We start from the raw sequence: 54,880 nt of genomic DNA on the forward strand, positions 1-54,880 counted from the left end.
CGCGCCTGCACCTGTGGCGGCGCTGGCACACCCTGCCCCGCCTGCAAGACTGCTGGCGAAGGTGAAGTGCCGCGGATACCGGAAGGCTTTCGGGTCGAGGTCGACAAGAACGGATGGCGGCACTGACGTCGTTTCGGAACGTTAACTCCGCCAGATCCCTCGGTTGAGCCATTTCCAAAACAACTTACCTGCCACAAAGAGCAGCAGCAGCCCGATGACCGTATAAGCGATCCAGTCCATCCGGCGCCTCCCGGCGAACAGCACGCTGCGCGAGTATTTTTACACCTGACGCTACCAGTCAAGCCGAAATCGATTTAGGGCGGTTCCGGATTCGCAATCTAGGAAGCCGCGCCTATCTGTCGCCTATGTCGAAAGAGTTCGAATTCTGCCTGCCGACCGCCGCTAAGGTGGTGCCGGCCGGGCCCGACTGGATCCACGAAATCAAATACGACGGCTAACGCCTGCGCGTAGAACGGCGAGGCCGCGACGTTCGGCTGCTCACCAAGAATGGTCACAACTGGACCGACCGCTTCCCTTGGATCCTCCAGGCAGCGTTGAAGAACCGCGAGGAGCAATTTGTCGTCGACGGTGAAGCCGTAGTGCTCGGCGTCGACGGCGTCTCAGACTTCAACGCCCTGCACTCGCGCCGAGGTGCAGCTCTATGCGTTCGACATTCTGGCGCTCGGCGGCGAAGACTTACGTCAGCTGCCGTTGACGATGCGCAAGACCAACCTGGCGCGCCTGCTACGCGGCCGCCCCGATGGCATCTTCGTCGCACCGTTTGAGGGCGGAGAAATTGGGCCGGACCTCTTCAAAGCAGCCTGCGGCATGGGCCTTGAGGGATTAGTCTCGAAACGGCGGAATCGCCGCTACGTCGCCGGCCGCACAAAGGAATGGATCAAAATGAAGAACCGAACACACCCCGCTATGTCCAGAGAGTTTTGACACGAATACGGGATTAGGGCGTGCACTCATATTGCCGCTTCTCGAGATAAAGCGGACCTATGCAAAGAAGTCCGGCAATTTCGCCTTTTGACCCAACTCGGACATTTGCGCGAGACGGGTGGCCGCTAACAAATGCGACGCATGCACGTTCGAGTAACCCACCTCAGCGCACGGTCGGAGCATGCTCCCGCTCGGCTAACGCCGAGGGCGCGGCGCACTAAGACTGGTGCGGTGCCAGCGTAGGGCGACAACGGAATTATTATTAAATGTCGGCCCCTTTGTTGGGGTCACCACGCTCTTCTGCGCCCTGTAATTCCCTCTGCGCTTGGTCCCAGAACTCGTCTTCGCGTCCTTCCGGTTTGCCCGCCTGCTCCCACAGCTCGAACGCGCGCTTCCGTATCTGCTCCTCGGTTGGGTGGGCCATCATGAAATCTCCCAGAGCGCAGGTCCTGCCTTGGGCAGGAGGCACAAAGGGCAGGACCGCCGGGCCAATTTATCTCAAAGAGCCAATTCGGGCTTCGGAGAGTCGTTCCTTCGCCACGCGCCTTCTCGGCCGCATCATCCGCCAAGGCCCATAGCAGCCGTATCCCGGCCGTTGGCCCGAAGTCGGCTTCTGACCACACCGGACATCGACGACCAAAGTCGGCAACCGGCACACCTGCGGGTCTCCGGAACCTTGGGGTGATTCCGGGAGTTTATGAATTAGGCGGTATCGCGATTTCGCTTTCGGCTCAACACACACTCAACACACATATGCCGTCTGTCGTCGCAAACCGCGGCATCGCAGGAGGCTCTTCATGAGTATCAAGCGAATCTTGGTTCCACTTCCCGGCTCAGCCGGTCTCACCGGTCAAATTGAAACGGCCCTGTCTGCCGCCAAGGCGCTGGTGGCTCACGTCCAGGCACTGTTCATCAGTGAGCCGCCGCCAGTCACGCGCGACCTAATGGCCACCGACCTAATGGCCACCGAAATGGGACGACGAACGGCGACCGTCCCGGTAAATTGGCACGCCGAGGAACGGGAGCGAACTGCGCGGGATGCGCGTGAGGTTTTCGCGCGGGCCTGCGCGGTAGTCGGCATCCCGATGCTATCGGCGAGCGACGAGCCAGGCCGCCCGCTCGCAGCATCCTGGCGCGAAGCCGAGGGATCGTATGTGGAAATCGCGGTGCAACGGGCCGCTGCCTTCGACCTAATGGTCGCCGCAAGCGCCAGCGTGATGGAATCGCTCATGGCCATTGCCGAGCAATCGCTGCTGCGGACCCGTCGCCCCGTGCTGTTGGCGCCGGCTCGCCCGCAGAGTGATCTGACCGACAGCGTGATGATCGCCTGGGACGAGAGCCCGGAATGCTGGCACGCGGTCTCGGCTGCCATACCGTTCATGCAACTTGCCAAATCAGTGCGGGTCATAAGCGTTGACCGGGACGGCAGCAATCGTCAAGCCTCGCAGGCGGAGGTGCTTGCCTATTTGCGCTGTCATGGCATCGATGCGACCGCGCAGGTGGTTGCACCGGAATTGCGCTCGGTGGGTGATACGCTGCTCGCGGTGGGGGCAGAGCATGAAGCCGGCCTGCTGATCATGGGCGCCTATTCCCATAGCCGCCTACGCGAGATGTTTCTGGGCGGGGCCACGCGCCATATCCTTAAGAACGCTTCGGTACGCCCCGTTCTCTTAGCGCATTAGCCCTCGTCAGAGCGCAATCCCAGCTCAGGTTGCCGCCAACGCCAACGCTATGGCGGGCTTGCTCGCTCGCCGAAGGCGGGTTGGGGGGACCGTGCGATTAAGCACCGACGCTGCCAAACGCACCACCCTCCTCCCCGCAATTGGGTCTCCCGAATTCGGCACTTATGGCAGATCGTGCTCGGGTCGATTTGATTGGATGTCGGTTTGTGGGCCCTTAACGGACCTCGTGCAATGTCCTCTTCTCCGCCGCGGTTGGGAAATAAGCGGGCATCGCGGATTTATGAGTGCACGCCCTAAAGCGGCCCCAAGCGCCGGGCTGGGAGGAGCTGAGACACCGGGACCGCCACGCCCCACCGGCTCAAGCCTTGCGCCGGTGGATATTCTCCGCCCGGGATTGATCGCAGTAGCGCCGAACGGTCGCTGGCGACTTCATTGGCGGGTCCACACGATGATGATCCCGATAGGGGCGAGCCGCCTCGGCGCTCACCCGCCCGATACGCACAGCGACCAGTCGTCTGGCCCAGCGCGAACCAGCGACTTGGACGTAAACCGATTGCTCCGTAATCATAGGGGAACGATGCTCTTCACTGCGGCGCGAACCCCGCTGTAAACTGATGCCGGATTGTGAAATCGATTCGCAGGAAGATGGCTAAATCCTCGAAACTTGTCGCCGCGAAGAATGGGCGAGTACTTCTGGTCCGACGACGGCGCGATAAGCGCTGGGCGTTCCCGGGCGGCCGTAAGCGTGCGGGTGAAAGTGAGAGGAAGTGTCTTCGCCGCGAGATCAACGAGGAACTGCCGCGGCTAAAACTTGGGCCAGTGAAGCTCTGGAAAGAGGTAAAGGGAAAAAACCGTCAATCCGGACGACAGATGAGCGACGCGATCTTTGTGGCCAAGAAGGCGTCCGGTCCCCTGAGGATTGGCGATAAGAACGAGATCGACAAAGCGGCTTGGCGCAAGCCGCGCGGCATCAGACTCACGCCCACGTCGCGCTACATCCGGGACAAGTTGTTTCCGAAGTAGATCACGCGCTCGCAACTGCGGCCTCGAACCCAGCGGTCAACCGCGCAACCGTTTAGCGCGGGTCCAGACCTTCTTCAGATATCGTTTTCGGGCTCCCGGTGCACCAACCTTCCCGCCCCAAATGCGAATGAGTTGCCGTGATCGACCGGAAAGCTCGGCGACTTCCTTATAGCTCGCAAGACCATTCTTGAGCATGTAGAGCGCGGCGGCCTTGGTGACATCCTTGTTGCGCATTTTCAGTGCGATCCCGATTGTCGTTTCGGGCCAGATGCTGATGCGTCAATGACTGTAATGCCCCTAGGGGGAGGCTCAGAATGCGAAGCACAACTGGCCACCCACCTTGCATCTTCTCAAAGCTAGTGGTCTGGCTTTTCGCGCACGATCACGCCGGTCTTAGGGTCGGCATGAAATTCCATCTTCTGTCCGTTCTTGATGCCTTCGCCCTCCCATTGGCCGTCGTCGGCTTCAAGCTTAGTGACCTGCGAATAGCCCGACTCCATGACCTTGGCCTTCACTTGCTCCATCGGCATCCAGTCAGGTCCGGGTTGGTCTGCTCTCGCTGCTGAGCCAATGGCGAGGGAACCGAGAACCAGAATTGTGGCAAGCTTCATTTTGGCCTCCTCTCGATGAAAGGCTTCAACGGGCGCGCTGAATTGATGTTCCTCTGTCGCGCCCGCGGACTTGGTGTCAGATCGACGCAAACGAATGGACGTTCCGTTTTGGGCCCCTGGGGACAAGATGGTCGGCTTCGGGTCAAAACCGGCAACGCGGCCCCTTCTTATGGCGCTTGGCGGCGAGGATCTGCGCCAGCTGCCGTTGACTATGCGCAAGACCAACCTAGCGCGCCTGTTACGCGTCCGGCCGGACGGCATCTTTGTTGCACCGTTTGCGGGCGGAGAGGTCGGGCCGGACCTCTTTAAGGCTGCCTGTGCAATGGGCCTTGAAGGATTGGTTTCGAAACGCCGCGATCGCCGCTACATCGCCGGCCGCACAAAAGAATGGATCAAGGTGAAGAACCGAACACATGCGGCGATGTCCAGGCAGTTTTAGAAATATGTCACTGAAGGTCGTCCTCTTCCTTGACGAGAGTTAACAACCGGAGCGTCAGGAAGGTGAACAGCGCGATCGTCACCGCGACATCGTAGCTGCCGAGCCAGACCGAGACTCCGATCGCGCCGGTTGCCCACAGGCTCGCGGCGGTCGCGGTACCCTGTACCATATTGCCCTGCTTAAGGATCGCGCCGCCGCCGATGCCGATGAAGCCAATGCCGGTGATTAGGCCTTCGATGACCTTTGCCATCCCGTCGGGCGAGGACGCCAAGAGATGTTCGCTGGCCTGGATGAAGCCGCAACTGGCCAGCGCGACCAGCGGAAAAGTACGGAGCCCCGCACTGCGCGCCCGCTTTTCGCGGTCCCACCCAATCGGCACGGCGAGCGCGAACGCCGCCGCCAGCGTCACGAAATGAACGCCTATCTGGAAACTGTTCAAGGCAAGTCCCTAAATGAAAGTCAGGAGCCATTGGACCAAGGAAATGGGCACCTCGGCAATGAGGCGTAAGGTTTCATCGCAAGCATCCGGTAGCTTCGGCCAGATGTGCATTGCGGAATCTGTGCCGCTGTTGGCGAATAGGCGGACATCGCGGATTTATGAGAACACGCCCTAAAAGAGGCGGCCGACTGAGGCGGTCCTGCTTCATGGGCCCGCAACGGAGGACGGCGATGCGCCCGCGGTCATCAAATTCAAGGGTTGCGCTGACGATGCCATCGCGAGCCACATAGAAGATCGTCGCGCCGTCTTCGCTAGGTTGTAGATCATCAAGCCCCGACGCTGGGTATTCCTTCAAGCGGCGCTTCCAGTAGGAGCGTAAGCTCTCGCGGCCTACGATGGTCACGCCGTCGCAAGCGCATTCGGTCACAGCGCCATCGGCGTACATCTGCACGATCGCTTCGACATCGCCAGCTCGGTAAGCGTCGAGCCAATCAACTGCTGCCGCCATTGGATCAAATGCCATCCGCGGCCGCGCTCCCGCCAGCATGACGACACCGTCGCCGGTCGCGCTGTAGCCGGCCATTGGTTCATTAGGAAGGAGGTGCAGGCGGCGCTAACTTCAACGTCGCCATTCACCTCGGGAGTCCACATCGCGCGCCACGACACCGCTAATGCAGCCGGTCACACATGCGCCGAACTTCAACCACCATGACCAGTTCTGCGAAGGCACATTCATCATGATTGGTTGGAAGGACTCCACCCAATAGTTCGCGGAACAGCAATTCCGGGCAATTACCGTCAACGGCGCTGACAAATGGGAGACGCGGCACACGGTCGGAAATCCCTGCGTTGGTCACAGTGTAATTCGGCCTTGGCCCTTAGCTATCATCTGTCTCAATCGCCGTATTGTCGGCTTTGGTCTGACACCAGCTGGACAGCCGCTTGTGACCCAAAGCCGACGTAGGTCAGGAACGCGCTGAAGTCGACTTCTGACCCGAGCGCTCGTCACCCTTCCGGCACGCCAGCGAGGCGCCAGCCTTCACACAAGCGCTGCAGCCCGGCAAGGTAAATTGGATTGTCGCTTTGTTGAGCTGCGAGCAAGCGACGAATGGTGAAACCTGAGTTGAGCGCAAGTCCCGTTCTCGCAGCAGTTCGCGCCTCATCGAGCGCGCCGGTCAAGGCCAAGGCAGCGGCGAGCGATATATGAGCGAGATGAAAGTTACGGTTCGCCTCGGTGCTTCGTCGCAGCCAACTGACGCCTTCGACGTCTGAACCAAGCAGCAGCTTGGCCACGCCCGCAAAACACGCCCACTGGTAGGCGAAAACGTCGCGAGGAGAGAGCCGTAAAGCTTCGAGTATATGGCCTTCGGTCTCGGCAGCGCGACCTATGTAGGATTTTGCGAAACCAAGGGCAGCATGAGCGTGGACCAAATTCGGAGCCAGCGCCAACGCAAGTTCGAACTCACGGATGCCTTGGGCGGCCCGGTTCGTAAAGGTCTGGACCCACCCCCGAGCCATGTGGGCTGAGGCACTGTTCGGCCTAATCGACAATACCTTGTTCACCATCGCCTCGGCCGCCGCAAGCCGCGCGGGCCCATCATCCGTCGTAAAGCTACCTCCAACTACCGTATCAACATTTGCCAGACCAATCATTGCTTCGACGTTGCCGGGATCGAACTCCAGCGAGCGCTCGAAGAAGCCCCGCGCTTGCGTCACGCATTCAAGGCTAATCCCCTTCATCAACCAGGCCCGGCCCTGGAAGCACAAGTCCATCGCATCGGGATGCAGCGTACGCTCGGCTCGTCGCGCCTCAGCCTCGATGAGCTGGGCACCTAATGTACCGGCGAGCCTCGACACGATTTCGTCCTGCATATCGAACAGATCGCCGACAGGCTTCTCGAAGCGCTCGGCCCAAAGATGCTGACCGCTCTGGGCATCGATCAACTGCACGTTCATCCGAAGCCGATTGCCGCTGCGTTGCACTGAGCCTTCGAGCACGTAGCGAACGTTTAATTCGCGGCCGACCTGCCGTACATCGACTGCTCTACCCTTGTATGAGACGGCGCTGTTCCGTGCGATTACAAATGAACCACTGATGCGCGACAAGTCCGTGGTCAAGCTCTCGGTTACACCATCCACGAAATAGTCCTGCTCACGATCTCCGCTCAGGTTCGCGAAGGGTAGCACGACGATGGATAGGCGCGGCGGCGTGTCGCCTGTTCGCTCGACCGGGCCAACCGTCTCATTTGCGGGCCTCCGGGCTTCCTGCACTGCACCAACGAAGCGGAAACCTTTGCGCGGCAATGTTTTGATTAACTGCTGTTTATCGCCCGTGTCCCCGATTGCGCTCCGGGCGGCATTGAGGCGAGTCGTCAGCGCAGCATCCGAGACGATGCGACCTTTCCAGATGGCGTTGATGAGGTCGTCCTTGCTGACGACGCGCTCTCTGTTTCGGATCAGGTATTCGAGCAGATCGAACACTTGGGGTGCGACAACAACCACGTCTGTTGCGCGCTGCAGTTCGCGCCTGTCGGTATCCAATGCGTAATCCTCAAAAAGAAACCGCAAGCTGCATTCCCTCTCCGGGGCCACCCTCGGAAACCATAACAATAAGCTGCCAGTGAGGAAAATGTAAGCGAGCTGTTAGCGCGCCACTAGCGACCAACGCCTTCGTCCTTAAATCCGCGGCCGGACTGGCGTTCCTTATTCCCTCTCCTCCCGCTTGTGGCCCTTAGCGGTCGACCCAGCATGTCCGCTAGATGTCCGCTCCTTGGGGGTGAAGCAGACTTGATATGCTCAGGCCGAGTTCTTCCGGGTGTGACCCATAGCGCACTGGTCGCGCCCTTTGCGCGGCGAAGGCGCCAATCGAGATTGCGGAAATCGTTGGCTGATCGCTTTCGCCGCTCGCGGAATCATACGGGATGGCAGACGACCTATCCTTGCGCCGGACCAAAAGAAAAGCCCGGCTTCGCTGCAGGGCTTGAGGTCATGAAAAAATTTACGTGATGAAGGCTAGTAGCAATAATTTTTCTTGTTATTCCAATCTCCTTTGATGAACATGCGTTCGCGGATGACGAACGACAAGAAGGCCACAATGAGGGTTGAAGCTGCACGAATGGCTTGGGCCAACTCGCAATAATTGCGCAAAGATTCATTCCCCGAAAATGGACCAATTGAAAATGCCTAGCGAAGAAAGCGGTAGCGAGGGGTTCAAAACGACCAGAACCGCTGCGCATCGGTACGGCGGCTTCTGGGCAGCCTATTGACCAACCTATTGGGCTCGGCCCAAGACCACGCGCAAGCCCCAGCGACTGGCTCAAGGCTCGGCTAGCCCCTATCCTGTCGCCATGATCAACACCGCCCTCACCCGCCGCCGCGCCGACAATCCGCATGAGGAGACCTGGCATATCTACTTTACCGACGTCCGCATCGGCGCGATCGGCGTGCGCACCGGCGTGCCTGTGCACGCCGATAAATGGGGTTGGTCGGTCGGCTTCTATCCCGGCATGGAGCCAAGCACATGGCGGAGTGGCATAGCCGCTACCTTCGAAGCCGCGCGCGAGGCTTTCGAGACCGCTTGGTCGGATCTAAAGCCGAACATCACCCACAATGCCTTCGCCGAATGGCGCCAAGACCGCGACTGGCGCGCCGCGATGGCGGCCAAGCGGGCGCGGAGCGAGAAGCTCGACAGCGAGATCCGGAGCACGCTTATGCGCTGCGTCTGCGGGACCACATTCGACAGCTGGAGACCGGCGGAGAGCTACCAGCACCGCGCACATATCACCGCCGCGCAGGCGGCCAATGGGACACGCCTATGAAGCACACCGAAGAACGACCCTATGCAGATCCGGAGGCGGCCGCTCGCAAGCTCGTCGAGCTCGCAGCCAGCGTCGAGGCCGTACAGGACGGCCGAATCTATATCGAGAGGATCAACGCGCCCTTCTTGTTCAAGCTGAAGGGCAGTGGCAGCGAGTTCGGCGCCGGGCTGAAATTTGCGATTCAGCGCGGCTGGTTATCGAAGCATGAAAGCGGCACCTACGTGAAGCTGACGCCGCCCGGTGAAGAACAGCTGACTCTCAAACAGGAAGGTACTGCTGAATAGGCCGCGAACTGAGGCGGTCTTACCCCGTCTTCCGTTCTAGCATCGCCATTTCAACTTGGTCCGCCAGAAGCGTGAGATGATTAGCGAGCCGATCAAAAAGCTCGCGCTTGGATTTGTCAGTCGCAAGATCGCGGATCAGAGTGCATTCCGCCGCTTCTTTGCGAAGCTTTTCCGCCTGAGCCTGATAGTCCTTCATCGACCGATGCCTGCTGCTTGTTCTGGCAGTTTCATCCTCGGAACAGGCAGTGTCAATCTGCTCTTACTTCGGTGGCTGAAGGCCTGGAGAGGTCAGCCAATCGCTCAGATGCGCGCCAGTCTCTGCTAAGCGTGCCTTCCTAAGTAGGCCCTCGCGATCTGTACCAGCCGGGAGCTTTGCAGCTTGTTCTTTGAGCTTGGTGGCTAGTTCGGCCATTCGCTCTTCGAGGGAGCGCGTTTGCTTTACTCTGCGGCGCTTTCCCATGGCGCGCCCCCTTGAGCAGTTGAGGATGACTCCAAAACTGGGAAAGGTAAGAACAGTTCCGAAACTGGAACGATCTTTTTTTGCCTCGGCGGAATTCGAACAGGCCGCAAAGGCCTCAATGCCTGCGCCGTTCGAGCGCGAACGTGAATTTGAGGTGGAGCACCGAACCGATATCGTCCCGGACATCAATCGACAGCTGTTGGCTATCGCCCCCCAAGGTGCGGATGGCATCTCGGGCCATTTCGGCAAGCGAGCGCGCCGCCTCTTCTCTCACCTTCTCTATAGTTGAGAGTTCCAGACCTTCCTCATCCGGGAAAATCTCGTTCCCCTCTATGATGTCAAAATAGTACCGTCTCATCAGATCAGAACGACGCCGACCTTAAATTGTTCAGTTCGCAAAACCGGCCAAATCAAACTAGGCGCAACGAAGTGGGCCGGCGCCCTAGGCTAAACGTCGGCCGAACGTCATTGAGCGTGTTCGGACTAATCGAGCTTCGCGCAGCGGTGGCGCTCGCAACCTAACATTGTCCCTTAGTACAATGACCGTTGGTCGGTCGAACGACCCGCAGGCACGAGAGGATTTTTCAAGAAATTTGATACGGAAGAGGAACTGACCCATGTATGTGCGTATCACAACGGATCAACGACCTCGGCCCAATACGCTCGATGAATTTGGCTTATCGGGTGCATCTGACCCATTTGTCAGCCTGAATGAGTTCACATACGGGAAAGGCACCGAAATCTTCGGCGAAGAAGAGCCCGCTATGTATGTCTACCAAGTCAAGCTTGGTGCGGTGCGAAGTTATAAGTTGCTTTTAGACGGTCGGCGCCAAATCGGCGCCTTTCATTTAGCGGGCGATATTTTCGGGCTCGAAAACAGCGACAAGCATCGTTTTACCGCCGAGGCGGTCGTCGAAACCATCGTGCGCCTGATTAAGCGAGAGAGCCTTCAAGTGATGGCCACAAGAGACGTTGTTGTCTCGCACAACCTGCTTAGTTTGACCACCCGCAACCTAGAGCACGCCGAAAACCATATGCTGCTCCTGGGCCGCAAGACCGCGGTAGAAAGGGTCGCCGCCTTCTTGCTTGAGATGGATTGCCGGACCGGAGCGGACAAGATGTCCCTCCCCATGAGTCGCCGCGACATTGCGGATTATCTCGGCTTGACACTCGAGACGGTTTCTCGCGCGCTATCTCATTTGCGTAAAGCGGGCGTCCTTACGTTCCTCGACCACTCCCAGCGAGAGATCATCTTAAACGACAGGCGACGGCTTGCCGAATTCGATCCGCACGGTCCGGCACAACCCTGATACCAAAAGGCGCGAGGGGCCGTTCGGCGGCGATGAGGGATACACAATCCCTCCACATCGATGACCGCGACCGCCTATTGAGAGAGCTAAAGCGATTAGTCCTTTGATATAGCTCAATGGGGTTGCCGGCGAGCTAGGTTCAAGGCTGTGCCATGAACAAGCCCTCCCAATCCGATAAGCCCGAGCCCAAGCCAACGCGCTTGGAGGACGCTCGCCGGATCATTGAGGAGTACGCTAACGACCTGCGCGAGATAATAAGAAAACTCCGTGAGAAGATGAATTAAAGCCGCCCGCCTGGGCCTAAGGCCCGCACCTAACTGCTTGCTCTTTCCGGCGCAGTCGAACGCTAGAACCGCGGTCATCGCGTTAACTGCGTGTCCGCAATTGGCCCGACTCGGACGTCCTTTGATCTAGATCAACCTTGAAGTGTGCGCGACTCCGATTCTGTGCGCCTCAGCATCTGTTAAAGGAGACGATCTCGTCATGAGCAACGATGACATTCCTAAAAACTCTAAGATCAGCGCCGAGCCGACCAGCGCAGGATTGAAACGTCGCGATTTGTTATTGAGCGGTACTGCTCTCGTCGCCGCTTCGGCGCTTTCGGCTGTTGGGCTCACAAGCCCGGCGCAAGCGCAGCAGCAACCGGGAGCCCTCGCAGCTGACGGAAAGCGTCCAAACATCGTTGTCATCATGGGAGATGACGTTGGTTGGTTCAACATCGGCGCCTACCATCGCGGGATCATGTCAGGCAAGACGCCGAACCTCGACAAGCTGGCATCTGAAGGCATGATGTTCACGGATTATTACGCCGAAGCAAGTTGCACGGCAGGTCGGGCGAACTTCATCACCGGCGAGTTGCCGATCCGCACCGGACTGACGACCGTAGGCCAAGCAGGTGCCGATGTGGGGATCCCGGCTGAGGCTGCGACGCTCGCCACCGCCCTGAAAGCACAGGGCTATGCCACCGGGCAGTTCGGCAAGAACCACCTCGGCGACCTGAACAAATATCTCCCGACCGTGCACGGCTTCGATGAGTTCTTCGGATATCTGTACCACCTAGACGCGATGTCCGATCCGTACTGGTACTCGTTCCCCGCCAACCAGGATTATTACAACAAGAACGGCCCGCGCAGCCTGATCCATAGCTATGCGACCGAGACCGACGATCCGACCGAGATGCCGCGCTGGGGCAAAATCGGCAAGCAAAGGATCATCGATGAAGGCCCGTTGCCGCCGTTCCCGGATATGTCGAACGTGCCTAACATGCACGATTTGCCCTTCCTGAAGGCGAAGTACGACATGACGACCTTCGACGAAGTGTTGGTTAAGTCTTCCAGTGACTTCATGGACAAGGCCAAGCGGGACGGCAAACCGTTCTTCGTCTGGCACAATACCACGCGCATGCACGTCTGGACGTTCCTCTCGAAGAAGTACGGCGCGATGCAGAACAGCGAGACGAATTACGGTCTCGAGGAAGCCGGTATGACGCAGATGGATGACAGCATTGGTGCCCTGCTGAAGCACCTCGACGACATCGGTGAGACCAACAACACCATCGTGATCTTCACGACGGACAACGGCGCGGAGGTGTTCACCTGGCCGGATGGCGGCATGACCCCGTTCAAGAACACCAAGGGGACCGTCGGCGAGGGCGGCTTCCGCGTGCCGTGCATCATCCGCTGGCCGGGCCAGATCAAGCCGGGCATCGTCGAGAACGGAATCTTCTCCGGCCTCGATTGGTTTCCGACCCTGATGGCTGCTGCAGGCAACCCGAACATCACCGATCAACTGCTGAAGGGCGTGAAACTCGGCGACCGGACCTACAAGAACCACCTCGACGGTTACAACCAGATGGACCTCCTCACCGGCCGAGGCCCATCCAAGCGCCAGGAGGTGTTCTACTTCGGCGGCGCGAATCTGGGCGCGGTTCGCATCGACAACTTCAAGTTCACATTCTTTGCGCAACCTTGGGGCTGGCCGGGCGAAAAGGTCACCACGGACATGCCCACAATGGTCAACATTCGCCAGGATCCGTTTGAGCGCACGCCGAGTATTCGCGGCGAGTCGTTCAACACGGGCGCTGGCGGCTATACCAATGATTTCTTCGCCCGTGAGTTCTGGCGCTTCGTCTCGGTTCAGCAGTATGTCGAGAAGTTGGCGCTCACCGCAATCGAATACCCGCCGATGCAGGACCCGGCTTCCTTCAACCTCGAGGCCGTGAAGAGGAAAGTCCAAGAGATGATTAAGAATCGCCCAGGTCAGTAAGCCACCCTGCAACCGGCCTGACGCTGAAGTTCGCACCACGAAAGGCCGCAGAGATGTCTGCGGCCTTTCGATTAATTCTGGGTATGCCGAGACGGGAATAGAGACTGCGACTTCAATCCCAGGCGATCTGAATGGAGTCCTCAATCAGCCAAGGGATAGGTTCGCTCATAAAAGTAGAACCCGTAGCAATGCCCACCGTTCCTAGTGCAATGTCGGACGGGACTTCGCCTCGATGACCTGGACGTCGGCGCGCACACCCGTTTTGTGCAATCTCAAAAGGCCTTGTGCCAACTGCCGCAGATCATCCCGCGCAGGACCGACCGGGAGTTTACGCGCCCGGCGCAAGACCTGTGCGGCATGAATGATCAGCGGAGACTGCTTCATTTTGTTGGTGACTGTAAGCCAAAGGACGTAAGCCAGTCATTGATGTGCGAGGCTGTTTCCGCCTGCCTCGCCTTACGAAGAAGTTGATCGCGTTGAAGGCCGGGTGGTATTGTCTGGATCTTTGCCCTCAGCCGCTCGGCTTCCTTCGCGAGACGTTCTTCCAAAGTTTCGGTTTGTTTGAAACGACGCCGCTTCTGCATGGCGCGCTCCTTTCCATTAGAGGAAAGCGGGAGCGCAAGCAGGCGTTCTCATCACCGATATAAGCCACGATCCGTTCGATGACGATGGAATAGTACATCTTGCGGCCGCAAGTCGAATACAACAAACGTTAAGGCTTGGAAAACCCTTTTAGGGCGCAACCCAGCTTGAGTTGCTTACTCTTTTCACCAAGTAGAACGCGGCGACGCCAGACGGGTCTTTGATAAATCCGATCACGGGGAATTTGCCGCGCTGAACGGTTTTGATTTTGGTCAGGCCTCATTCCGATCAGACCTGTACGGCGCATCAGCGCGCCTCGATACGATGCCCTCGTAGTTCAACCTCGCGGCCGCCTCGAACAACTCCTGTCCGTCCCCTTCCATGTGCTCACTGTAGAGAACGGGCGGTTCGAGCATATCGATCAGCTCTTTTAAAAGACCCTTTCGTTTTATCTGGTGCTTACTCCGAAGATCCTCGCCATTGTGGAAGAGGATAACGAACGCATAGAACAGGATCCTGTCCTGGCGGCCTTTGGCCAGGTCCGCTTGTAGTTGCATCCGGCGTCGTGGTTTGTGCATATGATGACCAAGGCAAGCCGGCCGGTTCTCCCGGCGTCCGATAAAAGCCCTTAGCGGACTCCAGAAGATCACGGCCCTGCTCGGCCAGTGTCGGCTTTTGACCCCACAGCGGACTTCAGCCGCACTACTCTGGTCACCATTCCTTGAATGTCGGCTCGGCGCACCCACCGCACACCCAGGGAAATGTCCAGTCGGCGGTAAGCTTTGCACTCTCCGGAATGTACCGGCTCCAGACCGAAGCCTTGATCGGGTTGATCGAGCGCCATACCACGTCGAATCTGCCGTCCGGATTGAGCTTGCCGATCATCGCTGGCTTGGAAAGATGATGATTGGTATTCATTACCACCTCAAAACCGCTCGGCGCCTTGATCCTTTGACCGTACATGGCCTGACGGACCGCATTCACGTCTGACGTGCCGGCCTGGGTGACGGCCTGCACCCACATCCGGAATCCGATGAGGGTCGCCTCCATCGGATCGTTCGTGATGTTGTCGCGCTGCTCGTTGAAGTCGGACCACATCTTGACGAATGCATCGTTCTCCGGCGTCGTGACCGACTGGAAGTAGCTCCGCGCTGCCATGTGCCCAACAAGCCGGCTGGCATCTACACCTCGCAATTCTCGTGCAGTAACGGAGAGCCCCATGACAGGAATCTTGCGGGCCTCAACCTGCTGGACCGCCAATTCGTTGTACAGATGGCCGTTGGCATCTCCGCTGATGGTCGAAATCACGGCGGTCTTTTTGCCCTGCGAGCCAAGGACCTTGATCTTCTCGACGATCTCGCGCCAGTCCGAATGGCCGAGCGGTACATAGATCGCGGTAACGTCTTCGGCATTCACGCCTTCCGCGCCGAGGTATGCGCCGAGGATCTTGTTGGTCATGCGCGGATAGTCGCTTTCGGTTCCGAGGAGGACCCAGCGGCGAATATCGCCTCCCTCCTTGCTCATCAAGTAGCGAACGGCCGGAATCGCCTGCTGGCTTGGTGCCGCGCCGGTGTAGAAGACGTTCCGCGAGCTTTCCTCACCTTCGTGCTGAACCGGGTAAAAAAGCAGGCCGTTCAATCGCTCGAACACCGGAATGACGGCTTTTCGGGAAGTTGAGGTCCAGCAACCGAATACGACCGCGACCTTTTCGTTCGCGAGCAACTCGCGCGCCCTGTCGGTGAATGCGTCCCAGTCCGAAGCGGGGTCGGCGACGACTGGCTCCAGTTTCCTGCCGAGCAACCCGCCCTTCTTGTTCTGGTCGGCAATCATCATCAGAACCGTGTCTTTCAGCGGGGATTCGCTGTTGGCCATAGTCCCAGACAGGGAGTGCAGAATGCCGACTTTGATAGTATCTTCGGCGCCATGTGCCATCGAAGCAAAAAGAATGATCAGCACGGCGAAGAACCCGCGCAAGCAACAAAGCCACCTCATGCAGATGCTCCGACGAGTTCGAAGATGCGGGTTTCCTTTGTCATGCCCTTCGCAATGACCGCATCGAAGGCATTGAATTCGAATTGATCGCGAACGCGCAGGTATACGTCCTCGCTTGCGAGGACGGTCGTCCCGACCTGCTTGTTCAGGCCCTCCAGCCGCGCGGCAAGATTAACCGTGTTTCCGAGAGCGGTGTAATTCATGCGCTCGGACGATCCTACATTGCCGACGACGGCTTCCCCGACATGAATGCCGAACCTTGTGACGAAAGGCGTCAGGCCCTCAGCCGCGAATTCGGCATTGAGCCGTTTGCCCGCTGCTTTGGCCGCAAGCGTCGCCCGGCACGCACGGGCGACATGATCGGGTTGTGGATTGGGGGCATTCCAGAACACCATGACAGCGTCGCCGATGAACTTGTCGACCGTGCCGCCCTCGGCGAGGAACGCGTCCGTCATCACTGAGAAATACCGCGACGTCTGCCGCATCAACCCATCGGGATCGGCTGCTTCCGCGATCGTCGTAAAGCCCTGAACGTCGGTGAAGACCAGCGTGATCTCCTGTTTGACGCCGCCGAGCGTGGTGGAGATGGAATTGTCGATGAGGCCGCGGACGATCTCCTTGGGGACGAAATGCGCGAACGACCATATCGCCCGCTGCGCCAGATTGACGGTGCTGCCCAGCTCGTGAATCTCGCGAATATACGAGGTTACCGGCGCCAGGCTGGGTTCAGCCAGCGTTTGAAGCTGGCCAGCCTGCGCCGTGATGCGCTTCAGGGAGTGCGACATCGTGCTGCCGAAGATCCAGACGAGCGGCACAAAGGCCGCACCGACGACGATCGCGAGGATCAATCCGGTAAACTGGAGTCGCCGGACATTCTGAACAAAGTCATCCTCGGCAGCCAGCAGCAGGATGCTGCCGTTATATCCTTCGCCAAGTGTGAATTTCGTCAACCTGAACAGGTAACCCTGTCCGTCCTCATCGTGGATGAGGCCCTCGTTGTGATCGCGGTTATGCGACCGTCGAACAACGGAGGCCACCATTCCGGAATTGATTTCGTCGATGCTGGGCAATTGCGATTGCGAAGGATGCGTCATCGCGCTTTCGACAAGCCCCGTAAATTCGGGATGCGCGATCAGCGAGCCGGCTTGGTCGAATATCATGACCGTGCCATGCTGGCCCGGCCGCTGCGCCTGGACGAATGCGCTGAAGGTGTCGAGCTTGAGATCGGCTGCGATAACGCCCGGCACCTTGCCTCGCAACGGGGCGCTGACGGTGATCACCGGCGCGTCGATGCTGAACGACAGATAGGGGGCCGAAACATATGGCCGGTCCGACCGCAGCGTTTGCCAGTACCAAGACCGCTTGCGGCCGTCGTATCCGTAGTTCCATAGGTCGATTTCGCCGACCTCGTTGCCCTGACGGTCCTGAAAAACACGGCGCATCGGCAGATCGCCAGCCGGCGTCGGACGAATCAGGCTGATCGCAAATTCGGCGCTCGCCGGCGCCCGCAGCCGGTCGCGCTGGTCTTCGCTGAGACCGCTAATACGCCTCACCTGCAGCCATGCGCCATTGTCAAAGCCGGCATAGATGCTGTCCATCTGCGGCATTTCCTGCAGCGCCGCTTTGAACAGGGGGATGGCCCGGCCGGTCTCCGACCTTTCATTTGAATCGGCCACACTCGAACTGGTCGCCAACACATTCACCAGCGACGCGATCGCGTTCAGTTCGCCCTGCAGACGGCCCAACGACTTGGTGCTGGCGGAGTCCATAAAAGCCGACGCGGCTTCATGCGTAGCCGCGCGCAAGGAGCGGGTCTGTATCGCGATTAGCAGCCCCGCGAGTGCCACAACAAACGTCATCACCGCTAGGGTGATCGAGGTTCGGAATGTGAACATGCCAAGCCTCCCCGTCGTTTTGCTCAGGCTATAGTCTTTCCGGAGAACGTCCAGCAATAGATTCGCGGTGCGATTGCGTACAGAGACAATCACAGCCCGTGCAACGTACTCGACTTTGCTGGATGGCCGTGTAGCGCGGCCGGAGGTCCAGGATGAGGTCTTTGCGCTTTCGCTCTTCCAGGAGGCAGTGACCTCGGACGCAGCGGCATCCGAAAGGCACCGCCGTCCCATGGCGGATCTCCGTCCGAACAGACCCATGATGGTCACGTGTAGAGGGCGCGGATTGCTGCTGCGCGGGATCCAAGCGTCGCCGGTGGTCGCCGAGCGAACTTTAGAGTTGCTATCGCGCTTGCGGCAAGCAAAGCTTGCCAAGTGTCGTCATTGTGCGAGTATGTAAGCGGCAAGCCCTGTCTTAACACTGTGCCACCCGGTTATTTGGGGGAGTGGACGTGAGCGACCTGCATTCGGCTGCACCTCATCACCTTCCAGGCTTCATCACTGCTCCAGGCGACACCGATATCCTCATGTTGGTTGTCGGCATTATCTTGATCGGAGCCGTTCTTTTGGTCGGCAATTTCTATTTGCACCTGCACACGATGCCGGAGCGGATGGCCCATAAGTCGCAGAAGTTTCAGTTTGAAATCGTGGCCGTGCTGGGGCTGCTGGCCCTTTTCACCCACAACCACCTGTTCTGGGTGATAGGCTTGTTCCTCGCCATGATAGATCTGCCGGACTTCAGCACGCCGCTGCGGAAGATCGCTCGATCGGTCGAAAAAATGGCCGGTGTTGCTCCGGTGCCGGATGCTGACGAAGCGCCGGGCCATGCTGCCCCTCACGCGGCAAAAATGTCACACGTGGAGAAGACCAGCGCTGCTGTCAACGAGATCAAGAGCAGGATCGAGCGCGATCTCAAGCGGGGGACGCCGGGCAATGCTTGAGCTCCTTCTCTGCGCCACCTTCACCATCCTTCCGGACTATCTCTATCGCCGCTATCGGCAGGGAAAGCGCATAGGGCGTGAAATCACGCTCTATTCAGTCTGGTTCGAACTGCGGTTTGGCATCGTCGCCTGCCTGATGCTGACGGTGTCGCTGATCACAATGATCTTCTATTTTCATCCGTCGACCTCGTCGGCGACGTTGTTCTATCGGACCGTCCCGATCATGACGGAAGTCAACGGCCGGGTTGCCGAGGTTCACGTCGACGTCAGTGCGGACGTCAAGCAAGGCGACGTGATTTTCAGGCTCGACAGCGCCAAGCAGGAAGCTTCGCTTCTGAGAGCCAAGCGCAAGGTGGCCGAAGTCGATGCGGCCATGCTGTCGGCGCAGGCCGATGTCATGAAGGCGGAAGGCCAGCTTCAGGAGGCAAAAGGCTCGCTGCAGCAAGCGCAGGACGAACTTGATACCAAAACTGAATTGCAGAAGCGCAACCCCGGAATCGTTCCCCAGCGCGACATCGAAAAGCTCGGTGTGGCGGTTGCAGGTCGTCAGGGCTCCCTCGACGCCGCGACCGCCTCCAAACAGTCCGCCTCGACGCGGCTGAACGATCTGCTACCGGCGGAGAAGGCAAGCGCCGAGGCCGCATTGGCCGAAGCCCAGGTCGATCTGGACAAAACTTTCATTCGCGCCGGCGTTGACGGACGGGTCGAGCAGTTCGGACTGAAGCCGGGCGATATCGTCACTCCAAATATGCGCACGGCCGGTGTGCTGATTCCGGAGGGCGCCGGACGGCGTGCTTTAATGGCCGGATTTGGGCAGATCGAGGCTCAGGTCTTGAAGGTGGGAATGGTTGCCGAGGCCACCTGCATCTCCAAGCCATGGACGATCATTCCCATGGTGGTGACCAGCGTGCAGGACTACATCGCGGCGGGCCAATTCAGGGGCGGCGAACAACTGATCGAGGCGCAGCAGGTTGCGCGTCCAGGCACCATTCTCGTTTTCATGGAGCCGATCTACAAGGGCGGGCTGGAGGGCGTGACGCCCGGCAGCAGCTGTGTCGCCAATGCCTACACCAGCAATCACGATAGGATTGAGGACAAACAGACGGGCACGCTCAAGCGCTTTGCCCTGCACGCTGTCGACGCTACCGGCATCGTGCACGCCATGCTGCTGCGCATCCAGGCGTTGGTGCTACCGGTCCAGACACTGGTGCTGAGCGGGCATTGAGTGGTGGTCGGATGCTGCTGGCGACGACGTAGCTGTGATTTGCAAAATGCGCGGTCGATTCCGTTGATGTCCCTTCTGCGACCTCCAACGATGTCGGCTATTGCGCTGCAAGGGCCGATGGCGGCTCCCCAAGACTGTCATCGAACCGTCCGGCTTCAACATCGTTTCTGCACGCATAGCGGACGCGACAATTCCAGGGCAGCCTTCAAGAGCCACCGGATCGGCAGCTTCCTCGGCGCCCGGGCGGGGTTAAAGGCAACTGTCCGGTAAAATGACCTTGCTCAATCAAGCCGCGCCTCGCAAGCGAACTATCAAGTTAGCCCTTTCGAGTATTGGAAGATTATCTGCCGGGATGGGATATAGAATTCACGACCCCAACGGGCCCGGATACTGTCGGGAAGCGGGTTTCGTCCGGCTGTATCCGGCTGACCAATGAGGACGTCGGCGTGGACCATTATGAGCGGGTGAAAGTCGGAGCGAAAGTCATCGTGCTTCCGGCAACCGCTGCCCGTCGTCCCGTCCCGTGGGGCGCCGCCCGACGCTGCTTTCCGATCGCCGGACCCGGTATCGCGGCCCTCGGCAACTAACGCGCAGATGCTGTCATCTGCGCGAAGGCCGGCCGAGGTCCAATAACTCAGTCCTCCGTGCTCGATCTGTAACGGAGGACAAGGAGGCGGCAATTCGTCGCTCTTAAGTCAACCTCTGGCCCTGAGCCGGCCAGTTGAAGGCATCGGCTTGGACGTGATCCAAGCGCGCAAACCGGAGCCTCGAACCATGCGAATGGGCCGCGATCAGGTCGTTTCTGCCGAACAGACCACGTGGCATTCCCCGTGTTGACGACCGGCGCGTCCTGGACGGCATCTTGGGTTCTGCGCTCAGCCGCTCCCTTGCGCGACCTGCCAGTAGCGCGCATACGCGCTCCGGCTTCGCACGGCATGATAGCCGGGCGTGGCTCGGAAGTGTGCGGGCCTCTCCTGCGGCCCGCTTCCTTCGTGCCGTCGACGTCGAGGGGCTCGCCGAGCGTGACGGCCGTGAAGCGGCGCCCGGTCTCGGTATCGAGCTGACGGCTCTCTCGATACGGCGCGCGGACATCGACCATGATGATCGAAATTCGCGCGCATCTCGGTCCAAAAGTGCACACAGAGGGTGCCCCGCTTTTGGCGCAACTGAACAAGTAGGAACGGCACGGTTTGCCTTGGCATTGCCGGTGTGTGTCGGTGCATCCGGCATGCTCATTGCCCGGGCAAGCGGCCCCGGTCTCCCTCCTCTCGGACCGGGGTCGTGCTCGTGGAGCAGCCCTCAACGTCCAGGAACTTTGATCCTGAACGAAGGTTGATCGCGACATTTCACCTTCCAGAGGAAACCTTCGTGAAAAAAACAGCCCTTGCGTTTGCCCTGCTTGCAGTCTTGCCTCACCATCCTCCGCGCAATCTGTCGGCGAGAAGACCGGCGTGAATTCCGCGCTTGGAATTGCGCCGAAGACCGAAGACTTCATCAAGGAAGCCGCCATGAGCGACATGACGGAGATCGAAGCGGCCAAAATCGCGCAGCAGAAGAGTAACGCCGACGAGAAACGATTTGCGGAAATGATGGTGACCTACCACACCAAGACGAGCGGCGAACTCAAATCGATGGTCCCCGACAATCTGAAAGCGGCGATCCCGGCTTCGCTCGATGACGCTTCGCAGAAGAAGATCAAAAAGCTGCGCGACGCCAAGCCCGAGGATTTTGCGTCGGAATACGACCCCATGCAGGTAAGCGCTCATAAGGATGCGGTGTCGCTGTTCGAGCGTTACGCGAATGCCGGCGACGATGCCAAGCTGAAGGACTGGGCGGGTAACACCCTGCCGGCGCTCAAGCACCATCTCGAAATGGCGCAGACGCTCGACAAGAATCGTAAATAGGTCCAGGCGACCACAACACAAACGGAAAGCCCGGCCGAAGCCGGGCTCTTGTTTTTACTTTACGGCTTCTGGCCGCCCTGCTGGCCGCCCTGGTTGCCCTGCTGGTTCTGCTGTCCAGGAGTCTGCTGCTTGTTGGGATTCTGCTCGTCTGCCATGTGAACGTCCTTTCGCTTCGTGGATGTCAACAATCATGCTCGAAGATGACTCGTTCCTAATCTCGCTGCGCAGGCCGCAAACATCGTCACCAGTCAGCCCAGCTGACACGCCGGGTTACAAGCGCGGCTTCTCGCGCTCCATGACGACGTCTTTTGCCTGCTTGTCTTTTCTCAGGCCGAGATAAACGGGGTGCCGCATCTCGCCGGAGCTCGTCCACTCGGTAAATTTCACCTCGGCGACGAGTTGCGGCTTCACCCAGGTGGTGACCGCTTCGTCCTTTACCTTTTTGCCGAAGGGAGATTTGGCGGCTTTGAGCCTGATCATGTTTTTGTGGAGCTCTTCGAGAGTATCGTGGCTGAAACCCGTCCCGACATGCCCGATATAGCGCCAGCCATTTCCTTCCCGCAGCGCAAGTGTAAGCGCTCCGAAAAACGGTCTCGTCCTCCGCGGCGCCGTAAATCCCGCGATCACCACTTCCTGGCGTTTCGAGGTTTTGATTTTCAGCCAGTCGTCGGTTCGCGCGCCTGACAGGTACTTGCTGTCGGCGCGTTTTGCCATGATGCCTTCAAGACCTTTGCGCTCGGCCTCCTCGAAGAATTTCACGCCGAAAGTCTTCCGGTTGCGGCTGTACCCGATGAGCCTATTTTTCGGCAGGATAGCCTTAAGGCGCTGCTTACGCTCCGTGAGCGGCAGGCCACGAAGATCTTCGCCATCCTGAAACATCAGGTCGAACGCGAAGTACTGCAGTTTTGCTTCATGGTGAAGGGCATTCTGCAGCAGCTGGAAATGCGACACGCCATCCTTGCCGATCGCGACGAGTTCTCCGTCGATGACGGCATCGCCTCTGACACCTTCGAGCGCCTGTGCGACTTCGCTATAGCTATGGCTGATGATCTTGCCGTTGCGGCTATACAGCGTCACCTTGCCGCGGTCGATTTTAGCGACCATGCGGAAGCCGTCATACTTGTCCTCAAATATCCAGCCCTTATCGTCGAACGACGCGTCGGTCAGCGTTGCAAGCATCGGCTGGAGCCGCTTCGGCAACGTGGATACGCGCGCCATTACGATGCACCCGCTTCGAGGACGTTCCGAAAAGTGACCGAGTAGCGCAGGCTTTCGGCTCCGGGAATGCTGTGCTGCCATTCGGTGCGCGATGGACCGCGGAGAAGGTAGATGGAGCGCGGCTCTGCAACGAGAGTGTTCCTCTCGAAGCCCTTTTCAGTCCACCTGCGCAACCTGAAGGTGCATGACGACAACAGGGAAACGCCCGCAACATCGCCAAAGACGGAGCGGTCTTTGTGCCAGCCGATCCCGGCCCCAGGCGCGTATTCGGTCACGAGGACCTGCTGGAAGCTGTGAGGCGCAAGGCCGGCAAAGGCTTCGGCACGGGCGCGGAGCGCCGTCAGGAATTCGGGCATGTCTTCGGTTCTTGTGAGGCCGCCGCCATTGAAATCATAGCGCCACCCGAAAGAAACGGTGCGACGCTTTCCCGTGAAGCCGCGGAATTCGAACTCCCGGAAGGGGAGTTTTTCGACATCAGTTAATAACTGACGCTCCTCCTCAGCAGAGAGAAACTCCGTCTCATACTTCATACCCTCCGGAAGGAGACCGCGTCCGAAGAGATCGAGTGTCGCGTTACTTGTCGGCACTCGGCTTTTTCCGCTCCGGCGCTGTGAGGGCCTTATGGTCACCCCCGGTCACCCTGCCCCGCCTTTACTTTTGTCCTGGCGATCTTGAGGCGATCCTGAGACAGCAAACGGCTCTCGTCATCGCTTTCCCTGATGCGGCCTTTCGCATCGCAACGGATGTAGTGCTTGTCCCCGCGCGGCTCGATCAGCCCACGCTTCGCCGCCGCCCGCCAGTTCGGAGTTCGCTTCATGTGGCCTCCCCGGCTTCATTTATGCGTGTCCCAACTAACCGCAGAGGCGCATGGTTCCGTTTCGGGCGCGTCCGCCTGCTGTGCAGGCGGCCGCTAGTCGCAACCCTTTTCAGGACAGGAACCAAGGCCGGGCCGCTCCGTTGGAGCTCACTTTCGAGGACGGCGCCGATGTCAAAGAACGATGAGCTCCGCTATGGGGCACCCGGAGAGAACGCGGTTCATATCTGCGTCGACATGCAGAGGATGTTCGCGGAAAGCACGGCATGGAAGATGCCGTGGCTGCCGCGCGTCCTGCCCAATATTGTTGCGGTGACGGCGGCCCATCCCGAGAGGACCCTCTTCACGCGCTTCATCCCGGCGCAGAAGCCCGGCCAGGGCGCCGGCATGTGGCGGCGTTATTACGAGCGCTGGGGATCGATGACGATCGAGGAGCTTGGCCCGGAGATGATCGGCCTCGTCAAGGACCTTGCGCAGTTCGTTCCACCCGCACGCGTCTTCGACAAGCATGTCTACTCGCCGTGGACGGGAAGCGATCTTCACGAGCAGCTGCGCGCGGCGCGCGTCGATACGATCATCGTCACCGGCGGCGAGACCGATGTCTGCGTGCTGGCGACCGTGCTCGGCGCCGTCGACTGGGGTTACCGCGTCATTCTTGTCACCGACGCCCTGTGCAGCTCGGCTGACGAAACGCACGACTCCATGATGAATATCTACATGAACCGCTTCGGGCAGCAGGTTGAGTGCGTAACGACCGAAACGCTTCTCGGCAACCGGCCGGGCGGCGCCAGGGGAAGGCTCGTGTCATGAATAACTGTTTCCTCGTCCAGATTCTCCTCCCAAAGGAGCGAGGCAATGGCGAGCCGGTTTCGCAGCGTGGTTCGAGGAATTCCTTGAAGAACTGACGGACCGGTTCGGCGGCGCGACCAGCTTCATCCGAGCACCGGACCAGGGTCTACGGCGCAGCGGCCACGAGACCGAGCGGGACAATATCGCCGTCATCGAAGTCATGGCTGCGAAGCTCGCGCGCCCGACTTCTGGCGCGCCCTGCGCGAGCGGCTCGAACGCGAGCTTTCAAAGAAAGAGATCGTCATCCGCGCTCAGGAAATCATCGCGCTGTGAGGTCTTAGGAACGCTATCCCATCCCCGGCTGTTTGCAGTGCAGACCCCACCCGGAAGGACACCATGGGCTTTTCACCAAGGACATTAAAACGCTGGCGCTGGCTACCGCGCGCCGGTAAGGAAGCCGCCGCGTCCCAGGCTGAGGACCGCGCGATCCGCTAGCTTGGCTCAAGCCTGTTTCCTGTCCGAGATTGCCCAGCGTGCCAGCGCGGCTTCTCCTGCTTCGGTCAAGGCGCCGAGCGTTGTCTGCCCCTTCCTTGCGCACTGGACAAGGCTGTTCGCGATGAAAGATCTCAGTTCATGATTGACGCCGTCCGGCCTGCCTTGGCAGAGCTGTTCGAGAACGGCTTCCATGCTTGCAAGTGTGCGGCGATCGAAGCTTTCGAGGATCATGGCGCTTCTCCTATCCCGGCTAAACGAACTCCAGACCCGGACGTTCCAATTTCGGAACTGACCTTCCAAGATCGGGAACCAAGCTGCATCGCGGATTATTGGACCTGAATGCCTGGCAAACTTAAGGTTTTTCAGACGTCACAGGGCTTTTCGACCTCGCGATTGCGGCGTCGTCGATGAAAGCTGCAGCGAGCGGCACAACGTTCGATCGGGATTCGCTAACTGCAGCTCATCGCAATCTGCCGCTCGGCACGCATGTTCGCGTTACTGACCCTAAGAGCAGCAAATCGGTGGTCGTTCGTATCACTGATCGCGGACCATGGATTCGCAGTCGCGTCATCGACCTCTCGCTCGCCGCCGCGCGTAGCTTGGGGTTTACCAACCGTGGCGTCGCCCAGGTCGTGCTGAGGTGTTGTAACAGACGTCCATTGCCCAGCGAAAACACGCAGGCACGGGGCCTGTGATTTCAGGCCGGGCCTTGCTTTTACCGCTTCACCCGCGTCGGCACTGTGGTCCGCTTCGGTTCAAGATGCGAAGAACTCAACCTGAGCAAATCTAGTCCGCCGTGCCTCACTGAGCGGACCTCAACGAGGTGCGACGCTACTTCGCTGACGGGTCACAACCCGACTACCCCACCTCAGCGACGATGTGGGCTTGTGGTCCGCAGGTGTACCCTCGGCCGACTAGCCGAGGCGCCGCCTATCCCGTGCCTGCCTCAGCAGGTCCCACTTTACGATATCAAAGGGAATGTAAGCGTTGTTGTTGTACCCGCGTCGCTGCTGGTCTGGTCGACGGTACCGCCAATTTGTCTCGCCAGAGAGGTAATCAGCTTAAGGCCCGACCCGTTTTCGTTAGGATGTTGAATGCCGCGACCGTTGTCGGTCACTGTCAATCGGGCCTCGCCGTAGCCGACGCCTCCCACCAAACTTACGCTGATCCTGCCTCCCTCTGCACCGAACGCATGCTTGATGCTGTTCATCGCAGTCTCATTCAAAATGAGGCCAACCGGGAGGGCCCGGTCGATCGCCAATTCGAGCTCGTCGCATTCGACGTCGACTTCAACCTCATCCACCTGATTGCGGATCGCGCTGCAAAGTGCCCGGATGTAATGGGAAAGTCTAACGATCTGCCCCTCTTGGCGAGGGGCAAGCTGATCATGTGCGAGCGAGATGGCGTTGATGCGGCTGGCCACGTGGTCCAGAGCGCGGTGTGATTCTGGATCAAGATAGCGGCGCTTCTGGATGGAAATCGAGGACAGGACGAGTTGAAAATTGTTCTTGACCCGATGTTGCATCTCTCGAAGCAAGATCTGCCCCTTTTTAGCTTCCGCGACCGCAGCCATAAGGCTTGCATGTTCGTCCGGTTGCGCACCGCGACGCAGCACAGCACCTATCAGCGCGGCGGCGGCGGTCAGAAACTCGGTCGTATCCTGGGAGAAGTCTCTCGGCTTTGTACTGTCCACCTCCAGCACGCCCCATGCGGCGCCGCCGATGAGGATCGGGACGTTGCTGACAGCCACAATGCCATGCTCCGCCAAGAACTCGGAACGAACAAATTCGTTCTGATCGGCGAAATCTCTGATGCTGACAGGCTCGGCCGTTTGGAAGGCGCGGCCAGGCGGCGAGCGGAGGTCGGCCGACAGCGTGGCGGTGCGGACGGCACCATCCTTCCAGCCGACTCCCACAATCAACAGAAGATCGGACGTGTCTGGACGATATTGAAGCACCTTAACATGGTGGATTTCCACGGCGCGGGCAATTTGCAGCACGGCTTGGTCCAAGAAGCGTTCTGCTCCGGGGTCTTCAACCGAAAGACGACCGATATCGACCAAAATGCGGATGTGGCGCCGGAGTTTGTCCAGCACATCGCCCTCAGTGTGTTCGGTCGGGTGGTCCTCCATTCGTTTCTAACATCGGGCCTCATTGTGCCTAAGCGCCGAGACCGTACAAGCTGGCTTGGTCGCTAAAGGAGCCGCGATCCGCAATTTAGCCCTCAACTGGTCGACCGAAAACGGCTTGCCGATCGCCAACGTACCTTTGGGGGCTGCAAAAAGAGATGGGATTTCGAGTCGGAAGGCTTGCTGCGAGCTCCACAGGAACCTCCGCTCCGATGCGGGTTTGGTTCTTGAGACAAACAGCGAGAGCGAAATGGGAAACAGTGGCGTCGGAATGCTACTCGGCGATACCTCCGTGACGGCGCTCTGGATGATGTTTATTGGCGCCTTCATCTTGGGTGGCACAATTCTGTATGGCGTTATGAAGACGGGAAGGTTGCGCCGCAGCGAGCGTGCGCAGCTCGACCGAAACACAGAGATGGCGCAGCGCCGGGATGACCCGGAGAAAAGAGCCGCTCGTTAGCAATCGGCGTGTCGACCAGTCAAACGTAAGATTTAGGAACTTGGGCCGGAGTGGCGCTAGGGCGTATAATCATAGCCCGCGATGTCCGTAATTCGCTAACGGCCGCAGGGAAGCCAATGCGCGAGGTAGGCTTTAGGCACAGCTGGACCAAAGACCGCAATGATATCGACGGTCGCTGGGGATTCCAACGCTCATATGTACGCCGTATTGATAAAGCAACAGGTAGATGCCCGTCAGATCCAGTTCATGGCCCTCTCCGTCAGCGAACATGAGTTGCGCAGTGTCGACCTCGGCAAACTCGCCGGGCACCTGGCGGCACGGAATACTTCCAGTCTGTCAAGTCGGTCGAAACGACGCGTTCATCAGAATGTGGACGGAGTTCAACGAACAACGGGACACGACCACCAACGATCAAAAGGAGGCGACTTACATCGGTTTCAGGATGCGGGCTCGGGCGGTCAGCCAAGCCGGCACGGTCGATGTCGAGGCGGTCCGGCAAGCCATGTACGGACAACGCGTAAGGGGCGCCAAGTGGTTTTGAGCTGGTGATGAATACCAATCATCATCTCTCGAAGCCGGCGGCTGGTACCTTCGAGGTCGTTTGGCAGTCCGCCAGCCCGATCAAGGCATCCGTGTGGCCGATATCTTCCGGAGAGCGCGAGACGCACCGCCGATTGGACATTTCTCTGGGTTTGCGGTGGATGTGCTGAGCCTTCATTCAAGGACTGGTGATTCTTACATCGCTAGTTGCGTCAAAATCTCACGCCACAGTTAGTGCGCTGACCAGTGCCACGTTCTTGGTCTTCAGATGAGATGTAGTCCGCCTGGGGTCAAAACTAATCGTCGCGGGCTTTCCCAAAAAGGTCGGCTGTGTGCCAAATCGGACGTTGCGCCGGCCTTTCTGTAATTCGGCGCAGCGTTAACCTCACATTCGGCGTTACCCAGCCAGCATCAGCGTGATTTGAATATCGTATAGCGGTCAATGTTGAAAGCGCATGGGGTTAAGTTGCTTCACCCAGTGAGACCTATCTATTCAGCGACGCTTGTTCATCGCCTGTTCCAAACCCTGACGAAGAGACTTCGGAGTGTAAGGCTTCACGACGAGTATTGCGCCCAATCGCGCGGCTTCAGATTTCAATCCGCTGTCACCTGTCGCGAGAACTAGGCAAAGATCGGGCCGGCGCGCATAGACATTCCTTGCGAGCTCTAGACCGGAAACTCCTAGGAGTCCGACATCAGTAAGTAAGATGTCCACGGGGTGCTCATCCAGGATCTTCAAGGCCTCTTGAGCCGTGCTGGCCTCTTTTACGTTGCATCCAAGATCGTTTAGCATCTCTGTTGTCGTCAGGCGGATGAGGTCGTCATCTTCGACGAGCAACACGGTCGCGTCCTTGAAAGACTTTTCGTTGGCCGAGTGTTGCGATCCCTGAGCGACGCGCCTTTGAGCTTGATTAGCCAGCAAGTGTCTGATTTTCCGCGCGAGCGCCTCGCGCGTGTAAGGTTTGGCCAGGAGTTCCACCCCGGGATCGAGCCGCCCGCCGTGCACGATGGCGTTCTGAGTATAGCCGGATGTGAAAAGTACGGCGACGTTTGGCAAACGCTCCTTGGCTTTTCTTGCGAAGTCCGGGCTACGCAGGCTGCCAGGCATCATGACGTCGGTGAAGATAAGGTCTATTGGAATGCCGCTGTCGACAACGACGAGTGCGCTCGCTGCATCTCGCGCCTTGACCACGCGGTAGCCGAGCTCGGTAAGCATCGAGACCGCGACCTCGCGAACCTCATCGTCATCCTCAACCACGAGGACAGTTTCCTCTCCGCCTTGAACCTCGCCGGTCGGAGCCCCCACCAGAGTATCTTCGGATGCCATCTCTCGCGGGAAGTACAGCTTCACCGTGGTCCCGGCCCCTACCTCGCTGTAGATTTTCACGTGTCCGCCGGACTGCTTGAGAAAGCCGTAAACCATGGCGAGGCCCAGGCCCGTACCCTTGTCCTCCGCCTTGGTTGTGAAGAATGGCTCATAGACCCGTTCCAGGATATCCGGCGGAATTCCGGTGCCTGTATCGGTCACCGCGATCATCACGTATTGTCCCGCGGACAACTCGTCATGCTGGCGGACATATTCGTCGTCGAGGAAGGCATTACTTGCTTCAATCGTCAGCCGGCCTTCGCCGTTCATCGCGTCGCGGGCGTTGATCGCAAGATTCAGGACCGCATTTTCCAGTTGATCCGGGTCGATGAGGCTATTCCACAGCCCACCTGCGACGACCGTCTCGACTTCGATCTCCCCACCGAGGGCGCGACGAAGCATCTCATCCATGTTCTTGATGAGACGGCCCGCGTTCACTACCCTTGGCTCCAGCGGCTGTCGCCGTGCAAAGGCAAGCAGTTGAGAGGCAAGTTTAGAACCTCGGGCCACACCTCCGAGGGCGTTTTGGACCCGCATCTCGGCCCGGGCATTACCAGCGATATCTTTCCTAAGCAGTTGCAGATTTCCGCTGATGACCTGCAGCAAGTTGTTGAAGTCGTGGGCAACGCCGCCAGTAAGTTGGCCGATCGCTTCCAGCTTCTGGGATCGGATCATCGTTCCTTGCGCCGCCTGGAGCGCGGCTTCCGCCTCACGCCGTTCTGTAATGTCCCGGGTCACTTTGGCGAATCCTACGAGCTTCCCGTCGTCGTCTCGAATCGCGTCGATCACGACATGCGCCCAAAAGCGAGTGCCGTCCTTTCGTACCCTTTGACCTTCATGCTCCCACCGTCCGTCACGGGATGCGGTCTGCAGGCCTGTTCGCGGGAGGCCCGCGGCGCGATCCTCTTCCGTATAGAAATTGGAGAAGTGGCGACCGATGATCTCTTCGGGAGCGTACCCCTTGATGCGCTGGGCTCCAGCGTTCCAACTCGCCACGTTGCCTTCCACGTCCAGCATGTAGATGGCGTAGTCCGTCACACTTTGGACCATTAGCCGGAACTGCTGCTCGCTTTCGCGTAATTTGGCCTCGGCAGCCCTTCGCTCGGTCAGATCCCGAGTGATCTTGGCGAAACCTACAAGCTCGCCCTTAGGCGAGCGGATCGCGTCAATGATGACATGGGCCCAGAACTGCGTGCCGTCCTTGCGCACCCGCCAACCCTCTCGCTCGAAGCGTCCGGTTCGCTCCGCCTCCTCCAGCGCCAACGCAGGCACTTTCTGCTCCCGCTCGGTCTCCGTATAGAATGTCGAGAAGTGGTGCCCTATGATCTCCTCGGCCTCATAGCCCTTAAAGCGCTTCGCCCCCGGGTTCCAGCTGGTGACATGCCCGTCGCGATCCAGCATATAGATCGCGTAGTCGGTGATCGCCTCAACAAGTAGCCGATAACGCCCCTCGCTGGATTGTGCAGCATCGAAGCGGTCTGATTTTTCCATTCGGGTCCTATCCAGCCCGCCGACTGCTGGAGGGTTGAGGTAAAACAATACTAAGACGGTTGAGTTCCATCTGGCCTTCGGTCATCAGCTGACTTCTGGCCTTTGTCCACGGTCACACGGCGTGTAAGGCGTGGCTCATTAGCTCGCAACCAAAGGCGGATTGGTGCGAGTTTGACGAACGCCGGATAGCTGGCTGCGAATTTGAGCATATCGGTGCGCGACATTGGCGGGGCTCAGGCATCACCTTCTCGACCAGCGACAACAGCGACGCAAACACACCGAGCAAACCTATTCACTGACGTGGTGGCAATGATGATAGAGGTCGCCAACTGAGGCGGCCTTACGCCTTGTCCCTCGGGGAATTTGCGGATCTGCGTCGCTGTCGCCAGCAGTCTCGTCCGCGGCCACGTGTCTCATGCGGATCGGGCCGCCAGCGGCCGCTAACGTCTCCTCGCGACACCGTCAAGCAACGCGCCGATGTCCTCCGCGGAGATCGATCGGAGACCGCTCCGAGCCGATCGGATCGATTGCTAGCGGCCTCATGAAGGAACTATTATTCGAATACCGAGCGCTGATCTCGGCACATTTGCGCGCAGCTCGCGCGTTAATATGCAGCACAACCTAAGATACCCCATATTCTGAATTGTGGATGCGCGAATTTTCCGGGGCGGCCGGTTGCTAGTGGCGTAGGTCGGAAGGATCTGACCCACCCCTCCCCGAGCTTCTGCTTACGACCTCAGCGGGATATTGCGTCTGCGCATCGCCGCTTGGTCGCCGCTTGAACAAGGAAAAGTTGCCGTCGGTCCCTGCCTTTGCATACGGATATCGACTGACACTAGCGAGCATGATTGATGGTCTGGTCGAATCTTTGGCGGTATGGAAGGCGGCAAGAAAGCTAGCTATTCAGGCTGGAAACGTGCGGACTCTAACCGAGCGCGACGCCAACAACGCGTGCAGAGCACGCGGATCGTCGGCTAGCGAGCGAATGATCAGTGGGTTACGGGTACTGCACTCGGTTTATGCGCGTAAAAGCTAAGGAGTGAGCCACGCAATCCAATAAGTCTTCGGCCTAAGAAGGACGGGGTTAGATCTTTGGTCTTAGAAGGTCATCGCTTAGTACCTAATTTGACCATCTCTGCCGAATGCTTCCGGAACATTGCGATCCGCTTGCTAGTGAACTCTGCAACTAGGCCGGGAAGGTCAAGGGGCGACCTAATTGTTGCCAGCCTTTGGGCGTATTCGATCGCAAGTTGCATGTTGGCTTGTGCCATTTCCAGTAGCATCGCTTGATAAGCCCGCATGTTTGCGCTGGCCGACGACAAAAAATCAATCTCTTTCCTTGAATCGTTCTCTGTCTCCTGGAAGGCGGTCTCAACACAAGGCGGCGGCGGATTTTCAACGAGGGTGTCTTCTTGGGACACCTGAGGACGCTTTGCAGGAGGTTGGTTCGCGTCTGCGGCAATGGAAGGCGAAGCACTCGTTTTCGGGCTTCTGACAATAGCCTGAGCAGACCGTTGGGCCTTCGCGACTGTTTTCGGGCCGCGGGTATGCTTTGACGTCGCTGGTTTACGCTTGCTCATTTGGCACTCCAAGGATGGTTGGTCGCCCCCTCGGCGAGACGTCAACATGCTGTGCAGTGCAACGTTCCGAAGGCCACCTCGATAGAGCAAGCCCACCGCCGCAATGTGAATGTCACGTCTGACGAAGATTCGTCCCGCAAAATGACTCGCCCGCTTGCCGGTATGTTTGCGTGACCGGCACTGGCAGGGGCACGACGTCCAAAACTCTCAGCCGCCGTTGAGCCGCTCTGCACCAACAGGTTGGGCTGGGTGTACGGTTTCGTCAAAGAGCGGGTATGTCAAACCTACGGGGAACCCAGCCCGCCATCGAGGAATAGGAATTCGCAGCCTTCGGCTTAGGATTCGAACATGCTCAATTTGCCATGGTTGAGAGCGTCCGGCGCTGCAAGTGGCCCTTCGAACCTGCTCGCTGTGCGGCGCTAGGCTACGTCTTCCAGACTGACCTTCTACAGGCTTTGCAGTTCCGACGAGTTGTGGCCTCAGCGAGGATCACCTGAGTCAAGACCGCCCGCACGAACAGCGACTTCTTACAACACTCCGCAGTTTCTTCAGCTGAGGCACCTAGCGGAACCACACCTTTAGTTCCATAGGAACGGCCAAACGAGCGAGCCGTTGTCGTGCCTAATGTCACAGGGAAGGATACGGTATGGATCGCGAACACGTGAAAGGTGCCGCTGACAAAGCAAAGGGTGCCATCAAAGAAGGCGCCGGTAAGCTCACTGGTGATAAGAGCATGCAAGCCGAAGGCAAGATGGATAAAGCCAAGGGCTCAGCACACAATGCCGCAGGCGACGTAAAAGATGCCGCGCGCGATGCGGCGGATGCCCTAAAGAAGTAAGCAGTTGGACAACTAAGAACTGGCCGCCCGGCTTCGGGCGGCTTTTCTTTATCTGAGATTCGGTCACATGGTTAGAAACGCCAGTGCTAGCGTCAATGCGCCCTCCTGTGATGAGCTGGTCAGATCTGGCCGCTTGTGCGGCTCGATCGGGCTAGTGGTTAGTGGCGCCGAATGCCAAACGCACCGACTCTTTTTGATATCAAAACTCGGACTAGAATTCTGCCACTGGTTTGTTTGGTGCCTTGCTCCAAGGGAAAGGACCGCTCCAGGGGGTGGTTCAGGCTCTGACGCGGTCGCCCCCACCTACCGCTCGCCAAGTTGCACGCGTCATCCCGCAGGTTTTCGAAAGGTAACAAAGGCCAAAATTTTCCTCGAAATCTGCGGGATGTAGCGCGCGAATGTGCGGCCGGAAGTTAAGACCGATGGTGTGAGAGATTGAGTCGCCCCCCCTATGCAGCCAGCCACGGTAGCAGATCGCCGAGGCCAGCCTCCAACAGCGACTCCACCGCAACCATTCCCATGTCCACTCGCACAAGCTTGCCAGCCTTGTGTAGACGCTGGCCCTGAGGCCAAGCGCCTCCCTGATACGCGCGCTCGCCCGTGGTTGCTTGCTTCGCCAGGATGTGTCGGTGCTGCGCTGGCGTGCGTGGATGGTTGTCGTTTGCGGGTGTCATTCGGCCCCCCGCAACGCCCTGCGCAACGGGCTGGCGCAACGCCCAAAGTCATTGATTTTGCTATGGTGCAACGGGCGCAACGGGCGCAACGGGCACTTTCGCGATTCCCCCATTTATCGATCATTATTTACCCCCAGATTCCCCTAATATTGAAAAAGGCCGTTGCGGGTGTTGCACCTTTTAAAATCAATGACTTGACCCGTTGCGGCTGCCCGTTGCGCCCCCGTTGCGCCCCGTTGCGAGCATACAGACCGCTAAAGACCAAGCTTGAGCCTGATGGCGCGGGTCCGCTCTGGAATTCGATGCACAGCACTCCCTTTCCGGTCGGGGCAAATCGACTTGAGGATAGTGCCGACCTTCTTGCTGATCGTTGCTCGCTCGCTGGGATCAACCCGTTCCTTGACGTATTCGGAGAACAGCGCGCCCGCTGCGGGCAGGTAGGTCGATCCGGCATGCTTCCGAAAAAGCACCTCGCTCTTCCGTTGCTCTCGCTCGCGGACCCATGCAATGAAGTCCGCCGCAATGTCGTCGCCGGCCTCAGACACCCGGCCATGAGACCGCGCAATGCCGTGCTCTCCGATAAACGCGTCGAGCACGTCGCGGCCACGCTTCTGCGCAGAATCGCGTCCGAGTTGGATGTAGGTGTCAATCAGGCAGTTTAGTTCGCGCGCGACGTACGCCGTGACAACTCGGTGATAGCGGTCTTTATCGCGGCTGAAGATGTCCCGATCCTCAATGCTACCGCTCTTCTCAATCAGGCTGAAGCGGTTTGCAAACTGATCCTCAACGCCATGTTCACCGACCAGCGAACGCACTTGCTCTGCCGACGTGAACAGCTTTGCGAATACCTCAACTTCAGAAGTCATCTGAAATTTTGGCGCCAGCGGGATCGTGCTTTGCAGTTGCTTGATCTCGCTTTTTACGGCCTTGAACTCATCGACCGACAAAACGAAGGCGCGCGTAAAGTCGGTCGGCGACCTTCCGACAGGCTTGCCCTCGAAGAAGGCTTCGATCTCGCGCACGCTCATCTCCACCGAGATCCCAAGCTCGCGCAAAACGCCAAGAAGGAAGCCCTTGCCCCAATCGGAATCCGCCAGAAGCCAGAGGTAGGCTTTTTTGCGATCTCCCGCGAAGCGCGCCGCCACAATGAACTCGATGACGGCATCCAACTCTGGAAAGTGCTGCTTGTAGTCCCCGACAATCTCCGTGCCGTCGGCGCGACTCTCCGTCAGGCGCTTATGCGTAAGCACGACGCGCGCCCTGTTCTCAAGAAGCTCGACACGAGCCGTATCCGCGAACATATCGACGCGGTATTCAATGCTGCTGCGCTGGTTGTGGTACTTCAGATGGTCCAGGATATGTTTGTGAACGATAGCAGACACCTGCTTGATGCCGGCCGATATCGGATCTGTCTTGGGATCGATGGGCAGCCACTGGGCAAGCACACTCCCGGCCGCCTCAACGTCAACCGGATATCCATGTGATCTTTTGATGAAGGTCTTCGCGTCGGCAATAGAGCAAAGCACGAGGCTCTGATCCCCGGGGTTGACCATGTAGAGCTTTGAGCCCTTCGCATCCCAGAATGTGCCGCCGACGATCCGCTCTACGGCGTCAGCGTCGACCGCGAACTCCTCTGGGGCATCCTTTACGTGCGGCGGCAGCAGGCCGCTGAGCGCGACCTTGATGTGGCCGGTGAGCTTCTTGGCGTGTTCACGGCGCTGGGTTGCACCGGAAGCGTTGTCGTTTGCGAAGGAGACGAGCAGCATCGCTGTCAGGTCGCTGGCGACCTTCATCCATTGACTCCACACATCGCGCCGGGCACGGTCCTTGCCCCACATGCGCTCGAAGTCCCGGACTGCTGCAGCCTCATTCGGGTAGCGGGCAAACCAGTTACCCGGCGCCGACATGAACAATGACGCCGCCTCCTCTGCGCTGTGGCCATAAAAGGCCATCTTCTCGACGACTGCCGCCGCGTAATCAGAGCGGTCGCCAACATCGTTGGCCGCAAGCATGGCAGCCAGCTTGTCAGACACAGTGATCCCGTTAACGTCCGGCAGTTCGCCGAGTTGAACCGGCTTCGCCTCGCTCGCAGGTGCCGATGCCCACGGCGCCAACGCCTGGCGGAATGCATCAACGCTGATCAGGTCGCCGTCCCACGCTTGCAGGTAATGCACCGATGCTGGGTCAGGCGAGCGGCCGCGCTCCAACTTCGCTCTATTCGGCCAATTGTTCGTGCCGGGAATGCGCCAAACGTGGTCAACGTCGGCGGTACCATGATCGGAACCGGTTGCACGCTTCAATGCAGCCGCCAGCGGTGCAGCCTCGGCAACGGTAAGCGGCTTGTCGAATATCCACACTGGTTGCTGATTGCCGGGCGATGTCTCAATGGTGAAGCTGGGCTCAAACGGCAGTTTGCCCGTTTTACCGGTGTCGCTATCCATATCGGCGACAAGGCCGAGCACGGCAAGGACGTCTTCCTTTGTCCCGCGTTTGCCGCGCAGCAGGCCGCGCCTCATGAGGTGCAGACCAACGTAGACGTTGGTTCCGCTCGTATCGCTATGAGCGGCGATGGCGGCCACCATGCCGTCAATGTCGCCCGGCCGATGGTGCGTTATCGTGCCCTTGCCGCCCGCAACGTTGTAGGCCGAAACTACCAGCACCCCGTCAATGCCTTGGGCCAGTCCGTGGAGCATCTCGCAGTGCGTGCGGATCGGGTCGAGGTAATCGTTCTTAGCTGCGTGAAGTGCGGTCATCGGCGTTCAAGCCCCCATCAAAAGCATTACTGGCAAGTTGTGTAATTTGATCGGCCAACGCGCCGACGAAAGTTGCTGTCCGACGTCCGGCAGCGTTCTGTGAATACGTGAGGCGTCGTCCGCTCTCGGTCTGAACAAGCCTGAGATCGTACATTCGCAATTCGGGCGTCAGCTCTAAGTCGAAGCGAGCCAACGTCTTTCCCTCGCCCGGAGGGCTGGGACGGATTGATAGGATTTTCAAGGGATTCCCCGATTGGGGTGGGGTGTGTATCTCGCCACGGCCGAGGCCGGTGCGCTCTTGTCGTTGGTGGCCCGTCGCCAAGCGGGCACGCCAGAAAAATCTGATGTAGCTCCTCGCCTGCCAAGGGCCGGGTGCGAAAAAATAGCGGGGGTGCTCCTTTTGGAGCGGTGCACCTGGCTGAAGCGTCAGTCGTGCTTTAGGCGGCTTGGGTGCCGCTCTTTGAATTGTCGTTGGCGACGGTGCAGGTCCGCGCCCATTCGTCGAGTGCTTCGGTGGAATAGACTACGGCTTTGCCGAAACGCATGAACGCGGGACCGCTGGTCCCGTAGCAGCGTGCTTTATCCAGAAAGGATTTCGAAAGGCCGAGATATTCGGCCGCTTCCCGAACCCTGATGTTCGCCACTAGTTGCCTCCGTGTGTTGGCGTTGGAAGCACAAATGGATATCAAATCAAATTCGAACAAAGAGGGCACAAACCGTAAGTGCAATCGCTTTGAAACAAAACGTTATTGCGACTGGGGCTTTTGCCGCCTCTTCGGCGAGGATGTCAATCGCGGGCCATCCCACACATGGAAGGTAGGCGCTGGCTACATAGTGGCTAAAAATCTTTTAGCCAGCTCTTCAGACTTCCGGCTAAGTCCTTGAATTTATTGGTCGGAGCGAGAGGATTTGAACCTCCGACCCCTAGTCTCCCAGACTAGTGCGCTAACCGGGCTGCGCCACGCTCCGAACGTCGTTCCATTAGCTAGGATCGCCGCTTTGCGCAAGGCGAGGTCACAGCATTTTGGCGTCCGCGCCCACAGCCCCCGGAACTGCCGGCAAAGCTCGCGAAAAGCGCCCTAGCCGTCCTTCAGCGCCTGATCCAGCATCTCCCGGCACGCGACGAGGTCAGCGAGCACCCGTCCGAGCCGCTCCCGGTCGATGGCGCTGGGCCCGGCAGGTGCGGCGGGAGTGCCGCCCTTGCGGAAGGTGGTGAGGATGTCCTCGTCGTCGACCTCCGTGAAGCGGAAGTCGATGCCTTCCTCCTCGTCGCCCTGGTAGTCGTCTTCGTCGGCATCCGTGACGCCCTTGATGGGCGCCTCGTCGTCGTCGTCGGGCTCCATCAGGCTGGCGCCGATGGCATCCTCAATGGCCCCGAACGAGACCGCGGCCGCGCCGTCGGCGAGGCCCTGCACCGACTTGACGCCGTGCTCCTTGAGGATCCGCTGCACCCCGCGGATGGTGTAGCCCTCCCCGTAGAGCAGGCGGCGGATGCCCTTGAGCAGATCGACGTCGTCGGGGCGGTAATAGCGGCGGCCGCCGCTGCGCTTCATCGGCTTGATCTGGGAGAATCGGGTCTCCCAGAACCGCAGCACGTGCTGCGGAATGTCGAGTTCCTGCGCTACTTCGCTGATGGTTCGGAACGCATCCGGCGCCTTGTCCAAATGCCTAATCCTTCGCGCAGGCGGTTACGCCTCGGGTTGAGCCTTGCTGGCGTCGCCATTGCCGCGATGCTGGGTGTTGATCCGCTGCTTCAGGATCGCCGACGGCTTGAACACCATGACGCGGCGCGGCGAGATCGGCACCTCGGTGCCGGTCTTCGGGTTACGGCCGATACGCTGACCCTTCTTGCGGACCATGAAGGAGCCGAAAGAGGACAATTTCACCGTCTCGCCCTTCTCCAGGCAGTCGGTGATCTCCTTCAGGACGAGTTCCACGAACGCAGACGATTCCGTGCGCGACAGGCCCACCTTCTGGTAGACGGCCTCGCAGAGATCAACACGCGTTACGGTTTTGCTTTGGTCGGTCATCGCCCTGCCCCACATCACGGCGAACAATTGTTGTCTGAAATTATGAGGTTACGATACGCCGGTCAACAGCGCTCATCAATGCAGGCGCATCGATAATGGCGGCTAATTCCGGCAAAATTTTATCGAATGTGGCGCTACCAGCGCACCAGCGCGGAGCCCCAGGTGAACCCGCCGCCCATCGCCTCCAGCAGAACCATGTCGCCCCGCTTGATACGGCCGTCCTTGCGCGCCACCGACAGCGCCAGCGGGATCGAGGCCGCCGAGGTGTTGCCGTGGCGGTCCACCGTCAGCACCACCTTCTCCGGCGCGATGTGGAGCTTGTGGGCGGAGGCGTCGATGATTCGCTTGTTGGCCTGGTGCGGCACGAACCAGTCGATGCTGTCGGCATTGAGCCCGCTGGTCTGGAAGGCGTCGACGATCACGTCGGTGATCATGCCGACCGCGTGCTTGAAGACCTCGCGGCCCTCCATGCGCAGATGGCCGACGGTCTGGGTCGAGGACGGACCGCCGTCGACGAACAGCTTTGCCTTGTGGCGGCCGTCGGAGCGCAGGTGAGTGGTCACGACGCCCCGGTCGGTCGCGGCCTTGCCCGGCTGCTCCTGTGCCTCCAGCACCACGGCGCCGGCACCGTCGCCGAACAGCACGCAGGTGCCGCGGTCGTTCCAGTCGAGGATGCGCGAGAAGGTCTCGGCGCCGATCACCAGCGCGCGCTTGAAGGCGCCGGTGCGCAGGAAATTGTCGGCGGTAGCGAGCGCGAACACGAAGCCCGAGCACACCGCCTGGAGATCGAACGCCGCGCCATGGTTGATGCCGAGCGCGTGCTGCACCGCGACCGCGGTTGCGGGGAAGGTGTTGTCAGGCGTCGAGGTCGCCAGCACGATCAGCTCGATCGACTGCGCGTCCACGCCGGCGTCGCTGAGCGCAGCCTGCGCCGCCTTGATCGCCAGATGCGAGGTGAACTCGCCCTCGGCCGCGATATGCCGCTCGCGAATGCCGGTACGCTGCACGATCCATTCGTCGGACGTGTCGATGCGCGCCGCCAGCTGGGCGTTGGTCACCACCTGCTCCGGCAAATAAGAGCCGCAGCCCAGCACGACCGAACGAATTTGAGTCACGAAACAGCCTCCTGCGCGGTCTGCACGGAACTAAGTGCACCACCCTCGCGGTTGAGCATCTGATTGATCTTGTTCAGGAGATCGTAGTGAGCCATCTCATAGCCAACATCGATCGCATAGGCAAAGCCTTCGGAGCTGATTCCACCATGGCTCTTGACCACGATCCCGTTCAATCCAAGGAACACGCCGCCGTTGGACTTGTTCGGGTCCATCTTGTCCCGCAGGGCCTTGAAGGCGCTGCGCGCCAAGAGGTAGCCGAGCTTGGACAGCCAGCTCCGCTGCATCTCGTTGCGGAGTAATTCCGCCATCTGCCGTGCGGTTCCCTCGGCGGCCTTGAGCGCGATATTGCCGCTGAAGCCTTCGGTGACGATGACGTCGGCCAGTCCCTTGCCGATACCATCCCCCTCGACGAAGCCGAGATAATCGAGCTCCGGCAGGTTCACCGCACGCAGCCTGTCCCCGGCCTCGCGGATCTCCTCGTGCCCCTTGATCTCCTCGGTCCCGATATTGAGCAGGCCGACCGTGGGCCGGGGCTTGTCGAACAGGACGCTCGCCATCGCGGCGCCCATGACGGCGAGCGACACCAGATGGTGTGCGTCGCCACCGATGGCGGCACCGAGGTCGAGCACGACCGATTCGCCGCGCTTGGTCGGCCATACCCCGGCAATCGCCGGGCGGTCGATGCCCGGCAGCGTGCGCAGGTGGAAGCGCGACATCGCCATCAGCGCGCCGGTATTCCCGGCGGAGATCACGACATCCGCCTCGCCCTTCTTCACCGCGTCGATGGCGAGCCACATCGAGGAGGTCTTGCGGCCGCGCCGCAGCGCCTGGCTCGGCTTATCATGCATGGCGACGGCGACGTCGGTATGGATGATCTTCGAAGCGGCCTTGAGGGCGGGATGCTTCTCGAGCTCGGGCTCGATCTTGGCGCGGTCCCCGACCAGCAGGAATTCGATCTCGCGATGCCTGTGAAGCGAGATGGCGGCGCCTGGAATGACCACGGCGGCGCCGACGTCGCCCCCCATGGCGTCAAGCGCGATGCGAACCTTGCTTGGCATAAAAGTCCTGGAAACCTGGTCTGGTGCGGTCTTGAACGAGCGGTGCCGCAAAATGGGTCCGCCATGGACATGGCGACCGGTCAGGCGCCACGCGGCGCCCGGACCGGGGCGCGACAATAGCGTTTTGTTATCCCGAAACAACCTCTTGCCCCCAGCCTTTTGCATTCGGGGCGATCCGCGGGCGGCGGCGAAGATTCACGATAAGCATATTAAAATCAAATAGATATGGGCGCCCATCAAACCATTCGGACAGGCGGCTTACGCACCTCGCGAAGCGATCCCCCCCGGGAATGCCCAGCTATTTGCCTTTCTTCTTGTCCTGGAGCGCCTTCAGCGCCGCGAACGGATGGTCCTCGGGGTCCAGCGCGGTGACCTCGGCCTCGAACTTGACGCCCGGCTTGCGCGGATAGGGATCAACCGCCAGGAACAGGGCATCGGTGGCAATCCGGCCGAGATCGATGATGCCGTTCACGATTGCCTCCGGCGGATCGATCACTTCCGGCGGCTCCGCGTCGTCCTGCCCCTCCTCGATCAGGTCGGCCATCTTCCGAACCTCGGCTTCCGGGGCAAACACCAGGTCGACCTCCTCCTCGATCTCGCTCTCGATCGGATCGAGGGTGACGACGCAGATCTGGCCGATCCGGGCACGGACGTGCCCCGTAACCTGGATCCGGCCGCCGCTCTTGGGCACGACGTCGAAAGCAGCCTGGGCGGAGAGCACCTCCCGCAAGCCGCCGACCTCGGCGATGGCCTGCAGTTCGGCGGCTGAAGCCTCGAGCTTGCGGTGCAGGCCGGTGTCGGGGATCTGCGCGACGATGACGGGGGACCGCCAGGGATCGGGTCTGGATTCGGCGTTCGGTCGGCTCATCGCGTGATGTCCTCAGTGAGCGCTGGGGGATACTTGAAAGACGCGCGCAGCAGCGTGGCCTCGTCGGTCCGGCCGAGATCGGCCTCGGTGGCCCGGGCGTAGGCCGCGAGCCGCCGCGCCTGGTCCATGCCGGTCCCATTCAGGATATTCTTGCAGATGGCGGCTGCCAGCGCCTCGCCGCCGCCTTCGATGGCCTGGTCATAGGCCTGAACGCGGCCGTAAAACGCCTCGCCGAAGGCCCGCATCCGCTTCGGCACGGTCTGGTCGCCTATCCCCATCTCGCGCAGATTGTCGTCCATGTCCTCGCAGAAGCGGTCGAACAGCGCCTGCGACAGCTCATTGGCGCCTTGGCCCTGGTTGGCGCCTTGGTTGACGCCCTGGACCGTGCGCAGGCGTCGCAGCAGCAGCCAGAGATGCAGCAGCAACAGGTCGAAACGCCCGTTAACCGTATCGGGCACGCCCAAGTCGCGGTAAAATATGGGTTCTCGCGCCTGCGTCACGATCATGCCATAGATGGCTTCAATGGTGCCGCGCGGGGCTTGCCGGGGTTTCCTGAAGTGATTGAACGGCCAAACCATTGTGGGTTCCGCAAGCGGGCGTGCGCGTGTTGCAATTGCAGTCTCCGCCCGGTACTTCAGCGCCTCGCGCGACGCAAGGGGACGGAATCAGTTCCACGATGACGACAACGAACCAGACCAGCCTGCGCGCCAACAAGCCGCGCGGCCTTCATGCACGCTGGCGCGGTTTGCGCATGCTCGCGGCCGTCGCCCTGGTCGGCGCCGCCCTTGCCGGCTGCACCGGCGAGCAGTTCCAGAAGGGTTACATCCTGCCGCCCGGCGCGCTGGAGCAGATTCCGATCGGCGCGAGCCAGGACCAGGTGCTGATCGTGATGGGCACCCCCTCCACGGTCGCAACCCTCGACGGCGAGGTGTTTTACTACATCTCGCAGCGCTCGGAGCGGATGGTCGCCTTCATGAACCAGAAGGTGGTCGACCAGCGCGTCATCGCGGTCTATTTCGACAAGAACCGGCGCGTGCGCAGGCTGGCGAATTACGGCCTTCAGGACGGCAAGATCTTCGACTTCATCAGCCGGACCACGGCGACGTCGGGTCAGGAGATGAACTACCTCACGCCGCTGTTCAAGCTGCTCAGCTTTAACTGAGTCTTCAGCCTGCGGCGTCGTGCCGCCCTCCGCGCGGCGCTTGCCGTCGCGTGCGGCTTGCCGTTGCGCGCCCGGTTCCATACGCTCCCTGCAAAACAAGAAGCAGGGAGTGGATTCGTGCCCAAGACTTTGTTGTCCCGCCGTCGCGTGCTCGCCGGTGCTGCCGGCCTCTCGGCCGCAGCGATCCTGCCGCGATCGAGCCTGGCGGACTGGAAGCCCACCGAAAACGTCCGCATCATCGTGCCGGCTGCGGCCGGTGGCTCGACCGACGTCATGGGCCGGCTCCTGGCCGCGCATCTGCAGACCGCCTGGGGCCAGTCGGCGGTCGTGGAGAACCGCTCCGGCGGCGGCGGTACGATCGGCACGGCCGAGGCCGTCCGCGCCAAGGCTGACGGCCACACCATCCTGATCGGCAACCCCGGGCCGAACGCGATCGCCTACAGCATCTTCAAGAACCTCACCTACAAGCCGGACCAGCTCCAGCCGGTCTCCAACATGATCCGGATCCCGAACATCGTCTCGGCGCATCCGAAGACCGGCATCAAGTCGGTCGCCGAGCTGATCGCATATCTGAAGACCAACCCGGACAAGCTCAGCTACGCCTCGTCCGGCGTCGGACAGAGCCCTCACCTCACCGGCGCCTGGTTCCTCCAGCTCACCGGACTGAAGATGACGCACATCCCGTTCCGCGGCGCGGGCCCCGCGCTCCAGGCCGCGCTGGCCGGCGACATCCAGATCCTGTTCGACAATCTCTATCCGAGCCTGCCGCAGGTGCAGAACGGCACCCTCACCGGCCTCTGCGTCACCACGACCGACCGCAGCGACCTCGCGCCGAACCTGCCGACCATGCGCGAGAGCGCGCCGGAGCTGGCCAATTTCGACGTGTCGTCGTGGTTCTCGGTGTTCCTGCCGAAGGGTGTGCAGCCCGCCGTGCTGGAAGCGCTCAATCTTCAGGTCAAGGCGATGCTGGAGCGCGACGACATCAAGAAAAACATCTCCGCCATGGGCGCCCGCGCCGACTACGGCACGCCGCAGCAGTTCGCCGACTTCGTGGACGCCGAGACGAAGAAGTTCGCCGGCATCATCCAGAAGGAAGGCCTGCAGATGGACGTGCAGTAGGCACCACATCCGTCATTGCGAGCGCAGCGAAGCAATCCAGACTTTCGCCGCGGGAAGATTCTGGATTGCTTCGCTACGCTCGCAATGACGTGGTGAGAGCCTCCAGCCCATCAAACAAAAACCCCGCGGCTCGCGCCGCGGGGTTTTGTCATGTGTCGCTTGCGCCGTTCAGTGCGCGAGGATCGCCAGCAGCAGCAAGGCCACGATGTTGGTGATCTTGATCATCGGGTTCACGGCCGGTCCCGCCGTGTCCTTGTAGGGATCGCCGACGGTGTCGCCGGTCACCGCCGACTTGTGGGCATCACTGCCCTTGCCGCCGAAGTGACCGTCCTCGATGTACTTCTTGGCGTTGTCCCAGGCACCGCCGCCCGAGGTCATGGAGATCGCGACGAACAGGCCCGTCACGATCACGCCGAGCAACATCGCGCCCACCGCGGAGAACGCAGCCGACTTGCCGGCCGGGCCGCCACCCGCGATCGCATAGATCACGAAGTAGACGAAGATCGGCGACAGCACCGGCAGCAGCGAGGGGATGATCATCTCCTTGATCGCCGCTTTGGTCAGCAGGTCGACCGCCCTGCCGTAGTCCGGCTTGTCGGTGCCCTGCATGATGCCCGGCTTCTCGCGGAACTGCCGGCGCACCTCCTCGACGATCGCACTCGCCGCGCGGCCCACAGCCGTCATGCCCATCGCGCCGAACAGATACGGCAACAAGCCGCCGAACAGCAGGCCGACAACCACGTAGGGATTGTTGAGCGAGAAGTCCGGATTGACGCCTGCGAAGTACGGATGGTGCGCGGAGTCCGCAACGAAGAACTTGAGGTCCTGGTTGTAGGCCGCAAACAGCACGAGGGCACCGAGACCGGCGGAACCGATCGCGTAGCCCTTCGTCACCGCCTTGGTGGTGTTGCCGACCGCATCGAGCGCGTCGGTCGACTTGCGCACCTCCTTCGGCAGGCCCGCCATCTCGGCGATGCCGCCGGCGTTGTCGGTGACCGGGCCGAAGGCGTCGAGGGCGACGACCATGCCGGCCAGCGCCAGCATGGTGGCCGTCGCGATCGCGATGCCGAACAGGCCCGCCAGGCTGTAGGTGACCAGGATGCCGGCGATGATGACGATCGCGGGCAGCGCGGTCGCTTCCATCGAGACGGCGAGACCCTGGATCACGTTGGTGCCGTGACCGGTCACCGACGCCTGGGCGATCGACTTCACCGGCCGATAGTCGGTGCCGGTGTAGTATTCGGTGATCCAGATGATCAGCGCGGTGACGACGAGGCCGACGATGCCGCATTGGAACAGCGACATGCCGGTGTAGTCGACGCCGTCGAGCTTGCCGAAGCCGATCAGATAGTAGATCACGCCGGCGATGCCGATCAGCGACAGGATGCCGGTTGCGATCAGGCCCTTGTAGAGCGCGCCCATGATCGACTGGCTCGGCCCGAGCTTCACGAAGAAGGTGCCGATGATCGAGGTGATGATGCAGATGCCGCCGATGGCGAGCGGCAGCGTCATCATGTTCATGAGGATCGGCGTCTTGGCGAAGAAGATCGCCGCGAGCACCATGGTGGCGACCGCAGTCACCGCATAGGTCTCGAACAGGTCGGCAGCCATGCCGGCGCAGTCGCCCACGTTGTCACCGACGTTGTCGGCAATGGTGGCCGGGTTGCGCGGATCGTCCTCGGGGATGCCGGCCTCGACCTTGCCGACGAGGTCGCCCCCGACGTCCGCACCCTTGGTGAAGATGCCGCCGCCGAGACGGGCGAAGATCGAGATCAGCGAGGCACCGAAGCCGAGCGCCACCAGGGCGTCGACCACGAGACGGCTATCAGGCGCCAGTTTCAGCGAGTGCACCAGGAAGCCGAAATAGAGGGTCACGCCGAGCAGCGCGAGACCCGCCACCAGCATGCCCGTGATGGCGCCTGCCTTGAAGGCGAGCTCGAGGCCGCCGGCAAGCGACGTGGTCGCTGCCTGGGCGGTGCGCACATTGGCGCGAACCGAGACGTTCATGCCGATGAAGCCGGCCGCCCCCGACAGGACGGCGCCGATCAAGAAGCCGATGCCGACGTAGAGACCAAGGAAATAGACAAGCAGGACGAAGATGACGACGCCGACAATACCGATCGTCGTATACTGGCGCCGCAGATACGCCTGTGCGCCTTCAGCGACTGCGCCTGCAATTTCCTGCATGCGCGGTGACCCCGCATCCGCACTCAACACCGAAGACGTCGCCCAGATCGCGTAGACGATGGAAAGCACTCCGCAGAGCACTATCAACCATAATGCTGTCATGTGATTTTTGCCTCAGATCCTTGATGTACGTACCCCCGGCGCCTTTTGTTTTTCCGTCATGCGGTTGGCGCCCTTATGTTGAACAGGGCCGCCCCTTGCACGAAGGTGTGGCCCTGGTCGGTCACAAGCTTGCCAAAATCAAATTGAGGGTGCAACGCCGGATGAGGCCGAAAAAGCCGATCTCGGCAAGTATTTAGACCTAATCCCGAGTGCTTGGCCGCCGCTTTGGCGCAATTCCTAGAAGTGGCTGTAGGACAGGCGCTTCAAGGTCAGTTCCTGACCCTGCCCGTCCAGGAAGCGCGGCTGCTCGCGGCCCGCGACGATCGTGCCGATTGCTGTGACGGCCACGCCTGCCGCCCGCCCCGCGGAGATCAGCGCATCGCTCTCGGCTGGCGGTACCGTGCACAGCACCTCGTAATCGTCGCCGCCGGCAAGCAGCGTCTCAACACAAATAGCATTGCACGCGATCAGGCCGGCTGCAGCGGGTGACAGGGGTATGCTCGCCACGTTCACCGTGGCCGAGACGCCGGACGCCGCACAGAGTTTCGTCAGATCGCCGGCGAGCCCGTCGGAGACATCCATCGCGGCCGTCGCGTGGTCACGCACGGCCTGCGCCAGCACATTGCGCGGCTGCGGGATGCGATAGCGCGAGACCAGCATTTCCCTCGCTTGCGGTTCGGACGCGAGCGCCCCGGCTGCGGCGCCGCCTGTGAGCAGGTCGAGGCCGAGCGCGGCATCGCCGATCGTTCCCGTCACCAGGATGCGGTCGCCCGGCCGCGCGCCGGTACGGCCGACCATCCGCCCCTTCGGCACGCGGCCGAAGGCGGTGATCGAGATCATCTGCGGCCCCGGCGTCGACACCGTGTCGCCGCCGAGCAGCGGGCACACGAAGGTCCTGCTGTCCTCGCCGAGCGCGTCCGCGAACGGCCTGAGCCAGGCATCCTCCCGGCTGCGCAGCGCCAGCGTCAGCACGAAGCCGGCGGGCGCCGCGCCCTTGGCGGCGAGATCGGACAGGTTCACCCGCAGCGCCTTGCGCGCGATGGTGTCGGGCGGATCGGTTGCAAGATAATGCACGCCCTCGACGACGGCATCGGTGGTGACCACGATGTCGTCGCCGGACGGGGACAACACCGCGGCATCATCGACCAGCCCGAACGCACCGGGGTCAGTCGCCAGCGGCTTAAAATAGCGCGCGATGAGGGAGTCTTCGGCGGAGGGGTTTTGAGAGTCTGCCATCGGCCTTAGCCACACCCAATGCTGTCATCGCCCGGCTTGACCGGGCGATCCAGTACGCCGAGACGGCAGTGATGAATTACGACCGCCGCGGCGTACTGGATCACCCGCCTTCGCGGGTGATGACAGCGGAGTATGGGGCAGCCGCATCGCATCTCTTCACCGCCCTCGTGGATAACTACCCCCGCCCGAACTCATCGCCGCGGAACTGGCGGCCGATCTGGTCGAGCACGGCGTTGACCATGCCGGTCTCCTCGCGGTCGACGAAGGCATTCGCAACGTCGACATATTCTGACACGACGACGCGGCCCGGCACGTCCTTGCGATGCTGGAGCTCATAGGCCCCTGCCCGCAGCACCGCGCGCAGGATGGCCTCGATCCGCTTCAGCGGCCAGCCCTTCGACAGCGCCTCGTCGATCAGGGGATCGAGCATCTTCTGGTCGCGCACGACGCCGGAGACCACGTCGCGAAAGAAGGCCGCTTCCGCCGGCAGGTAAGTATCGCCCTCGACCTCGTTGCCGAGCCAGTGGCTCTCGAACTCGGCAAAGATGTCGTTGATGCCGGCGCCGGCGATGTCCATCTGATACAGCGCCTGCACGGCCGCGAGCCGCGCCGCACCGCGCCGGTTCGCTTTCTTCTCGGTGCCAGCCAGCGGCTTTTTGCTGTGATCGGCCATGATCAAGCCCGCGCCAGCCGGCGCTTGATGCGCAGCATTGCAAGCGCGGCGCGCGCGGCATCGCCGCCCTTGTTGAGCTCGCTGGCGCGCGCCCGCGCCCAGGCCTGCGCCTCGGTGTTGACGGTGAGGATGCCGTTGCCCAGCGGCAGCTTTCGCAAAACCGCAAGATCCATCAGCGCGCGCGAGGATTCCTGCGAGACGATCTCGAAATGGATGGTGTCGCCACGGATCACGCAGCCGAGCGCGATCACCGCGTCATAGGGCTTGCCGTTCGCCGCCGCGGCATCGATCGCGATGGCGACCGCCGCCGGGATTTCCAGCGCGCCGGGAACCGTGATGACGTCATGCGTCAGACCAGCCGCCTTCAGCTCGGTCACCGCGCCGTCCAGAAGCGCATCCTGGAGATCGTCATAGAACCGCGCCTCGACAATCAGCGCGCGTGCGCCGGAAATGTCGGTCTGGTCCTTCAGGGGTGCGCGTCGCGCGTCTGCCATCGTCTAAATCCGTTCTACAGAGGTCGGCGCTATGTAGTCGCCGGACGCATGTAAGCCAAGTTCAAAGACACTGTCATTCCGGGGCGATGCGAAGCATCGAGCCCGGAATCTCGAGATTCCCCGGTGCGCCATTGCGCACCTGTGGTCTGGTCCTTCGGACCATCCCGGAATGACGGCTCCGCCGTCACTTCATTTCCGTCAGCCGCGCGGCATAGCGGGCCATCAGGTCGACCTCGATATTGACCTCGGCGCCCGCTTTCCAGCCGCCGATCGTCGTGACCGTCAGGGTATGCGGAATGATCAGCACCGAAAAGGTCACGTCTCTCACCGTATTGACCGTCAGCGACACGCCGTCGAGCGTGATCGAGCCCTTGGTGGCGATGAAGCGCGCGAGCTCCCGCGTGGTCGAGAGCTCGAACCGCGCCATGTCGGGCAGGTCCTCGCGACTGACGAGGGTGGCGACACCGTCGGCATGGCCGGCGACGATATGGCCGCCGAGCTCGTCGCCGATCTTGAGCGCGCGCTCGAGATTGAGCCTCGTTCCGACCTTCCAGTGCTTTGCAGTTGTCAGCGCCAGCGTCTCGGCGGCGGCATCGACGTCGAACCAGGTTCTGCCGCCTTCGACGCCGGAAGCAACCACCGTCAGGCAGACGCCGTTGCAGGCGATCGAGGCGCCGTCGGCGATGGTGGTCTGATCGTAGCGGCAAGCGATGCGCAGCCTGTGCAACTGGCCCTGCGCTGTTGGCGTGAAGCCGACGATCTCGCCGATATCGGTGACAATGCCAGTGAACATTACGCGCGCTCGTAGATGGTGAGAGTATCCTTGCCGAATGTCTCGCTAGCATGAACCTTATAGGCCTGCGACTGCGTGATTTTCGACAGGGGCAATGCATCGAGCGCATCGACGCCGCCCGGGCCGACCTCTTCCGCTCCGCGGAACAGCCAGATCTCGTCGGCGAGGTCGGCCGCGACGAAGGACGCCGCGACACGGCTGCCGCCCTCGACCATCAGCCGCGTGATGCCTTTCTCCGCCAGCACATGCAGCACGGCCGAAAGATCAAGCCCGGAAGCGTTTCCTGGCGGTACGCGGATGATCTGAGCGCCGGCCGCTCCAAGCCGCGTGGCGGCGGCGGCTTCCGCAAGCTCCGAGCCGATCACCCAGAGCGGCGTCTCCCGCGCGGAACGACCAAGCTGGCTCGCGGCCGAAATGCGCAGATTCTGGTCGAGCACGACGCGTATGGGAGAACGCGCTTCCATACCCGGCAGGCGACAGTTGAGCTGCGGATCATCCGCCAGCACCGTGCCGATGCCGACCAGGATGGCGTCGCTCTGGGCGCGGAGCAGATGCACGCGATTGCGCACGGCCTCGCCAGTGATTGCAAGCGGCTTGCCGCCAGCCGCACCGATCTTGCCGTCAGGCGAGACCGCGAGCTTCAGGATCACGTGCGGGCGCTTGTCACGGATGCGGCGAAAATGCCCGGCATGGTCGAACGCGGCCTCCGCCGCGCACAGACCCACATCCACCGTGATGCCGGCGGCGCGCAAGCGCGCATGACCCTGGCCCGCGACTTCCGGATTGGGATCCTCGATCGCCGCGACCACCCGCGTGATGCCGGCGCCGATCACCGCGTCTGCGCAAGGCGGCGACTTGCCGAAATGCGAGCACGGCTCCAGCGTGACATAGAGCGTGGCGCCTCGCGCGGCCTCGCCGGCCCGCCGCAGCGCTTCGGGCTCGCCATGCGGCCGCCCGCCTGGCTGCGTCCAGCCGCGGCCGATGATGACCCCGTCCTTCACGATGACAGCGCCCACGGCAGGATTGGGCCATGTGCGCCCCTGCCCGCGCTTGCCCAGCGCCAGCGCAAGCTGCATGAAGCGGCGATCGGCGTCCTTGGACTCGCGGGCCTTCTGCGCGAACTGATCCTCCAGGATCCGGAAGATCATTTGCGGATCGCGGCGAGCCGCGCTTCCTCCTCACCGGAGAGCTCGCCGAGCACATCGGCGAAATCCTTGGCCTCGCGGAAATTGCGATAGACCGAGGCAAAGCGCACATAGGCGACGTCGTCGAGCGTGCGCAGATGCTCCATCACGGTCTCGCCGATCACCTCGGAGGAGATCTCGGCCTCGCCACCGGTCTCGAGCTCACGGACGATGGTGGAGACCATCTTCTCGACCCGCTCCGGCTCGACCTGCCGCTTGCGCAAGGAGATCGACACCGAGCGCATCAGCTTGTCGCGGTCGAACGGCACGCGGCGGCCGTTGCGCTTGATCACCGTGAGCTCGCGCAACTGCACGCGCTCGAAAGTGGTGAAGCGGAAATTGCAGGCGACGCACACGCGCCGCCTGCGAATCACGGAAGAATCCTCGGTCGGACGCGAGTCCTTTACCTGCGTATCGAGACTGTTGCAGTTCGGGCAGCGCATCCGTTTACCCTAGGCTTTACTGATAGATCGGGAACCGATCGGTGAGCGCCTTGACCCGCTCCTTGATCGCGGCTTCGACCAGCGGCGCCTTGCCGTCGTCGGACTGCGCGATCGCGTTGAGGACCTCGGCGATCATGCCGCCGACCTGCTGGAACTCGGCGACGCCGAAACCGCGGGTCGTCGCCGCCGGGGTGCCGAGACGCAGGCCCGAGGTAACGAAGGGTTTTTCGGGGTCGAACGGAATGCCGTTCTTGTTGCAGGTGATGGCGGCGCGGACCAGCGCCTTCTCCGAGACGTTGCCCTTCAGGCCCTTCGGCCTGAGGTCGACCAGCATCAGATGGTTATCGGTGCCGCCGGAGACAATATCGAACCCGTGGCTCTTCATCGCCTCGGCCAGCGCCTTGGCGTTCTCGACGACGTTCTTCGCATAGATCTTGAAGTCCGGACGCAGCGCTTCGCCAAAGGCGACCGCCTTCGCCGCGATCACATGCATCAGGGGCCCACCCTGCAGGCCCGGGAAGATCGCCGAGTTGAGCTTCTTGGCGAGCGCCTCGTCGTTCGAGAGGATCAGGCCACCGCGCGGACCGCGCAGCGACTTGTGAGTCGTCGTGGTGGTGACGTGGGCATACGGCACGGGCGAGGCATGCACGCCGCCGGCGACGAGACCGGCGAAGTGCGCCATGTCGACCAGGAGGTACGCGCCGACGCTGTCCGCGATCTCGCGGAAACGCTTGAAGTCCCAGGCGCGCGAATAGGCCGAGCCGCCGGCGACGATCAGCTTGGGCTTGACCTCTTCGGCCTGCTTGGCGACCGCGTCCATGTCGATGATCTGGTCCTCGCGGCGCACGGTGTAGTGCGCGGCCTTGAACCACTTGCCGCTCATATTGACGGGCGAGCCGTGGGTGAGATGGCCGCCGGCCGCGAGGTCGAGGCCCATGAAGGTGTCGCCGGGCTGCAGCAGCGCCAGGAACACCGCCTGGTTCATCTGGCTGCCGGAGTTCGGCTGCACGTTGGCGAAGTTGGCGCCGAACAGCTTCTTGGCGCGATCGATCGCGAGGTTCTCGGCGACGTCGACCCACTCACAACCGCCATAGTAGCGCGCGCCCGGATAACCCTCTGCGTACTTGTTGGTCATCACCGAACCCTGCGCTTCCAGCACGGCACGGCTGACGATGTTCTCGGAGGCGATCAGCTCGACCTCATGGCGCTGCCGGCCGAGCTCGCCCTTGATGGCGGCGGCGATTTCCGGGTCGGCCTGGTCGAGCGAGGCGGTGAAAAACGAGTCGGGCGCGGAGGCGGTTCTGGCTGAGGTCATCTTGCGAATATCTCCACCGCCGCAGCCTTTTGGCGGGCTACGGGCGGTCTGGTGTGGCGATCGGAAGCGGCGAGCGCGATCTACCACATCACCCGCCCCCGGCCAAGTATTTGCGGGTCGGGGCTGATATTTATGCAAGATATGGTGGGGATTGAAGGATCCGGGCGAGAGGACGGCTCCTTGAACCGTCCGCCCCGATCAGTCCTGAAGGGTCCGATTTGGACCTTAAAATCCGTGCCGACGCGGGCCGGACCTGCCCCCTATAGCCCGGTATACCCCGCCTTCACGGGATCGACGCTGCCGTCGAGCTGGCGCAGATAGGTCAGTCCGCACACCGTCAACCTGTGGGTGTCCTTCTCGCCAGCTTCCATCAACGTATTGAGATAGTTCGTGACCTTGGCCCGCGCCTCCGCGCTCGCCGCGGACGTGCGGTTCGCGAGCAGGTCATAGGTCTGCATGATGCGGTCGATGGCAGCTTCCATGTCACCCTCTGGTTCTGTCGAATTTTGGGAGTTTTGATCAGGCAACCGCGCGGGCGCCGGACTGGGCCTCGAACCGGCCAATGGCCTTGTTGGCGAGCCTGATCTTGTTCAATTCGCCGTGCTGGAGCAGCTTGATGATGATCTCGAGCAGGCTTTCGTTGGTGACCAGCGTGTCGGGAATCGCGCCGGAGCGGCGGAGGTAATTCGCTGCGATGGCATAGGCGTCGCTCACGAGTTCGACGTTCATTGCCTGAAGCCCGCGCTCGACCAGCATCGCATCCTCCGATCCGCAGTAACAACTGCGGTGCGGGGAACTGGTTCCGCCCGGCCGGGTAATTATTTCGCAGTCGCGAAACGACAAAACGCACCGGTCCGGGCAGAGCCGGGCCGGCGCGCTTGGGGAGGTCAGGCACGTTCGGGAGGCTTGCCGGTCTTGTTATGGGCCGGCTTGGCCAAGTCCCGTCGTAAAGAACTCAGAGACGATACAGGATCTGGTCGGTCCAGAACCGCTCGAGGCGGTGCAGCGACTTGTTGAGGGTCGAGAACTCCTCGCCCGAGATGCCGCCGACCTGCTCCACCGTCTTGACGTGCTTCTGGTAGAGGGAGTCGACGATGCGGCGGACTTCCTGGCCCTGCGGGGTCAGGCGGATGCGCACCGAGCGGCGATCAACGCGCGAGCGCTGATGATCGAGGAAGCCGAGCTCGACGAGCTTCTTCAGATTGTAGGAGACGTTGGAGCCGAGATAGTAACCGCGCGTGCGCAGCTCGCCCGCGGTCAGCTCCTTGTCGCCGATGTTGTAGAGCAGGAGCGCCTGGACCGAGTTGATGTCCGCACGGCCGCGGCGATCGAATTCATCCTTGATGACGTCGAGGAGCCGGCGATGCAGCCGCTCCACCAGAGTCAAAGCTTCCAGATAGAGCGACTGCACCGAACCCTGCTGGCCGGAGACGCGCTCTGCGGTATCTGCCGCAGTTGCGACGGCTTTCATCATGACACTTCCCCTGTTGTCGTTTTTATCGACACTCATTCGACGAAACTTGTGCTCCGTCTGATAGGTGCAACTTAAGGGGGGCGTTTGAAGATCGGCTTAAATAAGAGAATAAAGAGATCATGAATTTAAGACAGTGAATTGCGGATTAAGCCTGTGTCACAAGGGCTTTTCGCAACCGTCTGTTGACCCTCGCAAGGTCCTGTTCACCCTCCGTCCGCCACCTCTGTCGCATTCCAGTACAGGGCCGCCCCGTTTCGAAACGGGCGCGTAAGAGCTGTGGCGGAACGCACGGAGTCAATGAAAAGTTACCTCGAATTTTAGGCAACCAACGGTCAACCAAGCCACGACTTCGGAAATGCCGCTCTCGTGTCCCGGACAAGCGCAGCGAAGCGGAGCGCAGAGCCGGGACCCAGAAGCCGCAAACGAGATCGTGGAGAGCTGGGCCCCGGCTCAGCAGCGCATCACTGCGTGCTGCGCTGCGTCCGGGGCACGAGAGAGTGTGCGTTGAAATCGCAAGCGCGCTACGGCGGCCGCTCGCGCGCGGCCATCCAGGCGAGCGCGAGATAGGCGGCCAGCATGAAGGCTTCGACACCGACGACGATCAGGCTGCCGCCGTAGATGCCCGGGAACATCAGTTCGATCACCGCCATCGACACCACGGTCGTCAGC

57 protein-coding genes, 1 tRNA gene and 3 pseudogenes (1 of these 61 cut by a window edge) are annotated in these 54,880 nt (G+C 60.8%); 21 read left to right on the forward strand and 40 right to left on the reverse strand.

Annotated elements, in window-relative coordinates:
- Nucleotides 1–651: 651 nt before the first annotated feature.
- The gene (locus tag ABIB95_RS14750; RefSeq protein ID WP_341850584.1) at nucleotides 652–945 is read left to right on the forward strand and encodes an ATP-dependent DNA ligase; all 294 of its coding nucleotides are present in this window, start codon (nucleotides 652–654) and stop codon (nucleotides 943–945) included.
- Between the two features lie 262 nt (nucleotides 946–1,207).
- On the opposite strand, the gene ABIB95_RS14755 is transcribed toward ABIB95_RS14750, so the two are convergent.
- Nucleotides 1,208–1,372: a DUF2934 domain-containing protein gene (locus ABIB95_RS14755; protein ID WP_502916748.1), complete on the reverse strand. Its 165-nt coding sequence runs from the start codon at nucleotides 1,370–1,372 to the stop codon at nucleotides 1,208–1,210.
- 370 nt (nucleotides 1,373–1,742) lie between these two features.
- Between ABIB95_RS14755 and ABIB95_RS14760 the strand changes: the two genes are divergently transcribed.
- Together ABIB95_RS14760 and ABIB95_RS14765 are read left to right on the forward strand one after the other, a co-directional pair.
- Nucleotides 1,743–2,627, forward strand: coding sequence for a universal stress protein (locus ABIB95_RS14760; RefSeq protein WP_247310135.1), 885 nt, complete (start codon nucleotides 1,743–1,745; stop codon nucleotides 2,625–2,627).
- A gap of 645 nt (nucleotides 2,628–3,272) precedes the next feature.
- Nucleotides 3,273–3,650, forward strand: a complete 378-nt coding sequence (locus ABIB95_RS14765) for an NUDIX hydrolase (protein WP_354116825.1) — start codon at nucleotides 3,273–3,275, stop codon at nucleotides 3,648–3,650.
- 36 nt (nucleotides 3,651–3,686) lie between these two features.
- On the opposite strand, the gene ABIB95_RS14770 is transcribed toward ABIB95_RS14765, so the two are convergent.
- Nucleotides 3,687–3,884, reverse strand: coding sequence for a hypothetical protein (locus ABIB95_RS14770; RefSeq protein ID WP_354116820.1), 198 nt, complete (start codon nucleotides 3,882–3,884; stop codon nucleotides 3,687–3,689).
- A 122-nt stretch (nucleotides 3,885–4,006) separates the two neighbouring features.
- Nucleotides 4,007–4,261: a PepSY domain-containing protein gene (locus ABIB95_RS14775; protein ID WP_039156949.1), complete on the reverse strand. Its 255-nt coding sequence runs from the start codon at nucleotides 4,259–4,261 to the stop codon at nucleotides 4,007–4,009.
- A gap of 127 nt (nucleotides 4,262–4,388) precedes the next feature.
- Between ABIB95_RS14775 and ABIB95_RS14780 the strand changes: the two genes are divergently transcribed.
- A complete protein-coding gene (locus tag ABIB95_RS14780; RefSeq protein ID WP_354116822.1) occupies nucleotides 4,389–4,700 on the forward strand; it encodes an ATP-dependent DNA ligase in 312 nt (103 codons plus the stop codon).
- A 7-nt stretch (nucleotides 4,701–4,707) separates the two neighbouring features.
- Here the strand turns inward: ABIB95_RS14780 and ABIB95_RS14785 are convergent, their stop codons facing one another.
- From ABIB95_RS14785 to ABIB95_RS14795, 3 genes are all read right to left on the reverse strand, one after another.
- Nucleotides 4,708–5,139, reverse strand: coding sequence for an MgtC/SapB family protein (locus ABIB95_RS14785; protein WP_354116823.1), 432 nt, complete (start codon nucleotides 5,137–5,139; stop codon nucleotides 4,708–4,710).
- A 73-nt stretch (nucleotides 5,140–5,212) separates the two neighbouring features.
- Nucleotides 5,213–5,722 (reverse strand): nuclear transport factor 2 family protein, encoded by a 510-nt coding sequence (locus tag ABIB95_RS14790; RefSeq protein WP_354116824.1) that lies wholly within the window; start codon nucleotides 5,720–5,722, stop codon nucleotides 5,213–5,215.
- A gap of 422 nt (nucleotides 5,723–6,144) precedes the next feature.
- Nucleotides 6,145–7,707, reverse strand: a complete 1,563-nt coding sequence (locus ABIB95_RS14795) for a winged helix-turn-helix domain-containing protein (RefSeq protein WP_354116805.1) — start codon at nucleotides 7,705–7,707, stop codon at nucleotides 6,145–6,147.
- Nucleotides 7,708–8,486: 779 nt separating this feature from the next.
- Here ABIB95_RS14795 and ABIB95_RS14800 point away from each other — a divergent pair.
- Complete coding sequence (locus ABIB95_RS14800) at nucleotides 8,487–8,957, forward strand: hypothetical protein (RefSeq protein ID WP_247310123.1); 471 nt, start codon at nucleotides 8,487–8,489, stop codon at nucleotides 8,955–8,957.
- Nucleotides 8,954–9,241, forward strand: coding sequence for a hypothetical protein (locus ABIB95_RS14805; RefSeq protein ID WP_354116804.1), 288 nt, complete (start codon nucleotides 8,954–8,956; stop codon nucleotides 9,239–9,241). The genes ABIB95_RS14800 and ABIB95_RS14805 overlap by 4 nt, the downstream gene beginning before the upstream one ends.
- Nucleotides 9,242–9,260: 19 nt before the next feature.
- Here ABIB95_RS14805 and ABIB95_RS14810 read toward each other — a convergent pair whose 3' ends face one another.
- Both ABIB95_RS14810 and ABIB95_RS47360 read right to left on the reverse strand, forming a co-directional pair.
- Nucleotides 9,261–9,437, reverse strand: a complete 177-nt coding sequence (locus ABIB95_RS14810; protein WP_247305605.1) for a hypothetical protein — start codon at nucleotides 9,435–9,437, stop codon at nucleotides 9,261–9,263.
- Nucleotides 9,438–9,816: 379 nt separating this feature from the next.
- Nucleotides 9,817–10,059 carry a DUF6894 family protein gene (locus tag ABIB95_RS47360; RefSeq protein ID WP_502917832.1) on the reverse strand — a complete coding sequence of 81 codons (243 nt, stop codon included), beginning with the start codon at nucleotides 10,057–10,059 and terminating at the stop codon, nucleotides 9,817–9,819.
- 259 nt (nucleotides 10,060–10,318) lie between these two features.
- Here ABIB95_RS47360 and ABIB95_RS14820 point away from each other — a divergent pair, with 259 nt between their 5' ends.
- The gene (locus tag ABIB95_RS14820; RefSeq protein WP_247305595.1) at nucleotides 10,319–11,011 is read left to right on the forward strand and encodes a helix-turn-helix domain-containing protein; all 693 of its coding nucleotides are present in this window, start codon (nucleotides 10,319–10,321) and stop codon (nucleotides 11,009–11,011) included.
- A 483-nt stretch (nucleotides 11,012–11,494) separates the two neighbouring features.
- On the forward strand, nucleotides 11,495–13,276 hold the full coding sequence (locus ABIB95_RS14825; protein ID WP_247305593.1) for an arylsulfatase: 1,782 nt from the start codon (nucleotides 11,495–11,497) through the stop codon (nucleotides 13,274–13,276).
- 380 nt (nucleotides 13,277–13,656) lie between these two features.
- On the opposite strand, the gene ABIB95_RS14830 is transcribed toward ABIB95_RS14825, so the two are convergent.
- From ABIB95_RS14830 to ABIB95_RS14845, 4 genes are all read right to left on the reverse strand, one after another.
- Nucleotides 13,657–13,860: a hypothetical protein gene (locus tag ABIB95_RS14830; protein WP_354116803.1), complete on the reverse strand. Its 204-nt coding sequence runs from the start codon at nucleotides 13,858–13,860 to the stop codon at nucleotides 13,657–13,659.
- A 270-nt stretch (nucleotides 13,861–14,130) separates the two neighbouring features.
- Complete coding sequence (locus ABIB95_RS14835) at nucleotides 14,131–14,415, reverse strand: ATP-dependent DNA ligase (RefSeq protein ID WP_247305587.1); 285 nt, start codon at nucleotides 14,413–14,415, stop codon at nucleotides 14,131–14,133.
- 154 nt (nucleotides 14,416–14,569) lie between these two features.
- A complete protein-coding gene (locus tag ABIB95_RS14840; RefSeq protein ID WP_502917833.1) occupies nucleotides 14,570–15,850 on the reverse strand; it encodes an ABC transporter substrate-binding protein in 1,281 nt (426 codons plus the stop codon).
- Entirely contained in the window at nucleotides 15,847–17,745 is a 1,899-nt protein-coding gene (locus tag ABIB95_RS14845) for an adenylate/guanylate cyclase domain-containing protein (RefSeq protein ID WP_247305582.1), read from the reverse strand. Before ABIB95_RS14845 ends, ABIB95_RS14840 begins: the two co-directional genes overlap by 4 nt.
- 449 nt (nucleotides 17,746–18,194) lie before the next feature.
- On the opposite strand from ABIB95_RS14845, the gene ABIB95_RS14850 reads away from it, so the two are divergent.
- The 5 genes and pseudogenes from ABIB95_RS14850 to ABIB95_RS14865 all read left to right on the forward strand — a co-directional run bounded on the left by ABIB95_RS14850 (nucleotide 18,195) and on the right by ABIB95_RS14865 (nucleotide 21,812).
- Entirely contained in the window at nucleotides 18,195–18,683 is a 489-nt protein-coding gene (locus ABIB95_RS14850; protein ID WP_247305577.1) for a hypothetical protein, read from the forward strand.
- Nucleotides 18,676–19,908, forward strand: a complete 1,233-nt coding sequence (locus ABIB95_RS14855; RefSeq protein ID WP_247342696.1) for an HlyD family secretion protein — start codon at nucleotides 18,676–18,678, stop codon at nucleotides 19,906–19,908. Before ABIB95_RS14850 ends, ABIB95_RS14855 begins: the two co-directional genes overlap by 8 nt.
- A gap of 358 nt (nucleotides 19,909–20,266) precedes the next feature.
- A pseudogene (locus ABIB95_RS14860) lies at nucleotides 20,267–20,541 on the forward strand (L,D-transpeptidase); the annotation flags it as partial.
- 157 nt (nucleotides 20,542–20,698) lie between these two features.
- Nucleotides 20,699–20,810 (forward strand): annotated as a pseudogene (locus ABIB95_RS47365) (IS5/IS1182 family transposase); the annotation flags it as partial.
- Nucleotides 20,811–21,359: 549 nt separating this feature from the next.
- Complete coding sequence (locus ABIB95_RS14865; RefSeq protein WP_354116153.1) at nucleotides 21,360–21,812, forward strand: DUF4142 domain-containing protein; 453 nt, start codon at nucleotides 21,360–21,362, stop codon at nucleotides 21,810–21,812.
- A 270-nt stretch (nucleotides 21,813–22,082) separates the two neighbouring features.
- Here ABIB95_RS14865 and ligD read toward each other — a convergent pair whose 3' ends face one another.
- The 3 genes from ligD to ABIB95_RS14880 all read right to left on the reverse strand — a co-directional run bounded on the left by ligD (nucleotide 22,083) and on the right by ABIB95_RS14880 (nucleotide 23,847).
- Nucleotides 22,083–23,030: a non-homologous end-joining DNA ligase gene (gene ligD / locus ABIB95_RS14870; RefSeq protein ID WP_354240292.1), complete on the reverse strand. Its 948-nt coding sequence runs from the start codon at nucleotides 23,028–23,030 to the stop codon at nucleotides 22,083–22,085.
- Nucleotides 23,030–23,560 carry an alpha-ketoglutarate-dependent dioxygenase AlkB gene (locus tag ABIB95_RS14875; protein ID WP_354116155.1) on the reverse strand — a complete coding sequence of 177 codons (531 nt, stop codon included), beginning with the start codon at nucleotides 23,558–23,560 and terminating at the stop codon, nucleotides 23,030–23,032. The genes ligD and ABIB95_RS14875 overlap by 1 nt, the downstream gene beginning before the upstream one ends.
- A gap of 95 nt (nucleotides 23,561–23,655) precedes the next feature.
- On the reverse strand, nucleotides 23,656–23,847 hold the full coding sequence (locus tag ABIB95_RS14880) for a hypothetical protein (RefSeq protein ID WP_354116156.1): 192 nt from the start codon (nucleotides 23,845–23,847) through the stop codon (nucleotides 23,656–23,658).
- A gap of 168 nt (nucleotides 23,848–24,015) precedes the next feature.
- Here ABIB95_RS14880 and ABIB95_RS14885 point away from each other — a divergent pair, with 168 nt between their 5' ends.
- Nucleotides 24,016–24,654 (forward strand): cysteine hydrolase family protein, encoded by a 639-nt coding sequence (locus ABIB95_RS14885; protein WP_354116157.1) that lies wholly within the window; start codon nucleotides 24,016–24,018, stop codon nucleotides 24,652–24,654.
- Nucleotides 24,655–25,134: 480 nt separating this feature from the next.
- On the opposite strand, the gene ABIB95_RS14890 is transcribed toward ABIB95_RS14885, so the two are convergent.
- Nucleotides 25,135–25,359, reverse strand: a complete 225-nt coding sequence (locus tag ABIB95_RS14890) for a hypothetical protein (protein ID WP_354116158.1) — start codon at nucleotides 25,357–25,359, stop codon at nucleotides 25,135–25,137.
- A 176-nt stretch (nucleotides 25,360–25,535) separates the two neighbouring features.
- Between ABIB95_RS14890 and ABIB95_RS14895 the strand changes: the two genes are divergently transcribed.
- Entirely contained in the window at nucleotides 25,536–25,823 is a 288-nt protein-coding gene (locus ABIB95_RS14895; RefSeq protein ID WP_354240295.1) for a septal ring lytic transglycosylase RlpA family protein, read from the forward strand.
- A 266-nt stretch (nucleotides 25,824–26,089) separates the two neighbouring features.
- On the opposite strand, the gene ABIB95_RS14900 is transcribed toward ABIB95_RS14895, so the two are convergent.
- On the reverse strand, nucleotides 26,090–27,223 hold the full coding sequence (locus ABIB95_RS14900) for a sensor histidine kinase (protein WP_245328413.1): 1,134 nt from the start codon (nucleotides 27,221–27,223) through the stop codon (nucleotides 26,090–26,092).
- Nucleotides 27,224–27,314: 91 nt separating this feature from the next.
- Here ABIB95_RS14900 and ABIB95_RS14905 point away from each other — a divergent pair, with 91 nt between their 5' ends.
- The 3 genes and pseudogenes from ABIB95_RS14905 (at nucleotide 27,315) to ABIB95_RS14915 (ending at nucleotide 28,257) form a co-directional block, all read left to right on the forward strand.
- The gene (locus ABIB95_RS14905) at nucleotides 27,315–27,716 is read left to right on the forward strand and encodes a hypothetical protein (protein ID WP_231142114.1); all 402 of its coding nucleotides are present in this window, start codon (nucleotides 27,315–27,317) and stop codon (nucleotides 27,714–27,716) included.
- Nucleotides 27,717–27,875: 159 nt separating this feature from the next.
- Nucleotides 27,876–28,049: pseudogene (locus ABIB95_RS14910) on the forward strand (transporter substrate-binding protein); the annotation flags it as partial.
- Between the two features lie 34 nt (nucleotides 28,050–28,083).
- Nucleotides 28,084–28,257 carry a transporter substrate-binding protein gene (locus ABIB95_RS14915; protein WP_354102741.1) on the forward strand — a complete coding sequence of 58 codons (174 nt, stop codon included), beginning with the start codon at nucleotides 28,084–28,086 and terminating at the stop codon, nucleotides 28,255–28,257.
- A 492-nt stretch (nucleotides 28,258–28,749) separates the two neighbouring features.
- Here the strand turns inward: ABIB95_RS14915 and ABIB95_RS14920 are convergent, their stop codons facing one another.
- A complete protein-coding gene (locus ABIB95_RS14920; protein ID WP_231142115.1) occupies nucleotides 28,750–31,113 on the reverse strand; it encodes a hybrid sensor histidine kinase/response regulator in 2,364 nt (787 codons plus the stop codon).
- A gap of 1,106 nt (nucleotides 31,114–32,219) precedes the next feature.
- A complete protein-coding gene (locus ABIB95_RS14925) occupies nucleotides 32,220–32,693 on the reverse strand; it encodes a Phasin protein (protein ID WP_354116160.1) in 474 nt (157 codons plus the stop codon).
- Nucleotides 32,694–33,339: 646 nt separating this feature from the next.
- On the opposite strand from ABIB95_RS14925, the gene ABIB95_RS14930 reads away from it, so the two are divergent.
- Nucleotides 33,340–33,531 (forward strand): CsbD family protein, encoded by a 192-nt coding sequence (locus ABIB95_RS14930; protein WP_354116161.1) that lies wholly within the window; start codon nucleotides 33,340–33,342, stop codon nucleotides 33,529–33,531.
- 928 nt (nucleotides 33,532–34,459) lie between these two features.
- Here the strand turns inward: ABIB95_RS14930 and ABIB95_RS14935 are convergent.
- The 9 genes from ABIB95_RS14935 to ABIB95_RS14975 all read right to left on the reverse strand — a co-directional run bounded on the left by ABIB95_RS14935 (nucleotide 34,460) and on the right by ABIB95_RS14975 (nucleotide 42,607).
- Complete coding sequence (locus ABIB95_RS14935; protein WP_354240299.1) at nucleotides 34,460–36,958, reverse strand: DNA-primase RepB domain-containing protein; 2,499 nt, start codon at nucleotides 36,956–36,958, stop codon at nucleotides 34,460–34,462.
- Between the two features lie 437 nt (nucleotides 36,959–37,395).
- On the reverse strand, nucleotides 37,396–37,602 hold the full coding sequence (locus ABIB95_RS14940; protein WP_354116163.1) for a helix-turn-helix transcriptional regulator: 207 nt from the start codon (nucleotides 37,600–37,602) through the stop codon (nucleotides 37,396–37,398).
- 247 nt (nucleotides 37,603–37,849) lie between these two features.
- Nucleotides 37,850–37,927, reverse strand: a tRNA-Pro gene (locus ABIB95_RS14945).
- A 110-nt stretch (nucleotides 37,928–38,037) separates the two neighbouring features.
- Complete coding sequence (locus ABIB95_RS14950) at nucleotides 38,038–38,622, reverse strand: MerR family transcriptional regulator (RefSeq protein ID WP_071913245.1); 585 nt, start codon at nucleotides 38,620–38,622, stop codon at nucleotides 38,038–38,040.
- A 24-nt stretch (nucleotides 38,623–38,646) separates the two neighbouring features.
- Nucleotides 38,647–38,988 (reverse strand): integration host factor subunit alpha, encoded by a 342-nt coding sequence (locus ABIB95_RS14955; protein ID WP_028152484.1) that lies wholly within the window; start codon nucleotides 38,986–38,988, stop codon nucleotides 38,647–38,649.
- Nucleotides 38,989–39,122: 134 nt separating this feature from the next.
- The gene (locus ABIB95_RS14960) at nucleotides 39,123–40,103 is read right to left on the reverse strand and encodes a beta-ketoacyl-ACP synthase III (RefSeq protein ID WP_354240302.1); all 981 of its coding nucleotides are present in this window, start codon (nucleotides 40,101–40,103) and stop codon (nucleotides 39,123–39,125) included.
- Nucleotides 40,100–41,161: a phosphate acyltransferase PlsX gene (gene plsX, locus ABIB95_RS14965; protein ID WP_063982863.1), complete on the reverse strand. Its 1,062-nt coding sequence runs from the start codon at nucleotides 41,159–41,161 to the stop codon at nucleotides 40,100–40,102. Before plsX ends, ABIB95_RS14960 begins: the two co-directional genes overlap by 4 nt.
- Nucleotides 41,162–41,459: 298 nt before the next feature.
- Complete coding sequence (locus tag ABIB95_RS14970; RefSeq protein WP_354240304.1) at nucleotides 41,460–42,029, reverse strand: YceD family protein; 570 nt, start codon at nucleotides 42,027–42,029, stop codon at nucleotides 41,460–41,462.
- Complete coding sequence (locus ABIB95_RS14975; protein WP_354240306.1) at nucleotides 42,026–42,607, reverse strand: ubiquinol-cytochrome C chaperone family protein; 582 nt, start codon at nucleotides 42,605–42,607, stop codon at nucleotides 42,026–42,028. Before ABIB95_RS14975 ends, ABIB95_RS14970 begins: the two co-directional genes overlap by 4 nt.
- A 98-nt stretch (nucleotides 42,608–42,705) precedes the next feature.
- Between ABIB95_RS14975 and ABIB95_RS14980 the strand changes: the two genes are divergently transcribed.
- On the forward strand, nucleotides 42,706–43,191 hold the full coding sequence (locus ABIB95_RS14980) for an outer membrane protein assembly factor BamE (protein WP_354240308.1): 486 nt from the start codon (nucleotides 42,706–42,708) through the stop codon (nucleotides 43,189–43,191).
- A 117-nt stretch (nucleotides 43,192–43,308) separates the two neighbouring features.
- A complete protein-coding gene (locus ABIB95_RS14985; protein WP_354240310.1) occupies nucleotides 43,309–44,310 on the forward strand; it encodes a Bug family tripartite tricarboxylate transporter substrate binding protein in 1,002 nt (333 codons plus the stop codon).
- Between the two features lie 168 nt (nucleotides 44,311–44,478).
- On the opposite strand, the gene ABIB95_RS14990 is transcribed toward ABIB95_RS14985, so the two are convergent.
- The 12 genes from ABIB95_RS14990 to ABIB95_RS15045 all read right to left on the reverse strand — a co-directional run.
- The gene (locus ABIB95_RS14990) at nucleotides 44,479–46,599 is read right to left on the reverse strand and encodes a sodium-translocating pyrophosphatase (RefSeq protein ID WP_063982858.1); all 2,121 of its coding nucleotides are present in this window, start codon (nucleotides 46,597–46,599) and stop codon (nucleotides 44,479–44,481) included.
- Nucleotides 46,600–46,836: 237 nt separating this feature from the next.
- Nucleotides 46,837–47,835 (reverse strand): thiamine-phosphate kinase, encoded by a 999-nt coding sequence (thiL, locus tag ABIB95_RS14995; protein WP_354240312.1) that lies wholly within the window; start codon nucleotides 47,833–47,835, stop codon nucleotides 46,837–46,839.
- A gap of 175 nt (nucleotides 47,836–48,010) precedes the next feature.
- Nucleotides 48,011–48,508, reverse strand: coding sequence for a transcription antitermination factor NusB (gene nusB / locus ABIB95_RS15000; RefSeq protein ID WP_354240314.1), 498 nt, complete (start codon nucleotides 48,506–48,508; stop codon nucleotides 48,011–48,013).
- 2 nt (nucleotides 48,509–48,510) lie between these two features.
- Nucleotides 48,511–49,002 (reverse strand): 6,7-dimethyl-8-ribityllumazine synthase, encoded by a 492-nt coding sequence (gene ribH / locus ABIB95_RS15005; protein WP_063982854.1) that lies wholly within the window; start codon nucleotides 49,000–49,002, stop codon nucleotides 48,511–48,513.
- A 184-nt stretch (nucleotides 49,003–49,186) separates the two neighbouring features.
- A complete protein-coding gene (locus tag ABIB95_RS15010) occupies nucleotides 49,187–49,795 on the reverse strand; it encodes a riboflavin synthase (RefSeq protein ID WP_085399860.1) in 609 nt (202 codons plus the stop codon).
- Nucleotides 49,795–50,943 carry a bifunctional diaminohydroxyphosphoribosylaminopyrimidine deaminase/5-amino-6-(5-phosphoribosylamino)uracil reductase RibD gene (gene ribD / locus ABIB95_RS15015; RefSeq protein ID WP_354240316.1) on the reverse strand — a complete coding sequence of 383 codons (1,149 nt, stop codon included), beginning with the start codon at nucleotides 50,941–50,943 and terminating at the stop codon, nucleotides 49,795–49,797. Before ribD ends, ABIB95_RS15010 begins: the two co-directional genes overlap by 1 nt.
- Entirely contained in the window at nucleotides 50,940–51,422 is a 483-nt protein-coding gene (nrdR, locus tag ABIB95_RS15020; RefSeq protein WP_007603426.1) for a transcriptional regulator NrdR, read from the reverse strand. The genes ribD and nrdR overlap by 4 nt, the downstream gene beginning before the upstream one ends.
- A gap of 16 nt (nucleotides 51,423–51,438) precedes the next feature.
- A complete protein-coding gene (glyA, locus tag ABIB95_RS15025) occupies nucleotides 51,439–52,737 on the reverse strand; it encodes a serine hydroxymethyltransferase (protein WP_028152497.1) in 1,299 nt (432 codons plus the stop codon).
- 260 nt (nucleotides 52,738–52,997) lie between these two features.
- Entirely contained in the window at nucleotides 52,998–53,219 is a 222-nt protein-coding gene (locus tag ABIB95_RS15030) for a hypothetical protein (RefSeq protein WP_008131709.1), read from the reverse strand.
- Nucleotides 53,220–53,256: 37 nt separating this feature from the next.
- Nucleotides 53,257–53,493: a hypothetical protein gene (locus ABIB95_RS15035; protein WP_028152498.1), complete on the reverse strand. Its 237-nt coding sequence runs from the start codon at nucleotides 53,491–53,493 to the stop codon at nucleotides 53,257–53,259.
- A 199-nt stretch (nucleotides 53,494–53,692) separates the two neighbouring features.
- Nucleotides 53,693–54,211, reverse strand: coding sequence for a transcriptional regulator LdtR (gene ldtR, locus ABIB95_RS15040; RefSeq protein ID WP_011087797.1), 519 nt, complete (start codon nucleotides 54,209–54,211; stop codon nucleotides 53,693–53,695).
- A gap of 521 nt (nucleotides 54,212–54,732) precedes the next feature.
- Nucleotides 54,733–54,880, reverse strand: the final stretch of a protein-coding gene (locus ABIB95_RS15045; RefSeq protein ID WP_354240318.1) for a DUF6163 family protein. It continues 356 nt past the right edge of the window; the window shows 148 of its 504 coding nt (coding positions 357–504); its start codon lies beyond the right edge, outside the window; it ends in the stop codon at nucleotides 54,733–54,735.

The sequence above is a fragment of the Bradyrhizobium sp. LA2.1 genome, assembly GCF_040547725.1.
GTDB lineage: Bacteria > Pseudomonadota > Alphaproteobacteria > Rhizobiales > Xanthobacteraceae > Bradyrhizobium > Bradyrhizobium barranii.

Excerpts from the sequence above, each read along its gene's own strand:
- ABIB95_RS14755 (WP_502916748.1), bottom strand. The coding sequence starts at position 1,372 with ATGATGGCCCACCCAACCGAGGAGCAGATACGGAAGCGCGCGTTCGAG.
- ABIB95_RS14760 (WP_247310135.1), top strand. The coding sequence starts at position 1,743 with ATGAGTATCAAGCGAATCTTGGTTCCACTTCCCGGCTCAGCCGGTCTC.
- ABIB95_RS14765 (WP_354116825.1), top strand. The coding sequence starts at position 3,273 with ATGGCTAAATCCTCGAAACTTGTCGCCGCGAAGAATGGGCGAGTACTT.
- ABIB95_RS14770 (WP_354116820.1), bottom strand. The coding sequence starts at position 3,884 with ATGCGCAACAAGGATGTCACCAAGGCCGCCGCGCTCTACATGCTCAAG.
- ABIB95_RS14775 (WP_039156949.1), bottom strand. The coding sequence starts at position 4,261 with ATGAAGCTTGCCACAATTCTGGTTCTCGGTTCCCTCGCCATTGGCTCA.
- ABIB95_RS14780 (WP_354116822.1), top strand. The coding sequence starts at position 4,389 with ATGGTCGGCTTCGGGTCAAAACCGGCAACGCGGCCCCTTCTTATGGCG.
- ABIB95_RS14790 (WP_354116824.1), bottom strand. The coding sequence starts at position 5,722 with ATGGCCGGCTACAGCGCGACCGGCGACGGTGTCGTCATGCTGGCGGGA.
- ABIB95_RS14800 (WP_247310123.1), top strand. The coding sequence starts at position 8,487 with ATGATCAACACCGCCCTCACCCGCCGCCGCGCCGACAATCCGCATGAG.
- ABIB95_RS14805 (WP_354116804.1), top strand. The coding sequence starts at position 8,954 with ATGAAGCACACCGAAGAACGACCCTATGCAGATCCGGAGGCGGCCGCT.
- ABIB95_RS14810 (WP_247305605.1), bottom strand. The coding sequence starts at position 9,437 with ATGAAGGACTATCAGGCTCAGGCGGAAAAGCTTCGCAAAGAAGCGGCG.
- ABIB95_RS47360 (WP_502917832.1), bottom strand. The coding sequence starts at position 10,059 with ATGAGACGGTACTATTTTGACATCATAGAGGGGAACGAGATTTTCCCG.
- ABIB95_RS14820 (WP_247305595.1), top strand. The coding sequence starts at position 10,319 with ATGTATGTGCGTATCACAACGGATCAACGACCTCGGCCCAATACGCTC.
- ABIB95_RS14825 (WP_247305593.1), top strand. The coding sequence starts at position 11,495 with ATGAGCAACGATGACATTCCTAAAAACTCTAAGATCAGCGCCGAGCCG.
- ABIB95_RS14830 (WP_354116803.1), bottom strand. The coding sequence starts at position 13,860 with ATGCAGAAGCGGCGTCGTTTCAAACAAACCGAAACTTTGGAAGAACGT.
- ABIB95_RS14835 (WP_247305587.1), bottom strand. The coding sequence starts at position 14,415 with ATGCAACTACAAGCGGACCTGGCCAAAGGCCGCCAGGACAGGATCCTG.
- ABIB95_RS14840 (WP_502917833.1), bottom strand. The coding sequence starts at position 15,850 with ATGAGGTGGCTTTGTTGCTTGCGCGGGTTCTTCGCCGTGCTGATCATT.
- ABIB95_RS14845 (WP_247305582.1), bottom strand. The coding sequence starts at position 17,745 with ATGTTCACATTCCGAACCTCGATCACCCTAGCGGTGATGACGTTTGTT.
- ABIB95_RS14855 (WP_247342696.1), top strand. The coding sequence starts at position 18,676 with ATGCTTGAGCTCCTTCTCTGCGCCACCTTCACCATCCTTCCGGACTAT.
- ligD (WP_354240292.1), bottom strand. The coding sequence starts at position 23,030 with ATGGCGCGCGTATCCACGTTGCCGAAGCGGCTCCAGCCGATGCTTGCA.
- ABIB95_RS14875 (WP_354116155.1), bottom strand. The coding sequence starts at position 23,560 with ATGAAGTATGAGACGGAGTTTCTCTCTGCTGAGGAGGAGCGTCAGTTA.
- ABIB95_RS14880 (WP_354116156.1), bottom strand. The coding sequence starts at position 23,847 with ATGAAGCGAACTCCGAACTGGCGGGCGGCGGCGAAGCGTGGGCTGATC.
- ABIB95_RS14885 (WP_354116157.1), top strand. The coding sequence starts at position 24,016 with ATGTCAAAGAACGATGAGCTCCGCTATGGGGCACCCGGAGAGAACGCG.
- ABIB95_RS14890 (WP_354116158.1), bottom strand. The coding sequence starts at position 25,359 with ATGATCCTCGAAAGCTTCGATCGCCGCACACTTGCAAGCATGGAAGCC.
- ABIB95_RS14895 (WP_354240295.1), top strand. The coding sequence starts at position 25,536 with ATGAAAGCTGCAGCGAGCGGCACAACGTTCGATCGGGATTCGCTAACT.
- ABIB95_RS14915 (WP_354102741.1), top strand. The coding sequence starts at position 28,084 with ATGTGGACGGAGTTCAACGAACAACGGGACACGACCACCAACGATCAA.
- ABIB95_RS14920 (WP_231142115.1), bottom strand. The coding sequence starts at position 31,113 with ATGGAAAAATCAGACCGCTTCGATGCTGCACAATCCAGCGAGGGGCGT.
- ABIB95_RS14925 (WP_354116160.1), bottom strand. The coding sequence starts at position 32,693 with ATGAGCAAGCGTAAACCAGCGACGTCAAAGCATACCCGCGGCCCGAAA.
- ABIB95_RS14930 (WP_354116161.1), top strand. The coding sequence starts at position 33,340 with ATGGATCGCGAACACGTGAAAGGTGCCGCTGACAAAGCAAAGGGTGCC.
- ABIB95_RS14935 (WP_354240299.1), bottom strand. The coding sequence starts at position 36,958 with ATGACCGCACTTCACGCAGCTAAGAACGATTACCTCGACCCGATCCGC.
- ABIB95_RS14955 (WP_028152484.1), bottom strand. The coding sequence starts at position 38,988 with ATGACCGACCAAAGCAAAACCGTAACGCGTGTTGATCTCTGCGAGGCC.
- plsX (WP_063982863.1), bottom strand. The coding sequence starts at position 41,161 with ATGCCAAGCAAGGTTCGCATCGCGCTTGACGCCATGGGGGGCGACGTC.
- ABIB95_RS14970 (WP_354240304.1), bottom strand. The coding sequence starts at position 42,029 with ATGAGCCGACCGAACGCCGAATCCAGACCCGATCCCTGGCGGTCCCCC.
- ABIB95_RS14975 (WP_354240306.1), bottom strand. The coding sequence starts at position 42,607 with ATGGTTTGGCCGTTCAATCACTTCAGGAAACCCCGGCAAGCCCCGCGC.
- ABIB95_RS14980 (WP_354240308.1), top strand. The coding sequence starts at position 42,706 with ATGACGACAACGAACCAGACCAGCCTGCGCGCCAACAAGCCGCGCGGC.
- ABIB95_RS14990 (WP_063982858.1), bottom strand. The coding sequence starts at position 46,599 with ATGACAGCATTATGGTTGATAGTGCTCTGCGGAGTGCTTTCCATCGTC.
- thiL (WP_354240312.1), bottom strand. The coding sequence starts at position 47,835 with ATGGCAGACTCTCAAAACCCCTCCGCCGAAGACTCCCTCATCGCGCGC.
- nusB (WP_354240314.1), bottom strand. The coding sequence starts at position 48,508 with ATGGCCGATCACAGCAAAAAGCCGCTGGCTGGCACCGAGAAGAAAGCG.
- ribH (WP_063982854.1), bottom strand. The coding sequence starts at position 49,002 with ATGGCAGACGCGCGACGCGCACCCCTGAAGGACCAGACCGACATTTCC.
- ABIB95_RS15010 (WP_085399860.1), bottom strand. The coding sequence starts at position 49,795 with ATGTTCACTGGCATTGTCACCGATATCGGCGAGATCGTCGGCTTCACG.
- ribD (WP_354240316.1), bottom strand. The coding sequence starts at position 50,943 with ATGATCTTCCGGATCCTGGAGGATCAGTTCGCGCAGAAGGCCCGCGAG.
- nrdR (WP_007603426.1), bottom strand. The coding sequence starts at position 51,422 with ATGCGCTGCCCGAACTGCAACAGTCTCGATACGCAGGTAAAGGACTCG.
- glyA (WP_028152497.1), bottom strand. The coding sequence starts at position 52,737 with ATGACCTCAGCCAGAACCGCCTCCGCGCCCGACTCGTTTTTCACCGCC.
- ABIB95_RS15030 (WP_008131709.1), bottom strand. The coding sequence starts at position 53,219 with ATGGAAGCTGCCATCGACCGCATCATGCAGACCTATGACCTGCTCGCG.
- ABIB95_RS15035 (WP_028152498.1), bottom strand. The coding sequence starts at position 53,493 with ATGCTGGTCGAGCGCGGGCTTCAGGCAATGAACGTCGAACTCGTGAGC.
- ldtR (WP_011087797.1), bottom strand. The coding sequence starts at position 54,211 with ATGATGAAAGCCGTCGCAACTGCGGCAGATACCGCAGAGCGCGTCTCC.